Source organism: Curtobacterium sp. C1, from assembly GCF_021049325.1.
In the GTDB taxonomy this organism is placed as follows: domain Bacteria; phylum Actinomycetota; class Actinomycetes; order Actinomycetales; family Microbacteriaceae; genus Curtobacterium; species Curtobacterium citreum.
This window is the reverse complement of the sequence record NZ_CP088076.1, coordinates 2035114-2092784: the sequence shown is the minus strand read 5'-3', so window position 1 is coordinate 2092784 and position 57671 is coordinate 2035114. Positions and strand designations below refer to the sequence as shown.

Annotated in this window: 50 protein-coding genes and 1 other RNA gene (2 of these 51 only partly in view); 34 read left to right on the top strand and 17 right to left on the bottom strand. The window is 72.2% G+C overall.

Translation table 11 applies throughout. The annotated features are described in order from the left end of the window. On the top strand, positions 1-62 hold the final stretch of the coding sequence (gene rimM, locus LQK89_RS10055; RefSeq protein ID WP_331000541.1) for a ribosome maturation factor RimM. 481 nt of this gene lie to the left of the window's left edge; only the last 62 of its 543 coding nucleotides appear in the window; its start codon lies off the left edge, out of view; its stop codon occupies positions 60-62. 6 nt (positions 63-68) lie between these two features. Further along, positions 69-761: a tRNA (guanosine(37)-N1)-methyltransferase TrmD gene (gene trmD / locus LQK89_RS10050; protein ID WP_231049016.1), complete on the top strand. Its 693-nt coding sequence runs from the start codon at positions 69-71 to the stop codon at positions 759-761. Between the two features lie 59 nt (positions 762-820). Here trmD and map read toward each other — a convergent pair whose 3' ends face one another. Further along, positions 821-1612 carry a type I methionyl aminopeptidase gene (gene map, locus LQK89_RS10045; protein WP_175325945.1) on the bottom strand — a complete coding sequence of 264 codons (792 nt, stop codon included), beginning with the start codon at positions 1610-1612 and terminating at the stop codon, positions 821-823. A 166-nt stretch (positions 1613-1778) separates the two neighbouring features. On the opposite strand from map, the gene rplS reads away from it, so the two are divergent. The 9 genes from rplS to LQK89_RS10000 all read left to right on the top strand — a co-directional run bounded on the left by rplS (position 1779) and on the right by LQK89_RS10000 (position 9010). Continuing rightward, on the top strand, positions 1779-2135 hold the full coding sequence (rplS, locus tag LQK89_RS10040; RefSeq protein ID WP_058742031.1) for a 50S ribosomal protein L19: 357 nt from the start codon (positions 1779-1781) through the stop codon (positions 2133-2135). Positions 2136-2304: 169 nt separating this feature from the next. Then, the gene (lepB, locus tag LQK89_RS10035; protein ID WP_058742032.1) at positions 2305-3054 is read left to right on the top strand and encodes a signal peptidase I; all 750 of its coding nucleotides are present in this window, start codon (positions 2305-2307) and stop codon (positions 3052-3054) included. Next, positions 3051-3758 (top strand): ribonuclease HII, encoded by a 708-nt coding sequence (locus LQK89_RS10030; RefSeq protein WP_231049015.1) that lies wholly within the window; start codon positions 3051-3053, stop codon positions 3756-3758. The genes lepB and LQK89_RS10030 overlap by 4 nt, the downstream gene beginning before the upstream one ends. Before the next feature lie 44 nt (positions 3759-3802). After that, positions 3803-4126 (top strand): DUF2469 family protein, encoded by a 324-nt coding sequence (locus LQK89_RS10025; protein ID WP_058742034.1) that lies wholly within the window; start codon positions 3803-3805, stop codon positions 4124-4126. 114 nt (positions 4127-4240) lie between these two features. After that, the gene (locus LQK89_RS10020; RefSeq protein ID WP_058742035.1) at positions 4241-4597 is read left to right on the top strand and encodes a histone-like nucleoid-structuring protein Lsr2; all 357 of its coding nucleotides are present in this window, start codon (positions 4241-4243) and stop codon (positions 4595-4597) included. A gap of 163 nt (positions 4598-4760) precedes the next feature. Then, positions 4761-5129, top strand: a complete 369-nt coding sequence (locus LQK89_RS10015; protein WP_114850075.1) for a YraN family protein — start codon at positions 4761-4763, stop codon at positions 5127-5129. Further along, entirely contained in the window at positions 5126-6646 is a 1521-nt protein-coding gene (locus tag LQK89_RS10010) for a YifB family Mg chelatase-like AAA ATPase (RefSeq protein ID WP_231049014.1), read from the top strand. Before LQK89_RS10015 ends, LQK89_RS10010 begins: the two co-directional genes overlap by 4 nt. Then, complete coding sequence (gene dprA, locus LQK89_RS10005; RefSeq protein ID WP_231049013.1) at positions 6646-7950, top strand: DNA-processing protein DprA; 1305 nt, start codon at positions 6646-6648, stop codon at positions 7948-7950. Before LQK89_RS10010 ends, dprA begins: the two co-directional genes overlap by 1 nt. A gap of 25 nt (positions 7951-7975) precedes the next feature. After that, complete coding sequence (locus tag LQK89_RS10000) at positions 7976-9010, top strand: tyrosine recombinase XerC (protein ID WP_231049012.1); 1035 nt, start codon at positions 7976-7978, stop codon at positions 9008-9010. A 156-nt stretch (positions 9011-9166) separates the two neighbouring features. Here the strand turns inward: LQK89_RS10000 and LQK89_RS09995 are convergent, their stop codons facing one another. Further along, positions 9167-9739 carry a M23 family metallopeptidase gene (locus LQK89_RS09995; RefSeq protein WP_231049011.1) on the bottom strand — a complete coding sequence of 191 codons (573 nt, stop codon included), beginning with the start codon at positions 9737-9739 and terminating at the stop codon, positions 9167-9169. Positions 9740-9984: 245 nt separating this feature from the next. Between LQK89_RS09995 and LQK89_RS09990 the strand changes: the two genes are divergently transcribed. From LQK89_RS09990 to LQK89_RS09945, 10 genes are all read left to right on the top strand, one after another. Further along, complete coding sequence (locus tag LQK89_RS09990; RefSeq protein WP_175325950.1) at positions 9985-11424, top strand: sugar porter family MFS transporter; 1440 nt, start codon at positions 9985-9987, stop codon at positions 11422-11424. Between the two features lie 274 nt (positions 11425-11698). Beyond that, positions 11699-12586 (top strand): 30S ribosomal protein S2, encoded by an 888-nt coding sequence (gene rpsB / locus LQK89_RS09985; RefSeq protein WP_058742041.1) that lies wholly within the window; start codon positions 11699-11701, stop codon positions 12584-12586. A gap of 80 nt (positions 12587-12666) precedes the next feature. After that, positions 12667-13494: a translation elongation factor Ts gene (tsf, locus tag LQK89_RS09980; RefSeq protein WP_231049010.1), complete on the top strand. Its 828-nt coding sequence runs from the start codon at positions 12667-12669 to the stop codon at positions 13492-13494. A 156-nt stretch (positions 13495-13650) separates the two neighbouring features. Beyond that, positions 13651-14370 (top strand): UMP kinase, encoded by a 720-nt coding sequence (pyrH, locus tag LQK89_RS09975; protein WP_058742043.1) that lies wholly within the window; start codon positions 13651-13653, stop codon positions 14368-14370. Between the two features lie 47 nt (positions 14371-14417). Then, positions 14418-14972, top strand: coding sequence for a ribosome recycling factor (gene frr / locus LQK89_RS09970; RefSeq protein ID WP_114850068.1), 555 nt, complete (start codon positions 14418-14420; stop codon positions 14970-14972). Next, the gene (locus LQK89_RS09965; protein WP_174778100.1) at positions 14972-15967 is read left to right on the top strand and encodes a phosphatidate cytidylyltransferase; all 996 of its coding nucleotides are present in this window, start codon (positions 14972-14974) and stop codon (positions 15965-15967) included. Before frr ends, LQK89_RS09965 begins: the two co-directional genes overlap by 1 nt. 73 nt (positions 15968-16040) lie before the next feature. Then, positions 16041-16589, top strand: a complete 549-nt coding sequence (locus tag LQK89_RS09960) for a DivIVA domain-containing protein (RefSeq protein WP_058742046.1) — start codon at positions 16041-16043, stop codon at positions 16587-16589. 92 nt (positions 16590-16681) lie between these two features. Continuing rightward, complete coding sequence (locus LQK89_RS09955; RefSeq protein ID WP_231049009.1) at positions 16682-17623, top strand: lytic transglycosylase domain-containing protein; 942 nt, start codon at positions 16682-16684, stop codon at positions 17621-17623. A gap of 12 nt (positions 17624-17635) precedes the next feature. Next, positions 17636-17941: a hypothetical protein gene (locus LQK89_RS09950; RefSeq protein WP_231049008.1), complete on the top strand. Its 306-nt coding sequence runs from the start codon at positions 17636-17638 to the stop codon at positions 17939-17941. Beyond that, a complete protein-coding gene (locus tag LQK89_RS09945) occupies positions 17938-18681 on the top strand; it encodes an alpha/beta hydrolase (RefSeq protein WP_231049007.1) in 744 nt (247 codons plus the stop codon). The genes LQK89_RS09950 and LQK89_RS09945 overlap by 4 nt, the downstream gene beginning before the upstream one ends. A 72-nt stretch (positions 18682-18753) precedes the next feature. Here LQK89_RS09945 and LQK89_RS09940 read toward each other — a convergent pair whose 3' ends face one another. Beyond that, the gene (locus tag LQK89_RS09940; RefSeq protein ID WP_231049006.1) at positions 18754-20604 is read right to left on the bottom strand and encodes a hypothetical protein; all 1851 of its coding nucleotides are present in this window, start codon (positions 20602-20604) and stop codon (positions 18754-18756) included. A 253-nt stretch (positions 20605-20857) separates the two neighbouring features. Between LQK89_RS09940 and LQK89_RS09935 the strand changes: the two genes are divergently transcribed. Both LQK89_RS09935 and LQK89_RS09930 read left to right on the top strand, forming a co-directional pair. Next, the gene (locus LQK89_RS09935; RefSeq protein WP_141861973.1) at positions 20858-22597 is read left to right on the top strand and encodes a hypothetical protein; all 1740 of its coding nucleotides are present in this window, start codon (positions 20858-20860) and stop codon (positions 22595-22597) included. Then, positions 22594-23601 carry a tetratricopeptide repeat protein gene (locus LQK89_RS09930; protein WP_231049005.1) on the top strand — a complete coding sequence of 336 codons (1008 nt, stop codon included), beginning with the start codon at positions 22594-22596 and terminating at the stop codon, positions 23599-23601. The genes LQK89_RS09935 and LQK89_RS09930 overlap by 4 nt, the downstream gene beginning before the upstream one ends. Positions 23602-23806: 205 nt before the next feature. Here the strand turns inward: LQK89_RS09930 and glgB are convergent, their stop codons facing one another. From glgB to glgX, 3 genes are all read right to left on the bottom strand, one after another. Beyond that, the gene (glgB, locus tag LQK89_RS09925) at positions 23807-26182 is read right to left on the bottom strand and encodes a 1,4-alpha-glucan branching protein GlgB (RefSeq protein ID WP_231049004.1); all 2376 of its coding nucleotides are present in this window, start codon (positions 26180-26182) and stop codon (positions 23807-23809) included. A 218-nt stretch (positions 26183-26400) separates the two neighbouring features. Continuing rightward, a complete protein-coding gene (locus LQK89_RS09920; RefSeq protein ID WP_204622584.1) occupies positions 26401-28401 on the bottom strand; it encodes an alpha-1,4-glucan--maltose-1-phosphate maltosyltransferase in 2001 nt (666 codons plus the stop codon). Positions 28402-28669: 268 nt separating this feature from the next. Then, positions 28670-30769 (bottom strand): glycogen debranching protein GlgX, encoded by a 2100-nt coding sequence (gene glgX, locus LQK89_RS09915; RefSeq protein WP_231049003.1) that lies wholly within the window; start codon positions 30767-30769, stop codon positions 28670-28672. A gap of 89 nt (positions 30770-30858) precedes the next feature. Between glgX and LQK89_RS09910 the strand changes: the two genes are divergently transcribed. After that, positions 30859-32022, top strand: a complete 1164-nt coding sequence (locus tag LQK89_RS09910; RefSeq protein WP_231049002.1) for a cysteine desulfurase family protein — start codon at positions 30859-30861, stop codon at positions 32020-32022. Positions 32023-32062: 40 nt separating this feature from the next. Here the strand turns inward: LQK89_RS09910 and LQK89_RS09905 are convergent, their stop codons facing one another. Then, the gene (locus LQK89_RS09905) at positions 32063-32425 is read right to left on the bottom strand and encodes a hypothetical protein (RefSeq protein WP_144800916.1); all 363 of its coding nucleotides are present in this window, start codon (positions 32423-32425) and stop codon (positions 32063-32065) included. A gap of 99 nt (positions 32426-32524) precedes the next feature. On the opposite strand from LQK89_RS09905, the gene prfB reads away from it, so the two are divergent. From prfB to LQK89_RS09870, 7 genes are all read left to right on the top strand, one after another. Beyond that, a complete protein-coding gene (prfB, locus tag LQK89_RS09900; protein ID WP_175325959.1) occupies positions 32525-33634 on the top strand; it encodes a peptide chain release factor 2 in 1110 nt (369 codons plus the stop codon). 72 nt (positions 33635-33706) lie between these two features. Further along, positions 33707-34465 carry a cell division ATP-binding protein FtsE gene (gene ftsE, locus LQK89_RS09895; protein ID WP_058740697.1) on the top strand — a complete coding sequence of 253 codons (759 nt, stop codon included), beginning with the start codon at positions 33707-33709 and terminating at the stop codon, positions 34463-34465. Next, on the top strand, positions 34462-35376 hold the full coding sequence (ftsX, locus tag LQK89_RS09890; protein ID WP_058740696.1) for a permease-like cell division protein FtsX: 915 nt from the start codon (positions 34462-34464) through the stop codon (positions 35374-35376). The genes ftsE and ftsX overlap by 4 nt, the downstream gene beginning before the upstream one ends. A 124-nt stretch (positions 35377-35500) precedes the next feature. Further along, positions 35501-35977, top strand: coding sequence for an SsrA-binding protein SmpB (gene smpB / locus LQK89_RS09885; protein ID WP_058740695.1), 477 nt, complete (start codon positions 35501-35503; stop codon positions 35975-35977). A 98-nt stretch (positions 35978-36075) separates the two neighbouring features. Beyond that, positions 36076-36452: a transfer-messenger RNA gene (ssrA, locus tag LQK89_RS09880) on the top strand. Between the two features lie 244 nt (positions 36453-36696). After that, a complete protein-coding gene (locus tag LQK89_RS09875; protein ID WP_231049001.1) occupies positions 36697-37488 on the top strand; it encodes a hypothetical protein in 792 nt (263 codons plus the stop codon). Positions 37489-37629: 141 nt separating this feature from the next. Then, the gene (locus LQK89_RS09870; RefSeq protein WP_231049000.1) at positions 37630-39300 is read left to right on the top strand and encodes an APC family permease; all 1671 of its coding nucleotides are present in this window, start codon (positions 37630-37632) and stop codon (positions 39298-39300) included. Here the strand turns inward: LQK89_RS09870 and LQK89_RS09865 are convergent. From LQK89_RS09865 to aroA, 9 genes are all read right to left on the bottom strand, one after another. Next, complete coding sequence (locus LQK89_RS09865) at positions 39297-40601, bottom strand: LLM class flavin-dependent oxidoreductase (RefSeq protein ID WP_231048999.1); 1305 nt, start codon at positions 40599-40601, stop codon at positions 39297-39299. The genes LQK89_RS09870 and LQK89_RS09865 overlap by 4 nt on opposite strands. Before the next feature lies 1 nt (position 40602). Beyond that, positions 40603-41970 carry an O-acetylhomoserine aminocarboxypropyltransferase/cysteine synthase family protein gene (locus LQK89_RS09860; protein WP_231048998.1) on the bottom strand — a complete coding sequence of 456 codons (1368 nt, stop codon included), beginning with the start codon at positions 41968-41970 and terminating at the stop codon, positions 40603-40605. A gap of 149 nt (positions 41971-42119) precedes the next feature. Further along, entirely contained in the window at positions 42120-42830 is a 711-nt protein-coding gene (locus LQK89_RS09855) for a M50 family metallopeptidase (RefSeq protein ID WP_231048997.1), read from the bottom strand. A gap of 174 nt (positions 42831-43004) precedes the next feature. After that, positions 43005-44858: a glutamine--fructose-6-phosphate transaminase (isomerizing) gene (gene glmS, locus LQK89_RS09850; protein ID WP_231048996.1), complete on the bottom strand. Its 1854-nt coding sequence runs from the start codon at positions 44856-44858 to the stop codon at positions 43005-43007. A 427-nt stretch (positions 44859-45285) separates the two neighbouring features. Then, positions 45286-47976 carry a helix-turn-helix transcriptional regulator gene (locus LQK89_RS09845; RefSeq protein ID WP_231048995.1) on the bottom strand — a complete coding sequence of 897 codons (2691 nt, stop codon included), beginning with the start codon at positions 47974-47976 and terminating at the stop codon, positions 45286-45288. 449 nt (positions 47977-48425) lie between these two features. Continuing rightward, entirely contained in the window at positions 48426-49211 is a 786-nt protein-coding gene (locus tag LQK89_RS09840; RefSeq protein WP_058740687.1) for an inositol monophosphatase family protein, read from the bottom strand. 43 nt (positions 49212-49254) lie between these two features. Further along, complete coding sequence (locus LQK89_RS09835) at positions 49255-50403, bottom strand: hypothetical protein (protein ID WP_231048994.1); 1149 nt, start codon at positions 50401-50403, stop codon at positions 49255-49257. 31 nt (positions 50404-50434) lie between these two features. After that, positions 50435-51478 carry a ribosome small subunit-dependent GTPase A gene (rsgA, locus tag LQK89_RS09830; RefSeq protein ID WP_231048993.1) on the bottom strand — a complete coding sequence of 348 codons (1044 nt, stop codon included), beginning with the start codon at positions 51476-51478 and terminating at the stop codon, positions 50435-50437. A gap of 5 nt (positions 51479-51483) precedes the next feature. Beyond that, positions 51484-52860: a 3-phosphoshikimate 1-carboxyvinyltransferase gene (gene aroA, locus LQK89_RS09825; RefSeq protein ID WP_231048992.1), complete on the bottom strand. Its 1377-nt coding sequence runs from the start codon at positions 52858-52860 to the stop codon at positions 51484-51486. A 186-nt stretch (positions 52861-53046) separates the two neighbouring features. On the opposite strand from aroA, the gene LQK89_RS09820 reads away from it, so the two are divergent. Genes LQK89_RS09820 through LQK89_RS09810 form a run of 3 tightly spaced genes read left to right on the top strand, consistent with a single transcriptional unit; the run spans position 53047 to position 54570 of the window. Then, complete coding sequence (locus LQK89_RS09820; RefSeq protein WP_231050780.1) at positions 53047-53838, top strand: sigma-70 family RNA polymerase sigma factor; 792 nt, start codon at positions 53047-53049, stop codon at positions 53836-53838. Next, a complete protein-coding gene (locus tag LQK89_RS09815; RefSeq protein WP_174778114.1) occupies positions 53835-54077 on the top strand; it encodes a zf-HC2 domain-containing protein in 243 nt (80 codons plus the stop codon). Before LQK89_RS09820 ends, LQK89_RS09815 begins: the two co-directional genes overlap by 4 nt. Before the next feature lie 52 nt (positions 54078-54129). Beyond that, positions 54130-54570 (top strand): GNAT family N-acetyltransferase, encoded by a 441-nt coding sequence (locus LQK89_RS09810; protein ID WP_144800937.1) that lies wholly within the window; start codon positions 54130-54132, stop codon positions 54568-54570. An 81-nt stretch (positions 54571-54651) separates the two neighbouring features. Here the strand turns inward: LQK89_RS09810 and LQK89_RS09805 are convergent, their stop codons facing one another. Then, on the bottom strand, positions 54652-57671 hold the 3' portion of the coding sequence (locus LQK89_RS09805) for a multifunctional oxoglutarate decarboxylase/oxoglutarate dehydrogenase thiamine pyrophosphate-binding subunit/dihydrolipoyllysine-residue succinyltransferase subunit (protein WP_231048991.1). Its footprint extends 733 nt past the window's final position; the window shows 3020 of its 3753 coding nt (coding positions 734-3753); the start codon falls outside the window, past its right edge — the gene reads right to left on this strand; its stop codon occupies positions 54652-54654.

Below are 57671 nucleotides of genomic sequence, written 5' to 3'. Positions count from 1 at the left end.
CGCCGCCGACCGGCCTGTTCGAGGACCCCGAGGACACCTCGCGGCCCGAGACGATCTCCTAGGCCGCCGTGCGCATCGACATCGTCACGATCTTCCCCGAGTTCTTCTCGGTCCTCGACGTCTCCCTGCTCGGCAAGGCGCGCGTCGACGGTCTGCTCGACGTGCACGTGCACGACCTGCGGCAGTGGACGACCGACCGGCACCGCACCGTCGACGACACCCCGTACGGCGGCGGCGCCGGCATGGTGATGAAGCCGGAGCCGTGGGCCCAGGCGCTCGAGTCGGTCCTGCGCGAGGACGGCTCGTCCACCCTCGTCGTGCCGACCCCCGCCGGGATCCCGTTCCGGCAGTCGATCGCGCGGTCGCTCGCGTCGACGTCGCAGCACCTCGTGTTCGCCTGCGGGCGGTACGAGGGCATCGACGCGCGGGTGTTCGCGTGGGCGGCGTCCCGCTGCTCGGTGGTGGAACTCTCGCTCGGCGACTACGTGCTGAACGGCGGCGAGGTCGCGGCCATGGCCATGATCGAGGCCGTCGGACGCCTGGTCCCCGGCGTCGTCGGCAACCCGGAGTCCCTCGTCGAGGAGTCCCACGAGGACGGCCTGCTCGAGTACCCCTCGTACACGAAGCCCGCCGTCTGGCGGGACCTCGAGGTCCCGGACGTCCTGCTCAGCGGGCACCACGCCCGCGTCGCCGCGTGGCGGCACGAGCAGCAGGTGGAGCGGACGCGGCGCGTCCGTCCGGACCTGCTGCCGGACGCGTAGGCCGGTCGCGATCGACGGACAGGAGGCACAGTGCCGGCTGGCACCGCGCCTCCAGTCCGTCAGTGGGTGGCGTCGGACCGTTGCGCGCGACGCAGGGTGAGGACCTCGGGACCCGCGTCGGTGACGGCGACCGTGTGCTCGACGTGCGCCGCGCGCGAGCCGTCGACGCTCTTCAGCGTCCAGCCGTCCTCGTCCTGGACCAGCTCGTCGGTGCCCTGCATGAGCCACGGCTCGATGGCGACCACGAGTCCCGGTCGCAGCTTCAGTCCGCGCCCGGGTCGTCCGTCGTTCGGGACGTGCGGTTCACCGTGCATGGTGCGGCCGACGCCGTGTCCACCGAACTGCGTGTTGACGCTGTAGCCGGCGTCCTTCGCCACCCGGCCGATCGCGTACGAGACGTCGCCGAGCTTGTTGCCCGGCCGGAACTGCTCGATGCCGGCCGCGAGTGCACGCTCGACGGTCGTGATGAGCTGCTGGTCCTCGTCGCGCGGCGTGCCGACCTGCACCGTCACCGCGGAGTCCGCGACCCAGCCGTCGACGCTCGCGGCGAAGTCCAGGCTGACGAGGTCGCCGTCCGCGAGCACGCGGTCGTACGGCAGCCCGTGGAGCGCGGCGTCGTTGACGGACGTGCAGAGGTTCTTGCCGAAGGGGGAGTTGCCGAACGACGGGTGGTAGTCGACGTAGCAGCTCACCGCGCCCCGGTCCGCGATCATCCGGGCCGCGACGCGGTCGAGGTCGAGCAGGTTCACCCCGACGTCGACCGTCGTGAGCAGTTCGTCGAGGACGTCGGCGACGAACCGGCCGGCGGCGCGCAGGCCGTCCAGTTCGGCGGCGGTACGGAGTTCGATCATCCGTCCATCCTGCACCGGTTGGCGGGGTCCGCGGTTCTGTGGCAAGATTGATCGCTGTGCCCTGGCTGGACTCTGCCACGGGGGAGTCGCCGTTTCCGGGTACACACCATTCTTTCCACAACCGATCCGCGGCGACCCGTGCGCGTCCGCAGAGAGTGAACCCATCATGAGCCAGCTCCTCGACCACGTCGACGCAGCGTCGCTGCGCACCGACGTCCCGGACTTCCGCCCCGGCGACACCATCAAGGTGCACGTCAACATCATCGAAGGCACGCGCTCGCGCGTCCAGGTCTTCCAGGGCGTCGTCATCGCGCGTCAGGGCCACGGCCTCGGCGAGACCTTCAAGGTCCGCAAGGTGAGCTTCCAGGTCGGCGTCGAGCGCTGGTTCCCGGTGCACTCGCCGATCATCGACCACATCGAGGTCGTCACCCGCGGTGACGTCCGTCGCGCGAAGCTGTACTACCTGCGCGAGCTGCGCGGCAAGGCGGCCCGCCGCAAGATCAAGGAGAAGCGCGACGCCTGATCGCCTTCACAGTGAGCCCCGCGAGGCGGGTGCCGCTGCGGGCCCCTCGTCCATGTACGGTTGTGCATCGACGGGGGGCCCTTTCCCGTCGTCCGGGAAGTCGTCCACCGGCGACCCGGACTGCAGTACCTGCTCGCTCCGGCGCGCACGGGTGTGAACGAGAGCGGACATGACGGACACGACGCAGGGATCGGGCCGGCGCCCGCGGACCGAGAAGAAGAAGGCGAACGGAGTCCTCACCTTCCTCCGCGACCTCGTCATCATCTTCGTCGCCGCGCTGCTCGTCTCGTTCCTCGTCAAGACGTTCCTGATCCGGTCGTTCTACATCCCGTCGGCGTCGATGGAGAACACCCTGCAGATCAACGACCGGGTGATCGTCAACGAGCTCGTGCCGGACGTCGTCAGCCTGAAGCGCGGGGACGTCGTCGTCTTCAAGGACCCGGGCGGATGGCTCAGCGGCGCCGACGTGCCGAAGGTCGCTCCGGACACGCAGCCTGCGAAGGCCATCGACTGGCTCCTGACGCAGGTCGGACTCGGCACCGGGGACAGCGACGACCACCTCATCAAGCGGGTGATCGGTCTGCCCGGCGACAAGGTGTCCTGCTGCAACGAGCTCGGGCAGATGTCGGTCAACGGCGTGCCGATCAAGGAGCCGTACCTCAAACTGCCGGTGGGGGAGACCCGCGCGTCGGGCACGAACTTCTCGGTGACCGTCCCCGAGGGCACCATCTGGGTGATGGGCGACAACCGCTACGACTCGAAGGACTCCCGGTACAACGGCGACACCCCGTCGAAGGGCTTCGTGCCGCTGTCCGACGTGACCGGCCGCGCCTTCGTCATCTCGTGGCCGACGAGCCGCTGGACGTGGCTCGACGACTACCCGGACGTCTTCGCCGGCGTGGAGCAGCGGGACGAGTGACCGCCGTCCGTCCCTCCCTCCGCGTCGAGAAGCGGCTGCTGTCGGCCGGTCGCGTCACCGTGATCGGCATGGACGAGGTCGGTCGCGGCGCCATCGCCGGACCGGTCGCGGTCGGTGTCGCCGCCGTCACGCTCGACGTCGGGCGCGTGCCGCAGGGGCTCGCGGACTCGAAGCTGCTGTCGGCCGCCCGCCGGACCGAACTCGTCCCCGTCGTCCGGCGGTGGGCGCGGACCGCGGTGGGGATGTCCTCGGCGCAGGTCGTCGACGAGCAGGGCATCGTCCCGGCGCTCGGGCAGGCCGGGGCTGCCGCGCTCGGGTCGCTCGTCGCGGACGGTCTCGACCTCGAGGGCGCGGTCGTCGTGCTCGACGGGTCGTTCGACTGGCTGTCCCGCGCCGTGCCGCCGACGATGCACCCGGCGACGGGACCGCTCGACGTGGTCGTGCGGGTCAAGGCCGACCGGGACTGCGCCTCCGTCGCCGCGGCGTCGGTCGTGGCGAAGGTCGAACGGGACAGCCTGATGACGACCGCGCACGAGGACGCACCGCACTACGCGTGGGCCTCGAACAAGGGCTACGGCTCGACCGCGCACTACGACGCGATCCGCGCGGTCGGGGCGCACGAACTGCACCGCAAGAGCTGGCTGCACCAGGCCTCGGCGGTGGCGCTCGACGGCTTCGACGGACTCGAGCTCGTCGGACGCTGAGCCGGCGCGACGGTCGCCCCGTGTCGCCGTAGACTGTCGGAGCGATGGATGACGACGAATTCGACGACTACGACCGCGAGGTCGAACTGGCCCTGTACCGCGAGTACCGCGACGTCGTGTCGCAGTTCCGCTACGTGGTCGAGACCGAGCGGCGTTTCTACCTGGCGAACGAGGTCGAACTCGTGCGCCGTGACACCGAGCACGACTTCTACTTCGAGTTGTCGATGAGCGACGTGTGGGTCTGGGACGTCTACCGTTCCGACCGGTTCGTGAAGTCGGTGCGGGTGCTCACGTTCAAGGACGTGAACGTCGAGGAACTCACGTCGCGTGAACTCGAATTGCCGAAGGAACTCGCACTCGACGAGTGAACGTCGTTTTCTGTCGGAGAATGTTCTCCGGGAGAAATGCAGTGTCACGTCGGACATTCGGCGGCGCATTCCGCTAACCTGCAGTGGAAACATCCACTGACAACAGGAGCAGACATGGCACAGAAGGTCACCGTCCAGCTCGTCGACGACCTCGACGATTCCCCCATCGCCGCGGGTGAAGGCCGCACGGTCGAATTCGCGTTCGATGGTTCGAACTACGAGATCGACCTGTCCGACGACAACGTCGACAAGTTCCGCGAGGCCATCTCCGACTACGTCGCGGCCGCCCGCAAGGTGTCCGGCCGTCGCTCCGGTTCGGGCTCCGCCTCGGCACCGAAGTCGGCACCGAAGCGTGGCAACTCGGAAGAACTCGCGAAGATCCGCGAATGGGCCAAGGAGAACGGGTACGAGGTCTCGAGCCGCGGCCGTATCTCCACCCAGGTGCAGGAAGCCTACGCAGCAGCGCACTGAGTTCCAGTGCACTGATACTCCCCGGAACCCCGGACGACCTCGTGTCGTCCGGGGTTCCGTCGTTCCTCCACAACGCATTCCTGGCGCGGTGTTCTCCACCGATCCGGGAACGACCGCCGCGAGGTGATCAGTCGCGGTCATCGTGAATGGCGGAGGTGACGCCGTGGAACGGACGAACACAGGTCGCAGGGCGATCGGAGCGACGGGGGAAGCGCTGGCCGTCGACTGGCTGGTGGCGAAGGGGTACCGGATCGTCGACCGGAACTGGCGGTGTCGGTCCGGTGAGGTCGACGTCGTCGCGTGGGATCGGGGCACGCTCGTCTTCGTCGAGGTGAAGACCCGCACCGGGCCGACCGCCGGACACCCGTTCGAGGCGATCACGCCGGCGAAGGCCGCCCGGCTGCGGCAGCTCGTGCCGCAGTGGTTCCGCGAGCACCCGGAGACGAGTGCGCCGTTCATCCGCATCGACGCGGTGGCGGTGCACCTCGACGGCGACCGTCACGGCGTCGAGCACGTCGAGGGCGTGCTGTGAGCGGGGTCGGACGGACGACCGCGATCGCGCTGCTCGGGGTGCGGGCGCGGTGCATCGAGGTCGAGGCGCACCTCACGAGCCAGCTGCCGGGCTTCAGCATCATCGGGTTGCCGGACACCTCGCTCGGCGAGGCCCGGGAGCGCGTGCGGGCGGCCGCGGCCAACGCCGGGTCGCCGCTCCCGGCCCGGCGGATCACGGTGAACCTGACCCCGGCCGCGATCCCGAAGCGCGGGTCGGGGTTCGACCTGGCGATCGCGATGGCCGTGCTCGCCGCCGCCGAGGTGGCACCGGACGTGTCCGAGCGGACGGCCTACGTTGGGGAGCTCGGGCTCGACGGCCGCGTGCGACCGGTGCACGGGGTCATCCCGATGCTGCTCGCCGCGCGCGAGGCCGGCATCGAGCGGGTCGTGCTGCCCGTGGGCAACCTGGCCGAGGCGCGCGTGGTCTCCGGCGTGCAGGTTGTCGGCGTGGACTCGCTGCGCGCGGCGGCGATCGCCGGGGGAGCGTTGCTGCCGCCCGTGCAGGTGGACCCGGTGCTCGCGCCCGAGCTCCCGGCCGCACCCGCCCCGGCAGCGGAGCTCGCGGACGTGGTCGGCAACCCGATCGGCGTACGGGCGGTGATCGCCGCGGCGGCCGGGGGCCACCACGCGCTGCTCCTCGGGCCTCCGGGAGCGGGGAAGACGATGCTCGCCGAGCGCCTGCACGGGATCCTGCCGGACCTCGACGACGAGGCTGCGCTCGAGCTCGCGACGGTCCGGTCGGTCGCCGGTGCCGGAGCGGCCTCGTGGACCACCCGGCCGCCGTGGGAGGCGCCGCACCACTCGGCGTCCGCGGTGTCGTTGATCGGCGGGGGCAGCGGGACGGTCCGCCCGGGCGCGGTGTCGCGCGCGACCCGAGGGGTGCTGTTCCTCGACGAGGCGCCGGAGTTCCCGCGCGCGGTGCTCGACGCCCTCCGGCAGCCGCTCGAGTCCGGCACGGTGACGGTGCACCGGGCGGCGGGCGCGGCGGAGTTCCCGGCGCGGTGTCAGCTCCTGCTCGCGGCGAACCCGTGTCCGTGCGGGAACGCCGGACAGGGCACGCAGCCGTGCGAGTGCCCGCCGTCCACCGTCCGGCGCTACCTCGCCCGGATGTCCGGTCCATTGCTCGACCGGCTGGACATCCGGGTCCGGGTGCCACGTGTCACGACGGCGTCGATCCGGGCGGCGGACGGCGGGACACCGACGAGCGCCGAGGCCCGGACGCTCGTGGTCGGTGCGCGGGACCGAGCACGTGCGCGGCTCGACGGGACGGGATGGACGAGCAACGCGCAGGTGTCCGGGGCCTGGCTCCGCGGGGCCGGGCGGTCCGAGCCTGGTTCGACGGCGACGCTCGACCGGGCGCTCGACCTCGGCACGCTGACCATGCGGGGGTGGGACCGGACCATGCGACTCGCCTGGACGCTCGCCGACCTCGAGGGTGCCGAGCGGCCTGCGACCCACCACGTGCACGAGGCCCTCGCGCTCAGGGGTGCGCTCTGATGCGGCAGCAGGCATGGCGGGACCTGGTCGGCACCGCCCTCGGGCCCGGGGTCCACGGGGTGGACCTCGGAGAGGCGGCGGCCCGCGTGGTGTGGTCCGCGCTCGTGGAGCCCGGCGACGGCGTGGCGGGCGCGCTGCTCGCTGCGTGCGGAGCGGAGCGCGCCCTCCGCGCCGTCGAGGGGGCGATCGGGACCGGGGATGCCGGACTCCGGGGACTCCTGTGGACCGCCCTCGAGGACGACGTCGCGGGTGCTGACGATCCCGACGCCCTCGGGACGGCGCTCCGGGCGGCCGTCGGACGTTGGGGACCGCGACTCCGGGCGCGACGTCCTGCCGACACGGTCGGTGCGGCGCTCGCGGTCGGGGCGCGACTGCTCGTCCCAGGGGCTCCGGGGTGGCCGGATCGGGTGGACGACCTCGGACCGCACGCGCCGGTCGTGCTCTGGGCGATCGGCACACGGGCTGACGACCCGGCGACGCTCGCGGTCGTCGGGTCCCGCGCGAACACGGTCGCGGGCGCAGAGGCGGCGGCCGAGATCACCTCCGCCGCGGCGGACTCGGGGTGTGCCGTCGTCAGCGGAGGTGCCTACGGGATCGACGCCGTCGCGCACCGCGTCGCCCTGGCTGCGGGGGCGACCACCGTCGCGGTGCTCGCCGGAGGCATCGACCAGCTCTACCCCGTCGGCAACACCGACCTGCTCCGGACCGTCGCCCGGCAGGGCCGTCTGCTGGCGGAGTCACCGCCGGGGACCAGGCCGAGTCGCTGGCGGTTCCTGGCGCGGAACCGGTTGATCGCTGCGCTGGGCGACGCCACCGTCGTGGTCGAGGCGGGCGCTCGGTCGGGGGCGCTGAACACCGCGCACCACGCCGCGCAGCTCGGCCGGCCGGTCTTCGCGGTCCCCGGGGCGTTCTCGGCGTCGGCGTCGGTGGGGTGTCACCGGCTGGTCGCCGACGGGCGGGCCCAGATCGTCGTGCGTCCGGACGACCCGGTCCGCGCGGTCGTGGCGGAGACCTCTGTCGCTGACGTCCCGGCGCCGGGGTCGTGCTCGCCCGACGGCCGGGAGCACGACGACCCGCGCCGTGCCGGGACCGCCCGCCACCGCGCTCGGACCGACCCGCTCGTCGGGGCGCGGACGGATCCCGAGGTGCTCCGTGTCCTCGACGCGCTCGGCCGGCGTCCGCTCGTCGAGCCGGAGATCGTCGTCCGTTCGGGGATGTCGCAGGCCGAGGTCGCCGACGCGCTGGCGCTCGCAGAGCTGCAGGGGCTCGTGGTGCACATCGGCGGCGGGTGGGCGCGGGCGTGACGGGGACCGCGCCTACGCTGGGGCCGTGGCGGAGCAGACGGACGACCGACTCGTCGTGGTCGTGGAGGCGTTCCTCACGCACGTCCGCTCGGCCCGTGGGCTCAGCGAACAGACGGTCCGCGCGTACGCGAGTGACCTCGAGCAGCTCGTGGCCTTCGCGGACGACCGTGGCATCGCGACCCTCGACGGCGTCGGACTCGAGCTCCTCCGCGACTGGCTCTGGGAGGCAGACCAGCGGGGGCTCGCGCGGTCGACCATCGCGCGGCGCTCGTCCTCTGTCCGAGCGTTCACCCGGTGGGCGAGCGAGTCCGGGGTACTGCCGACCGACCCGGGGGCGCGGCTCCGGGCGCCGAAGAGCGCGGCCCACCTGCCGCGGGTCGTCGGGTCCGACCAGGTGCGCGTGCTGCTCGACGGGCTCGCGAGTCGGGCCTCTGGCGACGACCCGGTGGCGCTCCGCGACCTCGCGGTGGTCGAACTGCTGTACGCCACGGCCATCCGTGTGGGGGAGCTGGTGGGGATCGACCTGACCGCGGTCGACCGGTCCCGGCTGACCGTGCGGGTGCTCGGAAAGGGCGGCCGCGAGCGCGTGGTGCCCTTCGGGGTGCCCGCCCGGGATGCTCTCGAGACCTGGACCAGCCGCGGTCGTCCGGTGCTGGCTGCACGAGCGGCAGCGCGCACCGACGCCGCGGTGTCGTCCGCCGGGGCCGGGGCCGGGGCCGGGGCCGGGCGTTCGCCTGCCGAGGCCGGGCGTCCGCGCATCGCCGCCGCTGGAACCGGACCGGACGGTGCGCTGTTCCTCGGGGACCGGGGCGGCCGGCTCGGGACCCGTGGCGTCTACCGGATCGTGGCCCGTGTGCTCGAGGACCTGCCGGGGGAGGGTCCGAGCGGGCCGCACACCTTCCGGCACACGGCGGCGACGCACCTGCTGGACGGGGGAGCGGACCTCCGCGCCGTGCAGGAGCTGCTCGGGCACGCGAGCCTCGGCACGACGCAGATCTACACGCACGTCTCGTCGGCGCGCCTCCGGGAGGTCTACCGCACGGCCCACCCGCGCGCCTGACCCGGCACCGCCGCCGAGCAGACCCGGCCCGAGCAGACCCGGCCCGAGCAGACCAGCCCGCCGAGGCTCGGCCCGAGCACGCTCGGCCCGAGCACGCTCGGCCCGAGCACGCTCGGCCTGAGCACGCCCGGCCCGAGCACGCCCGGCCCGCTCGTGTCACCCCGGCCAGGCGTCGTCCGGCAGCAGCACCGGCCACTCGGCGGCCGGCAGGTACGGCAGAGGGTCGACGTACCGACCGTCGATCCTCGCGCCGAGGTGCAGGCACGGGGCCGACGCCGGACAGTGCCCGACCGAGACGGTGCCGACGGTGCTGCCCTGATCAACCGCGTCCCCGGTGGAGACCGACGGGTCGACCGAGTCCAGGGTGGAGACGAGCCCGCCGCCGTGGTCGATCGACACCACGCCGCGGCCGGCCACCGAACCGGCGAACGACACCGTGCCGGAGGCCACCGCCACCTCGGGCGTCCCGATCGACGCGGCGACGTCGATCCCGCGATGCCCCGGTGCGTAGTCGTCGGCCGGGGCCTCCCACCCGCGCTCGACGATCCGTGAGCCGGTCGGCCACACCCACGGCGCCTCGTCCTGCGCGTCCGCCGCCCGCACCGCCGCACCGACCGACCGCAGCGATCCGACCGGCACCGACCCGACCGGCACCGACCCGACCGGCGCCGTCCCGACCAGCGCTGCTCCGACCAGTACCGTCCCCGTGAGTGACCCGCTCCACCGCATGCACCGAGGGTCGCAGCGCCGGACGCGATCCGCGCACGGCGCTGGCGGTCTGTGGAACGGGAGCCGCGCCTCCCGTCCGGTGGAGGAGTGGGCCGACCCGCCCGCGCACCCCGGTTGTGCCCGCGCCCCGAACGGGGAGTAGGGTCTGGGGCGCTCCGGAACACGCAACGCCGCTCGGACGGCGAACCAGCCGACCGCCGGGGCACCGTGCGCCACCCAGCACGGCGGCAAGAACCTGGAGCACCGTGTCGAACACGTCCACCCAGCACGGCGAGGACCGTGCGTTCAAGGGGAAGGTCACCCTGTTCGCCGTCGCGGCGGCGGTCGGTGGCTTCCTCTTCGGATTCGACTCCTCCGTCATCAACGGAGCCGTCGACGCGATCAAGGGCGAGTTCGGCCTGTCCGAGGCCGCCAGCGGCTTCGCGGTCGCCTCGGCCCTGATCGGCTGCGCCTTCGGTGCGTACTTCGCCGGCCGCCTGGCCGACCGCTGGGGCCGCACCCGCGTCATGTTCTGGGCAGCGGTGCTGTTCTTCGTCAGCTCGATCGGCAGCGCCTTCGCGTTCGCGACCTGGGACCTCGTGATCTGGCGTCTCGTCGGCGGTCTCGGCATCGGCACCGCGTCGGTCATCGCCCCCGCGTACATCTCCGAGGTGTCCCCGAAGGCGATCCGCGGTCGGCTGGCGTCGTTCCAGCAGCTCGCGATCACCCTCGGTATCTTCGCCGCGCTGCTGTCCGACCAGATCTTCGCGGTGACCGCCGGCGGTGCGTCGGAGCAGGTGCTCGGGCTCGCCGCGTGGCGCTGGATGTTCCTGGTCGGCGTGATCCCCTCGGTGGTCTACGGCGTGCTCGCGATCACGCTCCCGGAGTCCCCGCGCTTCCTGCTCGCACAGGGCCGCAAGGAGGACGCCCGCGACGTGATGGGCAAGATCGTTCCGCGCGACACGGTGAACACGAGCCTGGAGGAGATCCAGGACGGCATCGAGAAGGAGTCCAAGGAGAAGAAGGGCTCCATCCGGGGCAACCGCTTCGGGCTGCAGCCGATCGTCTGGGTCGGCATCATCCTCGCCGTCCTGCAGCAGTTCGTCGGCATCAACGTGATCTTCTACTACTCGACGACGCTCTGGCAGGCCGTCGGGTTCAAGGAGAGCGACTCGTTCCTCATCTCGACGATCACCTCGGTGGTGAACGTCGCGGTGACCTTCATCGCGATCTTCACGGTCGACAAGCTCGGGCGGAAGCCGCTGCTGGTCGCCGGCTCCGCGGGCATGTTCGTGTCGCTGACCATGGTCGCGATCGCCTTCTCGCAGGCCACCATCGTGGACGGCGCGCCGCAGCTGCCCGGTTCGTGGGGCATCATCGCGCTGGTCTTCGCGAACCTGTTCGTGGTGTCCTTCGGCGCGACGTGGGGGCCGCTCATGTGGGTGCTCCTCGGCGAGATGTTCCCGAACCGCATCCGTGCGACCGCGCTCGGCGTCGGTTCCGCGGCGAACTGGGTCGCGAACTTCCTGGTCACCATCTCGTTCCCGGTCCTGTCCGGCTTCAACCTGACCGTGACCTACGGCATCTACGCGCTGTTCGCCCTGCTCTCCCTGTTCTTCGTGATCGCGAAGATCCCGGAGACCAAGGGCCGCTCCCTCGAGGAGATGGGCATCACGGCCGAGGGTGACACGGTGTCCGCCAAGTAACGACGCACCAGCGTCACCACGTCCTGGAGGCGCGGTGCGGGTCCGACCCGCACCGCGCCTCCAGTGCGTCCAGACCTGCTAGAGTGCTTCCAGCAGCGCGCCGAGCGCGCTGACTTCGCGCGTCCACTCGCGTCTCTCGGCCACCGGTCCCGCTCTCACGAGCGGGCGGCCGTGCGGACAGGGCGCCAGGGGTCACGACCACCGGTCGTGACCGACACAACCGCAACCGTGCGCACGGCCTGACAGCCGTGCGCCGAGAACAAGGAGGGACGGCATGGCCGTCGTCACCATCCGCCAGCTGCTCGACAGCGGCGTCCACTTCGGACACCAGACCCGTCGGTGGAACCCGAAGGTGAAGCGCTTCATCCTCGCCGAGCGCTCGGGCATCCACATCATCGACCTGCAGCAGTCGCTGGCCTACATCGACCGCGCGTACGACTTCGTCAAGGAGACGGTCGCGCACGGTGGCACGATCCTCTTCGTGGGCACCAAGAAGCAGGCCCAGGGCTCCATCGCCGAGCAGGCGACCCGCGTCGGCCAGCCGTACGTCAACCAGCGTTGGCTCGGCGGTCTCCTCACGAACTTCCAGACGGTCTCCAAGCGCCTCGCGCGCATGAAGGAGCTCGAGGAGATCGACTTCGACGACACGACGAAGGGCTTCACCAAGAAGGAGCTCCTCATCAAGAAGCGCGAGCTGGACAAGCTCCACAAGACCCTCGGTGGTATCCGCAACCTCACGCGGACCCCGAGCGCGCTCTGGATCGTCGACACCAAGAAGGAGCACCTCGCCGTCGACGAGGCGCAGAAGCTCGGGATCCCGGTCATCGGCATCCTCGACACCAACTGCGACCCCGACGAGATCACGTACCCGATCCCGGGCAACGACGACGCGATCCGCTCCGTCGGTCTCCTCACCCGCATCGTCGCCGACGCCGCGGCCGAGGGCCTGAAGACCCGCCACAACGGTGGCGACCAGGAAGAGGCCGAGCCGCTCGCCGAGTGGGAGCAGGAGCTCCTCGGTGGCGAGCAGGCCGCGCCGGCCGCGCCCGCCGCGGAGACCCCGGTCGAGGAGAACGACGCCGACGCGCAGGTTGCCGCGAAGGAGATCGGCGAGCCGATCGCCGAGGCCGACAAGAACGCCGAAGCCACCCCCGCCGAGTGACATCCGGGGGCGTCGGGCCGGTCGGCTCGGCGCCCCTTCCTTCTCTCTCCACAACTCCAGTCCAGAAAGGACTCCAGCCAATGGCCAACTACAGCCTTGCTGACGTGAAGAAGCTCCGTGAGGACCTCGGGGCCGGCATGATGGACGCCAAGAACGCCCTCGTCGAGGCCGACGGCGACTACGACAAGGCCGTCGAGCTGCTCCGCATCAAGGGCGCGAAGGCCGTCGCCAAGCGCGACGACCGTGCGACCTCCGAGGGCGTCGTCGTGGCGTCGACCGAGGGTGGCGCCGCCACCGTCGTCGAGCTCGCCAGCGAGACCGACTTCGTCGCGAAGAACGAGAAGTTCACCACCCTCGCCGACAAGGTCGTCTCCGCGGTCGCTGCTGCAGGCGCATCCGACGTCGAGGCCGGCAACGCCGCGCCGCTCGAGGGCAAGACGGTCGCCGAGGCGATCGACGAGGCCGCCGCTGCGCTGGGCGAGAAGCTCGCGCTCCGCACGGTCGTCCGGGTCGAGGGCGACGCCTTCGAGGTCTACCTGCACAAGACCAGCCAGGACCTGCCCCCGCAGATCGCCGTCGTCATCGCCTACTCGGGCTCCGACGCGGCCGAGGCCCGCTCGATCGCCCAGCACGTCGCGTTCGCGAACCCGACGTACCTGACCCGCGACGAGATCCCGGCCGAGGCGATCGAGAAGGAGCGCGCGACCGTCGAGGCGATCACGCGCGAGGAGGGCAAGCCGGAGGCCGCCCTGCCGAAGATCGTCGAGGGTCGCCTCAACGCCTACCGCAAGCAGGTCGCGCTCCTCGAGCAGGACTACGCGAAGGACAACAAGCTGTCCGTCGCGAAGGCCGCCGAGAACGCCGGCATCACGATCCAGGGCTTCGCCCGCGTCAAGGTCGGCGCGTAGCGAACCCGTGACGGGGCTCGGAACCACATCGGTTCCGGGCCCCGTTTCTGCGCGCGCTGCGACACGCGCGGAACCGGTACGGAGGCACGACCTCCTCCGCCGGACCGGCTCCGGCCGGGTAGATTCCCACGAGACATTCGACGAAGGGTGCGCCACATGACGAACGAGAAGACCGGACGCCGCCGGGTCCTGCTGAAGCTGTCGGGGGAGGCGTTCGGGGCCGGGTCCCTCGGGGTGAACCCGGACGTCATCAGCACCATCGCCAAGGAGATCGCCGCGGCCGCGCAGGACGTCGAGGTCGCGATCGTGGTCGGCGGCGGGAACTTCTTCCGCGGCGCCGAGCTCTCGCAGCGCGGCATGGACCGCGGTCGCGCCGACTACATGGGCATGCTCGGCACGGTGATGAACGCCCTCGCGCTGCAGGACTTCCTCGAGCAGGCCGGGGCGGCCACGCGCGTGCAGTCCGCGATCAGCATGACCCAGGTCGCGGAACCCTACATCCCGCGCCGCGCGGAGCGTCACCTCGAGAAGGGCCGCATCGTGATCTTCGGTGCCGGTGCCGGTCTGCCGTACTTCTCCACCGACACGGTCGCCGCGCAGCGTGCGCTCGAGATCGACGCACACGAGGTCCTCGTCGCGAAGAACGGCGTCGACGGCGTCTACACGGCGGACCCGAAGAAGGACGCCACGGCCGAGAAGCTCCACCACGTGACGTACCAGGACGCGCTGCTCCAGGGCCTCAAGGTCGTGGACGCCACCGCGTTCTCGCTCTGCATGGACAACGGCATGCCGATGCACGTGTTCGGCATGGAAGGCGAGGGCAACGTGGCCGCCGCGATCCGCGGGGAGCGGATCGGCACGGTGGTCAGCAACTGACCCCGGCCGCTGACTAGACTCGACAGCAGTACCGAAGGAGAACCACCGTGATCAGTGATGTCCTGACCGAAGCCACCGAGAAGATGGCGAAGGCCGTCGACGTCGCCAAGGACGACTTCGCGACCGTCCGCACCGGACGCATCAACCCCGCGCTCTTCCAGAAGATCCCGGTCGACTACTACGGCACGCCGACGCCGCTCGCGCAGCTGGCGTCCATGCAGACGCCCGAGGCCCGCACGCTCGTCGTCACGCCGTACGACAAGTCCGCGCTCAAGGAGATCGAACGCGCCATCGCGACGTTCCCGAACCTCGGCGCCAGCCCGTCGAACGACGGCGAGATCGTCCGCGTGACGATCCCGGAACTCACCCAGGACCGCCGCAAGGAGTTCGTGAAGCTCGTGCGCGGCAAGGGCGAGGACCACAAGGTCGTCGTCCGGAACATCCGTCGTCGCGCCAAGGACGACCTGGACGCGCTGAAGGGCGAGATCTCCGACGACGAGATCGCCCGCGCCGACAAGGACCTCGAGACCCTGACGAAGAAGCACGTCGACCAGATCGACGACGCGCTGAAGAAGAAGGAAGCCGAACTCCTCGAGGTCTGATGCGTCTCCCCGACCCGGGCGGCGACCGCCCCACGCAACCGCGCCCGTCCGCGAAGAAGGGGCTCCGACAGGACTTCGACGCCCGTGCCCGCGCGGCGCGCGCCGACTTCGAAGCGCAGCTCAAGCAGCGCAAGGCGGAGTTCGGCGCGCGCAACGAGGCGCTGACGGCGCGCACCGGACGGAACCTGCCGGCGGCGATCGGCATCGCGCTGGCCTTCGCGGTCGTCATGCTCGCCGCGCTCCTCATCTGGAAGCCGGCGTTCATGGTCGTCGCCGCGTTCCTGCTCGGTGTCGCCGTGTACGAGCTCGCGAGCGCCATGCGGTTCGCGGGGCGCGACGTGCCGCGGATCCCGAGCGTCGCGGCCGCGGTCGGCATGGTGCCGTTGGCGTTCCTCGGCGGACAGGTGGCGGCGCTCTTCGCGGTGCTCGGCGGGATCGTCCTCATCGTGGTCTGGCGGCTCGTCGAGGTCGCCTTCGCGCGCGAGAAGCCGCCGGCCGGGCACGTCGCCCGTGACCTGACGAACGGGCTGTTCGTCCAGGCGTACATCACGCTCCTCGGGGCGTGCATCGTCCTGCTGTCGGCGCAGCCCCGTGGTGAGCTCTGGGTGATCGCGTTCATCCTCGTGGTCGTCGCGGTCGACACCGGGGCCTACGCCACGGGGCTCAACCTGGGCAAGCACCCGATGGCGCCGCGGATCAGCCCGAAGAAGACCTGGGAGGGCTTCGCGGGATCGGTCGCGGCGAGCATCCTCGTCGGGATCGTCGTCGTGTGGCTCCTGCTCGGGCTGCCGTGGTGGACCGGCATCGTCCTCGGCGTGCTCATCTCCGGGTCCGCGACCCTCGGCGACCTGACCGAGTCGATGATCAAGCGCGACCTCGGCATCAAGGACATCTCGTCGTTCCTGCCGGGGCACGGGGGACTGCTCGACCGGATCGACAGCATCCTGCCCTCGGCCGCCGTCGCGTACGTCCTGTTCCTGATCGTCGTGCACTGACCGTCGTGCACTGACAGGCGTGCTCGGGGCGCGTCCAGCCAGTGCCAGGGTCGGGTGCTGGCAGAATGTCGCCGTGGCCACCACCTTCCCCACCGCAGACCGCCGCGCCCTCGGGTACGACGTCGACGAGGTCGACCGGTTCCTCGAGGACGCCCGCCGCGCCTACACGGCCGCCGACACGGCGCCGGGGATCGAGGCGGCGAAGATCCGCGCCACCGCGTTCTCGATGCGCAAGGGCGGGTACTCCACGGCGCACGTCGACGCCGCCCTCGAGCGACTCGAGGACGCGTTCGCCGCCCGGGAGCGCGAGCGGGAGATCGCCGACGTCGGCAAGAAGGCCTGGTACGCCGAGGCCCGCTCGAAGGCCTCGGACGTCGTCGCCCGCCTGGAGCGTCCGGACGGGCAGCGCTTCGCCCGCACGAGCCCGCTCGGGACCGGGTACCACCCGAAGGACGTCGACGCCTTCGCCCAGCGCCTCGCCGGCTACTTCCGCGACGGCAAGCCGCTGAGCCTCACCGAGGTCCGGTCGATCGTCTTCCGACCGAAGCACGGCGGCTACCGCGAGGCGCAGGTCGACGCACTGCTCGACGCCGTCGTCGAGGTCATGCTCGCCGTCCGCTGACGGCTCCCGCACCGTCGGGCCCGGCGATCCCGCGACGCGCTGGGTGCCGGTGCTTCCGGTTGCGTGACCATTCCGTTATCCTGGTCGGACTCATGGGCAGGCACACGGCAGACTTCAGCTCCGACCGCGGCAGCAGCGTGCACCTCGACCACACGGTCGTCGGTGAGCGTCGCGCGGCACGTGAACGACTCCGCACGGCGGAACACGCGGTCCTCCACGCGGCCCCACCGGTCGCGACGGCGTCCATCCCCGCCGCACCCGTCAGCGCCCCGGCGCGCTCCACGTTCGACGCCGCGGTCCCGCGGACGCCGGCCGACCCGCGAGTCGTCAAGCAGCGCCGTGCCGTGCAGCAGCGCCGAGCGGTCGCCGCCGCACCGAAGCCCGCCCGCAGCGTGAACACGTTCATGCGCAAGCGCGCGACGATCCCCGCGCTCTCGTTCTTCGCCGTGTTCGGCTTCGTGGGCGGCTCGCTCTTCAACCCGATGCAGCCGGACGTGGCGCAGGCGGCTGTCTCGGCACCCGTGCTCGTCAAGGCCCCGGTGGAACCGCAGCAGTACACCGCGCACGGCACCTACGGCGACTTCGAAGTCTCCCGCGACGGCTACGGCGTCACGGTCCCCGCGCCGAAGGTGACCGCCCCGCCGGCGACCGAGACCGACGACACCGCGGACACGACGGCCACCAAGAAGGTCACCGCGACGAACACCATCGCAGCCCAGGCCGCCACGCCGAACCCCGGCAGCGCGCAGGCCATCGCCCAGGAGATGGTCGCGGCCCGCGGCTGGGGCTCCGACCAGTTCAACTGCCTCGTGCTGCTCTGGAACAAGGAGTCCGGCTGGCGGGTGAACGCCTACAACCCGAGCGGTGCGTACGGCATCCCGCAGGCGCTCCCCGGCAGCAAGATGGGCACGGTCGGCGCCGACTGGCAGACGAACCCGGCGACGCAGATCACCTGGGGTCTCAACTACATCTCGGGCGTGTACGGCACCCCGTGCGGCGCCTGGGGCCACAGCCAGTCCTACAACTGGTACTGATCGGCGCCGGGGGTGCCGCGCAGCAACCGACCGCGGCGTCCCCGCGGTCACGGACCCGAGCCCGAGGACGAACCCACGGGCTTCGACCGGCTCATGTCGTCCTGGAAGCGGACCGAGGTCCGGCGTGGCCGTACGTTCACCGTGCAGCCCGTCTCGGCGGCGTCCGCGCAGAAGGAGTACGTCTGCCCGGGCTGCGGCGGCACCGTCCTGCCCGGCACCGCGCACGTGGTCGTCTGGCGCGCCGACGGTGTCCTCGGTGACGAGGCCGACCTGGCGTCGCGCCGCCATTGGCACAACCACTGCTGGAGCATCGCATGAGCACCGAGATCCGCTCGAACACCGAACTGCCGGCACAGCGGACCGACGTCGAGCTGTACACGGACGACCACCTGACGCTCGTCGGTGAGCTCGCCGAACCGCTGGGACGCCCCGCTCGCGGCACGATCGTCACCCTGCACCCGCTGCCCACGGCGCAGGGGTTCATGGACTCGCACGTCCTGAAGAAGGCCGCGGCCCGCTTGCCGGAACTCGCCGACATCGCGGTCCTGCGGTTCAACTTCCGGTCGGTCTCCTCGCCACGCGGGACGTCCGAGGGCGCCTTCGGCGACGGTGTCTCCGAGGGCTTCGACCTGCGCGCCGCCGTCCGCGAGGTCACCGCGCGCGGGCTCCCCACGCCGTGGCTCGTCGGGTGGTCCTTCGGCACCGAGGTCGTCCTCAAGCACGCGCTCGAGCACGTCGCGGCCGGCACCGTCGCCGGGGTGGTCCTGCTGTCGCCGCCCCTGCACCGCACCTCGGACGAGGAACTCGCACGCTGGGCGTCCGTCGACGTGCCCGTGGTCGCGCTCGTCCCGGAGCACGACGACTTCCTGCGCCCGGACGAGGCCGCGCGTCGCTTCGCTCCTGCGCCGAACGTCCGGGTCGTGCCGATCGAGGGCGCGAAGCACCTGTGGGTGGGGGAGCGGTACGTGCGGATCGTGCTCGACACGATCGCCGACCTCGTCGTGCCCGGCAGCGCACCGCTGCCGACGCACACCGGCCTGCCGGTCCGTTCCGCCTGACGGCCCACCCGGCCGTCCCGACGACGAGGCCCGGTTTGGAGGCGCGGGTCGCGCCTCCAGACCGGGTCACCGTCAGCGGGTGGTGACGTCCGTCGCGGTGTCCGTGTCCGCGTCCGTGTCGCGACCGGCGTCCGGTGCGCCGGAACCGAGCAGTCCGGTGGCGTGCGTCAGCACGCCACGCAGGTTCTCGAGGTAGCCGGCGACGGCATCGCGCTCGGTCCGGATCGCCGCCAGGCGGTCCTCGGCCTCGGCCTCGATCGCGGCGGTGCGCTCCTCGGCGTCGGCGACCATGCGGTGCACGCGCTGCTGGGCGTCGGCGACGATCGTCCGGGCGTGCTCCTGCGCGTCGGCCGTGCTGGAGCGCTCGAGGTCGTCGGCCTCCTGCTGCAGGCGCTCGGCGCGTTCGCGGGCCTCGGTTGCTCGGCGGGTCGCCTCGGCGAGCTGCAGGTTCGCCTCGTCCAGGTACTTCTGCGTCTCGGTGACCGTCTCGTGGTGCTTCTGCAGGTACTCCTGCTCGGCGTCGTCGCGGCGGGCGGCGAGCTCCGACTCGAGCGCCGTGCGGGCCTCTTCACGCTCGCGGGCGATCTCGGAGCGGACCTCGTCGCGCTCCTTGGCGAGGACCGCGCGCATCGTCTCGACCTCCTGCTGGAGGGCGGCGCGCTCGGCTTCGAGGTCGGTGAGCTCGGCGCGGCGACGGTCGGCGACCTCGGCGTCCAGTTCGGCGTGCTCGCGCTCCCGGCGGGCGGCGAGCTCGTCGGCGTGCTCACGGGCGGCGCGCTCCGCGGCGGCGTCGGCCTCGGCGCGCTCCCGCGCGATGCGAGCGCTGTGCTGCTGCAGCTCGTCGGCGATGCGGTCGGAGGTCTCCTGCACGAGGCGGGCGTTCTCGACGCGGGTCTGCTCCTCGTCGACGCGCAGCTGGGCGCGGAGGGCCTCGGCCTCCTGCTCCAGCGCCGCTCGGGCACCGGCGAGCTCGCGCTCCCAACCGGCACGGGCGGCGGCGAGCTCCTCGTCGTGCACGCGTCGACGTTCCCCGAGCTCGGCGTCCAGGTCGGCGCGGCGGGTCGCGGTCTCCGACTCGAGGGCGGCGCGGCCCTCCTCGAGCGCCAGGGCGTGTTCGCGCTGCTGCTCGTCGCGCTCGCGGTGCCAGGCCGTGCGACCCTCGGTGACCTCGCGGTCGAGGGCCGTGCGCCGGTCGGTCTCCTCGCGCTCGAGGTCGGCCGTGCGACGGGTGTGCTCCGCCTCGAACACGCTGCGGCGGTGCTCGGTCTCGCGGTCCAGTTCCTCGGCCGCGGCGCGGGCCTGCGCGGCGTCGCGCTGCGCGGTCTCGCGGAGCTCGGCGACCTCGTGCTCGACGCGGGCACGCAGGGCGTTCGTCTCGCGGATGGCGACCGAGCGGACCTCGGCGGCCTCGGTGACGGCGGCGCCCCGGATCGCGGCGGCCTCGTTGCGGGCGTCCTGCGTGAGCAGGCCGGCCTCGGCGCGGGCACGCTCGATGGTGTCGGCGGACTCGGCGCGGGCGCGGGACAGTTCGTCGGTGGCGCGGCTCCTGGCGTCCTCGAGCGTCTCGGAGGCCTCTTGCCGGGCCTCGCGGAGCAGGCGGTCGGCCTCGTTCCGGCTCGCGGCACGCAGGCGCTGCGCGTCGATGTCGGCCTGGCTGATGAGGCGCGTCGACTGCTCCTCGGCGACCCGGAGCGTCGACTCGAGGCGCGTGCCGAGTCCGCTGTAGGTCGGGGTCCCGGCCTCGTCGAGCTCGCCCTGCAGGTCGGAGACGCGGGTCTGCAGGAGACGGATCTCCTTCGCGGCCTCGGCGCGGTCGTTGTTCGACTTGATGAGCTCCCGGCGCAGGTCGCCCAGGGCCCGGTCCACGTCGTCGCGGCGGTACCCGCGCAGCTCGGTCCCGAACTCGGCCTCGTCGTTCGCCACGTGTTGCTCCTGGGGGTCGGCGGAGGGCCAGCCCTTGGCCCGCGGACGATTGTAGTGGCGGCGCCACCGGCGGGGCTGAGCCGGGCTCGCCGCCGGCTCCCGACCGGCGCGGTGTGCGGTGCGCGCTCGAGGTGGGCGGCCCGTGAGCGTCCGGCTCAGCGAGCAGGGATGCGATGTCCAGGGTCGCTCGCTATCCTGGAGCGCTGATTCGCGCGCCGACATCCCCCACCCCGGCGCGGTAGGGAGAAGATCCGTGCGATTCGTCCTGGCGATCGTCAGTTTCGTCATCGGTCTGCTGCTCGTCGGGCTCGCTGTCGGCCAGCGAACCGTCTTCGCGCCACCGTCCTCGCTCGTCGCGCAGTCGACGAGCAAGGCATCCGCCCCGGTGACGGTCATCCCGGGGTCGACGCTCAACGCCAACCCCGGGTACCAGCGCATCAACGTCTCCGGCTCCGGCGACGTCTTCGCCGCCTACGGCAAGACGAGCGACGTGCAGGCCTGGATCGGTGACGCGAAGCACACCACGCTCCGGTTCGACGCCGAGCAGGACCGCCTGGTCGGCAAGACGACCGGCAGTGCCTCGAGCGTCCCGGACCCGTCGGGCAGCGACCTCTGGTACCAGGAGTGGCCCGGTGCGGGGCAGTTCACCGTGCGGCTGCCGTCGGACGTGTCGCTCGTGGTCCTCGGCAACGGGAAGGACGCCGCACCGACCGACGTGTCCGTGACCTGGCCGCGGGACACCGCGACCCCGTCGGTCGGCCCACTGCTCGTCGCGGGCGGCCTGTTCCTCGTCGGCGGCGTCGCGCTGCTCGTCTGGGCGTTCCTGCACCAGCGTCGGGGGCGCGGTCCGCGTCGTCGCAGCGGTGGGACGAGGCCGCCCCGGGTGCGCGCGTCCCGCCGGGCCGCCGCAGCGGGTGCCCAGGTGCCGAGCCGCGGTCGTCGTGGGCGCCGTCCGCTCATCGCCGTACCGATCGTGCTCGTCGGCGCGCTCGGGCTCGCCGGCTGTTCGTCCGACTACTGGCCGCAGGGCGGTTCCGCGGACGTGACCGCCACGCCGACCGCATCGGCGACCGCGGGTGCCGAGCAGGACGAGCCGACGGCAGCGTCGAAGCAGCAGATCCAGAAGATCGTGCAGCGCGTCGCCGAGGTGGCACAGAAGGCCGACGAAGCCAAGGACGCGTCGCTCCTCGAGTCGCGCTTCACGGGTGCCGCGCTCGACTTCCGGAAGGCCAACTACGCCATCCGCGCGAAGGACGACAAGGCAGCGGCCCCGCCGGCGATCTCCGCGCAGCAGGTGTGCGTCGCGCTCCCGCAGCAGACGGACACCTGGCCGCGCACGGTGTTCGCGATCGTGGCCGAGGACTGCACCGCGAAGACCGCCCCGCAGGCGCTCACGATGGTCCAGGCGAGCGCACGCGACGAGTACAAGGTCGCGTACGACGTGTCGCTCGAGGCCGCGGCGCAGGTGCCGAGCCTCGCGCCGACGTCCCTCGGTGCCGCGCAGCTCGCCGGCAACACGAAGCTGCTCCGCATCGCGCCGGACGACATCGCCGCCGCCTACGGTGACGTGCTGTCGAAGGACAGCGAGAGCTCGTCGGCGTCGCTGTTCGAGTCCGACGGCGACGGCCTGCGGTCGACCATCGGCAAGGCGTACAAGGACAAGAAGTCCGAATCGCTGCCGGACACCGCGAAGATCGAGTACTCGTCCCAGGTCCCCGACGACAGCGCGATCGCCATCGCGACCGACGGTGCCGGTGCGCTCGTGTCCGCCGACCTGGACGAGATCGAGAAGGTCACGCCGACCGCAGCCGGTGCCGAGGTGAACACCGAGGGTGCCGTCAAGGCGCTGTCGGGCGTCGACTCCAGCACGAAGGGAATCAGCGCCACGTACAGCGTGCAGCTGCTCTTCTCCGTGCCGCCCGTCGGAAGTGATGACAAGGTGGTCCTGCTCGGGTTCACGCAGGGCCTGACCGCAGCGAGTGAGGTGCAATGACCAACGTCCCCCCGACCCCGTCCGGTCTCCGCGGAGCCGTCGACCTGTCGTCGCTCGTCGACCGGGCCCAGCGTCCGGCAGCCCCAACCGCCCCGGCCGCCCCCGCTCCGGGGGCACCGCAGGGCGCGACCGCAGGTGCAGTGCCGTCGACGACCGAGCCGGCCGTCCCGTCGCTCGTGCTCGACGTCACCGACCAGACGTTCCAGGACGTGCTCGAGCTGTCCTCGGTCGTCCCGGTGATCGTCGACATCTGGGCCGAGTGGTGCGGGCCGTGCAAGCAGCTCTCACCGATCCTCGAGCAGCTCACCGCCGAGTACGACGGTCGTGTCGTGCTCGCCAAGGTCGACGCGGACACCAACCCGCAGCTCGTCCAGGCGTTCCAGGCGCAGTCCATCCCGACCGTCGCGGCGGTCATCGGCGGGCGCCCGCTCGGGCTCTTCGTCGGGGCGCTTCCCGAGGCGCAGGTCCGCGACGTCTTCGAGCAGGTCGTCGCCGCCGCCGAGCAGAACGGCGTGACCGGGCGTGTGCGCGTCGACGGCCAGTCCGGAGACGTCGCCGCGGAGCCGCAGGGTGAACCCGAGCCGGAGCCGCTGCCGCCGCACCACCAGGCCGCCTACGACGCGATCGAGCGCGGTGACTACGCCGCCGCCGTGCAGGAGTACAAGACCGCGATCGCGCAGGACCCGAACGACCAGATGGCCGTCGCCGGTCTCGCGCAGGTGTCGCTGCTCGACCGGCTCTCCGGCCGCACAGCGGACGAGGTCCGGAGCGCTGCTGCCGCTGCGCCCCAGGACGTCGAGGCGCAGCTCGCCGTGGCCGACCTGGACGTCAGCGGCGGGCACGTCGAGGACGCCTTCGGGCGCCTGCTCGACCTCGTCCCCACCGTGTTCGGTGCCGAGCGCGAGGCGCTTCGCGTCCGACTCGTGGAGTACTTCGAGCTCGTCGGTGTGGACGACCCGCGGGTCGTCGTGGCGCGTCGTCGGCTCGCGAACGCGCTGTACTAGCGCGCGGTCCTCGCGCGACGTCGCCGAGACGCCGCCGATCCGCCGAGACGCCGCCGGATCCGGCGGCGTCTCGGCGTTCCGGGACCGTCTCGCCGCTGCGGGACCATCTGGTGGGGCCGATGCCGTCGCACGGGTGCGCACCACGTGACGGACGGGAGGCGCGGTGCCAGCCGGCACCGCGCCTCCCGTCCGTCAGGGGGTCGCGTCAGCGAGCCAGGCGCAACCAGACCGCACCGAGCGGCGGCACCACGAAGTGTGCCGAGGCGGGGCGGCCCGCCCACGGGGTCTCGTCCGCGGTGACCGAGCCGAGGTTGCCGACCCCGGACCCGCCGTACTCGACGGCGTCGGTGTTGAGCACCTCGTCCCACTGGCCGGCCGACGGCAGGCCGAAGCGCCGCGCCACGGGCACGCCCGAGAAGTTCACGAACACGGCCAGTCGGTCGTCGCCGTCCTTGCGCAGGAACCCGAGTGTGGAGTGCGGGGCGTCGCCGCCCTCGATCCACTCGAAGCCCTCGGGCGAGGAGTCGTGCGTCCACAGCGCCGGCGTGTCCTTGTACACGCGGTTGAGCGAGGCGACGAGGTCCTGGACGCCGAGGTGCCCCGGGTCGTCGAGGAGCCACCAGTCGAGGCCGCGGGCCTCGGACCACTCGGACGGCTGCGCGAACTCCTGGCCCATGAAGAGCAGCTGCTTGCCGGGGTGCGCCCACATGTAGGCCAGGTAGGCGCGGACGTTCGCGAGCTTCTGCCACTCGTCGCCGGGCATCTTGCCGAAGAGCGAGCCCTTGCCGTGCACGACCTCGTCGTGGCTGATCGGCAGCGTGAACTGCTCGCTGAACGCGTACACGAGCGAGAACGTGATCTCGTCGTGGTGGTAGCTGCGGTGGACCGGCTCGCGCTCGATGTACTCGAGGGAGTCGTGCATCCACCCCATGTTCCACTTCTGGCCGAAACCCAGACCGCCGGCGCTCGTCGGCTGGGTCACGCCCGGCCACGAGGTGCTCTCCTCGGCGATCATGACGATGCCGGGGTAGCGCTTGTACGCAGTGGCGTTCGTCTCCTGCAGGAAGGAGATCGCCTCGAGGTTCTCGCGGCCCCCGTGCACGTTCGGCAGCCACTCGGTACGGGAGTAGTCGAGGTACAGCATCGACGCGACGGCGTCCACGCGCAGACCGTCGATGTGGAACTCCTCGAGCCAGTACAGCGCGTTCGCGACCAGGAAGTTCCGCACCTGCGGCTGCCCGAAGTCGAACACGTAGGTGCCCCAGTCGAGCTGCTCGCCGCGTCGGGGATCGGGGTGCTCGAACAGGGCGTACCCGTCGAACTTCGCCAGCGCCCACTCGTCCTTGGGAAAGTGGCCTGGGACCCAGTCCATGATCACGCCGATGCCCGCGGAGTGCAGTCGGTCGATCAGGTAGCGGAGGTCGTCCGGCGTTCCGAACCGGGCGGTCGGGGCGTAGTACCCGGTGACCTGGTAGCCCCACGAACCGCCGAAGGGGTGCTCGGCGAGGGGGAGGAACTCGACGTGCGTGAACCCGAGGTGCTGCACGTGCCCGATCAGCTGGTCGGCGACCTCGCGGTAGGACAGCCCCGGACGCCAGGAGCCGAGGTGCACCTCGTACACGCTCATCGGGGCGTCGTGCGTGGTGCTCTGCGCGCGGCGTTCCATCCAGGCGGTGTCGCCCTCGGACCACGTGTAGTCAGATGCGGTGATCACGGAGGCGGTCGCCGGCGGCACCTCGGTCCGACGGGCGAAGGGGTCCGCCCGCTCGACCCAGCCGGAGTCGGTCAGGATCTGGAACTTGTACCGCTGCCCGACCAGGGCGCCCGGCCAGAAGAGCTCCCACACACCGAGGTCGCCGAGGCGGCGCATCGCGGTGGTGCGACCCTCCCAGCCCTCGAAGTCGCCGATCACCCGGACGGCCGTGGCACGGGGCGCCCAGACCGTGAAGGCCACGCCGTCGACGCCGTCGACCGTGGTGACGTGGGCGCCGAGGTGGTGCCAGAGCTGCTCGTCGCGGCCCTCGCCGAACAGGTGGAGGTCGAGCTCACCGATGGTCGGCGCGAAGCGGTAGGCGTCGTCCGTGGTCCAGGTCGCGTCGTCGGCGTCCGTGGACTCGTCGAAGTCGTAGTCGGCCTCGACCCGGTAGCGGCCGAGGGTGCCGGGCGTCGCGCCGGCCCACATGCCGTCGCCCTCGTGGGTGAGTTCGACGTCGTCGCCGTCGGGGCGGACGATCCGGACCGACGATGCGAGGTGTCGGACGACCCGGACGCTCGTCCCACCGTCGACCGGGTGCGGCCCGAGCACGTCGTGCGGGCGGGACCAGCGGCCCTCGGCGACCTGCTGCCGGAGCCAGTCCTCGACCGGGGCGGGCCGCGGTCCGTCGGGCGACGGCGCACCGGAGTCGGTGCTCGGGGTCGGCGCGGTGCTCGTCGTCGCGGTGGTGCTCGCCGCTGTCGGCTCCTGGGACCCGGACGGAGCGGTGGCCTGTCCGCCGAGCGTCGCGGACTCGGGAACGCCGCGGTCCGGAGCTTCGGGGGAGACCTCGGGTGCCCCGGGGAGGTCCTCACCCGGAGCGGACACGCGCGGTTCGTAGCGCGGCTGTTCCGCACCGCTCGGTGCGACAGCGGTCGGCGTCGCCGCCGAGGGACGACGCACGGGCGGCGGGGGCGGCGGCACCGGCGGGACGCTCGGGCCCTGTCCGCGGTCCGCGGCGGGCGTCGGCACCGGGCTGTCAGGAGCGCTGGCGGAGGTCGGTTGGTCGGCACCCATCGGCGGGGTCCCCTTCGGGTCGCGGTCGGTCATCGGTGGGGTCCCTCCACGACGAGCAGGTGCACGGGCTCTTGGAACGCGTCCAGGCGGACGTAGTTCGACGAGCCCCACACCCAACGCTGGCCGGTCACGACGTCGCGGACGTCGAACGGCTGCTCGGTCGGTAGTCCCAGGGCAGCGAGGTCGAGGTGCACCGTCGTCTCGCGGGCAGAGTGCGGGTCGACGTTCGCCACGACGATCACCGTGTCGGCGCGGCCGGAACGGATGAACTCGCCGGGCAGGTGCTTCGAGTACACGACGATCGCCGGGTCCTCTGCCGCGTGCACGTGCAGGTTGCGCAACTGCCGGAGCGCGGGGTGTGCCTGCCGGAACCGGTTGAGCATCGTCACGTAGGGCGCCAGGCTCGCCCCCTCGGCCTCGGCCAGGGCGAAGTCACGGGGCTTGTACTCGTACTTCTCGTTGTCGATGTTCTCCTCGGAGCCCGGGCGGGCGACGTCCTCGAAGAGCTCGTACCCGGCGTACATGCCCCAGGTCGGCGCCCCCGTCGCGGCGAGCGCTGCGCGCACCTTGTAGCCGGCACGGCCGCCGAACTGCAGGTACTCGGTGAGGATGTCCGGCGTGTTCACGAAGAGGTTCGGGCGCAGGTAGGCGCTCGTCTCGTGGCTGAGCTCGGTGAAGTAGTCCTCGATCTCGTCCTTCGTGTTCCGCCACGTGAAGTACGTGTAGGACTGCTGGAACCCGGCCTCGGCCAGGGCACGCATCATCGCCGGGCGGGTGAACGCCTCGGCCAGGAACACGGTCTCGGGGTGCTCGTCGCGGACCTCGCGGATGACCCGCTCCCAGAACCACAGCGGCTTGGTGTGCGGGTTGTCGACGCGGAAGATCCGGACACCGAAGGCGATCCAGTGCCGGAGGACCCGGAGGACCTCGGTGACGATGCCCTCGGGGTCGGAGTCGAACTGGATCGGGTAGATGTCCTGGTAGCGCTTCGGCGGGTTCTCGGCGGTGGCGATGGACCCGTCGGCGCGGACCGTGAACCACTCCGGGTGCGCCTGCACCCAGGGGTGGTCGGGGGAGCACTGCAGGGCGAAGTCGAGCGCGACCTCCATCCCGGTGTTCTTCGCCGTCTCGACGAAGTCGCGGAAGTCGTCCTCGGTCCCCAGGTCCGGGTGGATCGCGTCGTGACCGCCCTCCGGCCCGCCGATCGCCCACGGGCTGCCGGGGTCGTTCGGACCAGGGGTCAGCGTGTTGTTCGGGCCCTTGCGTGCGGTGGTGCCGATCGGGTGGATCGGCGGCAGGTAGACGACGTCGAAGCCCATGCGGGCCACCGCGGGCAGACGTCGGGCCGCGGTGCGGAAGTCGCCGCTCTTCCACGACCCGTCGGGGTTCTTCTTCGCGCCCTCGCTCCGGGGGAAGAACTCGTACCAGGCGCCGACACCGGCGCGGGTGCGCTCGACGTCGAGCAGCTGGGTGGGGGAGTGCGTGCGGAGCGAGGTGAGCGGTGCGTCCTCGACCTCGCCGGTGATCCGCGGGTCGTCGACGGCGGCGAGTCGTTCGGCCGGGTCGAGCTCGGTGTCCCGGACCCGCTCGGCGGCACGCGCGGCGGCGGTCGAGTCGGTCTCCGCCGCGAGCCGGTCGAGCAGCACCGCCCCGTCGAGGAGCGTGGCCTCGGTGTCCACCCCGGCGGCGATCTTCAGGCGTGCCCCGTGGATCCAGGTCGCCCAGTCGTCGGAGAACGACTCGACGTGCCACGTCCAGACGCCCGTGTGGTCGACCTGCACGGTCGCCTCGTACCGGTCGGTGCCGGCGCCCACCAAGGTCATCGGGACGGTGCGGGTGCCGCCGTCGGGGCGCTCCAGCACGAGGTCGGCGCCGATGACCCCGTGTCCCTCGCGGAAGACGGTCGCACCGAACGTGATCACCTCGCCGTCGAAGGCCTTCGACGGGAACCCGTTCGGGGTCGTCGGCGTGAGTCGGGTGATCGGGATGCGCCCGATCTTCGGTCGGCGGGGTCGGTCTGCAGTGGCCACGGAGCCGACGCTACCCGGCTGCGGGGCCAGCGTTCCCCGGAAGACGCGGCCTGTGCACGACCGGGCGCGCCGTGCGGCCTGTGGAGGAGGACGGCGCCGTGCACGTTCCTGCCCATCGCAGCCGACGTGGGAAGCCGATCCGCGCATCGGGAGTCGGAAGGAACGACCTCCGACGAGCGGATCGTCCTCCGACGCTCGGGACCGCCTCCGACGCGCGGATCGGTACCGGAAGGCGCCCGGCCCGACGCGCGGATCGGCCCCAGGCGCCCTACGCCACCTCGAACACGTGGATGCCCGGGCCGTAGGCGGTGAACACCTGCCCGGCAGGGCGGACCCGCTCGTGGTCCCGGTGCTTCTCGCTCGACCAGGCCAGGCGGTACCCGACGACGTCGTCGCGGACCGGCAGCGTCAGGTCCCGCGTCCGCCCGCTGCCGTGCACGACGACGAGCACCCGGTCGGCCGGCTCGTGCACCGGGGTCGACTCGGCGAACCACTGCACCGCACGGTGGATCGGCTGGTCCCACCCCTCGGGGGTCATCGCACCGCCGTCCGGCCCGTACCAGGACATCCGCGTCGCTCCCGCGGTCTCCTGCCCCTCGACGCCGTAGCGGGTGGGACGGAGCGCCGGGTGCGCGGCCCGGAGCCGGGCGAGTGCGGCGACCGCCTCGGTCATCGACTCGGCGTCCTCGTCGTCGGACCAGTCGACGGGCGTCAGGTCCTCGGACACGACGTACGCGTTGTTGTTGCCGTGCTGCGTGCGGCTCCGCTCGTCGCCGGCGGTGAGCATCGGGACGCCGGCGGACAGCATGAGCGTGCCGACGAGGTTCCGCATCGACCGACCCCGGGCGGCGCGCACCCCGCGGTCGGCGGTGTCGCCCTCGATGCCGTGGTTGAACGAGCGGTTGTCGTCCGACCCGTCGCGGTTCTCCTCGCCGTTCGCCTCGTTGTGCTTGCGGTCGTGCGAGACCAGGTCGAGCAGGGTGAAGCCGTCGTGGGCGGTGACGAAGTTCACGCTCGCCGTCGGACCGCGGTCCGGACCGAACAGCGCACGCGACCCCGTCAGCGCCCCGGCGAGCGCTCCGATCCCCGCGGAGGGCGCACCGTTCCGCCGTTCCTCGGCGATGTCCGTCAGCCAGAACTGCCGCACGGTGTTCCGGAAGCCGTCGTTCCACTCGCTCGTCCGGGTGCCGAACGCCCCGGTGCGCCAGCCGTCCGGTCCGACGTCCCACGGCTCGGCGACGACGAGCACGTCCTGCAGGTCGGGGTGCCGGCGGATCCGGTCGAGCAGCGGGTGCGCCACGTCGAACTCGTGGCGGTCGTCGCGGGCGAGCGCGGCCATCAGGTCGAACCGGAAGCCGTCGACCTGGACCTCGCGCGCCCAGTAGCGGAGGCTGTCGACGACGAGGTCGGCGGCGGCGTCCGTCGAGGTGTTCAGCGTGTTCCCGCACCCGGTCGTGTCGTAGTAGGCGTCGCCGTCCGGGGTCCACCGGTAGTGGGACGCGCCGTCGAGTCCGCGGAGCGACGAGGTGGGACCGCCCAGGCCCTCTTCTGCGGTGTGGTTGTAGACGACGTCGAGCACGACCTGGAGCCCGGCCTCGTGCAGGAGCCGGACCATGCCCTTGAACTCCCGCAGGACCCCGGAGGCGCCGGCGGCCCGTGCCTCGGCGGAGGCGTGCGCGGCGTGCGGGGCGAAGAAGCCGAGGGAGTTGTACCCCCACGCGTTCTCCCGCCCGGCGTCGCGGAGCCACGCCTCGGAGTCGAACGCGTGCACGGGCAGCAGCTCGATCGTCGTGACGCCGATGCGGTGCAGGTGCGCGATCGTGCTCGGGTGGGCCACGCCCGCGTAGGTCCCGCGCAGGTGCTCGGGCACGTGCGGGTTCGCCGCGGTCAGCGTGCGGACGTTCGCCTCGTACACGACGGCCCGGTCGAGCGGCACGACCGGCTTCACCACACCGCCCCAGTCGAACGCGTCGTCGACGACCTCGCTCGTCCAGCGCGGAGAGCCAGAGCCAGAGCCAGAGCCAGAGCCAGCGCCGGAGCCGGAGCCGCCGCCGGAGCCGGCGTCGGCACGCACGATCCCGCGGGCGTACGGGTCGAGCAGCGGTCGCGACGCGTCGAACCCGTGCCGCGGCCCGTCCGGTCCGTCCACGAGCAGGTGGTAGCGGTCGCCCGGTCGGACGTCGGGGGTGGCGGCCGCCCAGCGGTCCGTCCCCGTGACCGGCTCGAGCGGGTACCACGTCGGCTGCGCGTCACCGGGGCGCTGCACGACCAGGGTCACGGCGGTCGCGTCCGTGGAACGGACCGAGAACCGCGGCTCGCCGTCGCCGAGGCGGAAGCCGGGGGTCTCGTCGATCGCGGTCTCCTGCATGCCACCCAGGGTACGAGAGGCCGCGCGTATCCTGGACACGCTCGACCGGGGGCCACCGCGCGCCCCGCCGCCCACGTCCAGGAAGTCCCGTGCCCGTCTACCTCGACCACGCCGCGACGACGCCGATGCTGCCCGCAGCGCTCGCCGCGTACACCGACGCGCTCGGCACCGTCGGGAACCCGTCGTCGATCCACAGCGCCGGACAGCGCGCGAAGATGCTGCTCGAGGACGGCCGCGCCGCCGTCGCGGCGTCGCTCGACGCCGAGCCGGTCGAGGTCGTCTTCACCTCCGGCGGCACCGAGAGCATCAACCTCGCCGTGAAGGGCCTGTACTGGGCCCGCCAGCAGGACCGCCCACGGCCGCGGATCGTCGTCCCGGCGGGGGAGCACCACGCGACGGTCGACACCGTGGAGTGGCTCGAGCGCCACGAGGGAGCGGTCGTCGACGTGGTCCCGTTGGACGCGCAGGGTCGCGTCCACCTCGCCGGCCTGGAGGCACGACTCGCGGACGCCACGGACGTCGCCCTGGTCACGTTCCTGTGGGCGAACAACGAGGTCGGCACCCTGCAGCCGGTGCGTCGCATCGTGGAGACCGCGCACGCCGCGGGCGTGCCGGTGCACAGCGACGCCGTCGCCGCGTACGGCCAGGTGCCGGTCTCGTTCCGGGACTCCGGGCTCGACGCGCTGAGCGTGTCGGCACACAAGATCGGCGGACCGGTCGGCATCGGTGCGCTCGTCCTCGGACGCCGTGCCACGGTCGAGCCCCTGATCCACGGCGGCGGCCAGCAACGGCAGGTCCGGAGCGGCACCCAGGACGCGTCGGCCGCGGTCGCGTTCGGCGTCGCCGCGTCCACCGCACACACGGACCTCGGGGCCCTGCGGGACCGGCTCGTGGCCGGTGTGCAGCGGGCCGTCCCGTCCGCGCGGTTGATGGGTGACCCGGTCGACCGGCTGCCGGGCAACGCGCACTTCACGTTCCCGGGCTGCGAGGGCGACTCGCTGCTGTTCCTGCTCGACGCCGCCGGGGTCGCGGTGTCCACCGGTTCGGCGTGCCAGGCCGGCGTGCCGGAGGCCTCGCACGTGCTGCTCGCGATGGGGCTCTCCGAGCAGGACGCCCGCGGCGCGCTGCGCATCACGCTCGGACACACCTCGACGCAGGCCGACGTCGACGCGTTCCTCGCCGCGCTGCCGGACGCGGTCGCCCGGGCCGGTGCCGCGGGGATGGCCGCACGCACGCCCGCGCTCGGCCGCTGACCCCGATGCAGCTGAGACCCGCCGACGCTGCTTCCGGCGGTCAGGCCGGTTCGTCGACGAGCGCGACGAACCTGGTTCCCACCCCGTGCACGGCGTACCGGGCGTGTCCCGGTGCCGGTGCCGGCGCGTCCGCGGGGTCGTGCCGGTCGCACACGAGCAGCGTCCACTCCGGCCACCACTTCTTCGGTCGGGCCGTCTCGGTGTCCCCGCAGATCGAGCAGGTGAGGTCCGTCCAGACCTTCCTCGCCCCCGTCCGGTTCGCCCGCGACTGCACGAGCCAGGCGGGCGGGTCCGACTCGATCGCCGACAGCTCCGCCTCGGAGAGGTGGGCGGGGAGCCCGTGCCGGGTCGCCATCTCCAGGGGGATGTCGAGCCGGACGGCGGCGTCGCGTCGTGAGACCATCCGACCAGGGTAGGCGGCGTCGGACGCGACCGGCGTGGCGGCGGTGGGGCGTGCCTCCCGGTCGGCGGCCCCGGACGCACGCCGGTAGGATCGGTGACCATGGTCGAACTGGACTTCTCCGAGCAGCTCTCCGCCCTCCGCGAGACGTTCGGCAACATCCGCTCGGTGGTCGACGTCGACCGCCTGCAGCGTGAGATCGCCGAACTCAGCGAGCAGGCGGGTGCCCAGGACCTCTGGGACGACGTCGAGCACGCGCAGCAGGTGACCAGCGCGCTCTCGCACCGGCAGGCCGAGCTGCGGAAGATCACCGACACCGAGCAGCGCATCGACGACCTCGAGGTCCTCGTCGAGATGGCGAACGAGGCCGACGACCAGGAGTCCGCGGACGAGGCCGCCGCCGAGCTCAAGGCCATCCAGGAGACGATGAGCGACCTCGAGGTGCAGACGCTCCTCGACGGCGAGTACGACGACCGCCCCGCGGTGATCACGATCCGTGCGGGTGCCGGCGGGGTCGACGCGGCGGACTTCGCCGAGATGCTCCTCCGCATGTACCTGCGCTACGCCGAGCAGCACGGGTACAAGACCACCGTGATGGACACCTCCTACGCGGAGGAGGCGGGCATCAAGTCCGCCACGTTCGAGGTCGACGCGCCGCACGCGTTCGGCACCCTGTCGGTCGAGGCCGGCACGCACCGCCTGGTCCGGATGTCGCCGTTCGGCGCCGCCGGCAAGCGCCAGACCTCCTTCGCGGCGGTCGAGGTCATCCCGCTCATGCCGGAGACCGCGGTCATCGACATCCCCGAGAACGACATCCGCGTCGACGTCTTCAGGTCCTCGGGACCCGGTGGGCAGTCGGTCAACACGACCGACTCCGCCGTCCGCCTGACCCACATCCCGACCGGCACCGTCGTCTCGATGCAGAACGAGAAGTCGCAGATCCAGAACCGTGCCGCGGCCATGCGCGTCCTGCAGTCGCGCCTGCTCCTGCTGAAGCAGGAAGAGGAGAACGCGAAGAAGAAGGAGCTGGCGGGCAACATCACCGCGAGCTGGGGCGACCAGATCCGCTCGTACGTCCTCGCGCCGTACCAGATGGTCAAGGACCTGCGGACCGAGCACGAGGTGAACAACCCCTCAGCCGTGTTCGACGGCGACCTGGACGGCTTCATCAACGCGGGCATCCGCTGGCGCAAGCAGGGCGACGACGACTGAGGGCCGCCGCGGCGGACCTGAGCCGCGCGCCTCGGTGGATTTCCGGACCGGGCGACCTACCCTGATCCGGTCATGATCAAATTCGACCACGTCACCAAGGTCTACTCGGGCAACCCGAGTCCGGCGCTCGACGACGTCTCCCTCGAGATCCTCAAGGGTGAGTTCGTCTTCCTCGTCGGTGCCTCCGGCTCCGGCAAGTCGAGCTTCCTGCGTCTCGTCCTCAAGGAGGAGAAGCCCTCCCGGGGGCAGATCCACGTGCTCGGGCAACGCCTGGGCGCCCTGTCGTCGCGCAAGGTCCCCTACTTCCGTCGCAACCTCGGCGTGGTGTTCCAGGACTTCCGCCTGCTGCCGAACAAGAACGTCTTCGACAACGTCGCGTTCTCGCTGCAGGTGATCGGCAAGAGCAAGGGCTTCATCAGCGAGGCCGTCACCGACGTGCTCAAGCTCGTCGGGCTCGCCGGCAAGGCGACGCGCATGCCGCACGAGCTCTCCGGTGGTGAGCAGCAGCGTGTCGCGATCGCCCGCGCGGTCGTGAACAAGCCCGCGGTCCTGCTCGCCGACGAGCCGACGGGCAACCTCGACCCGACGACCTCGGCCGGCATCATGGCGCTCCTCGAACGCATCAACCAGGGAGGCACCACCGTGCTCATGGCGACGCACGACGCCAGCATCGTGAACCAGATGCAGCGCCGGGTGATCGAGCTCTCCAACGGCACGATCCTCCGTGACGAGCAGTCCGGCGGGTACCAGACGCAGGCGATCCCCGTGCAGCGCGGCGCCGGCGTCTCGAACACCACCGGCATCCAGACGATCCCGGGGCTCATCCGATGAGGCTCGGGCTGGTCATGTCCGAGGTCGGGTCCGGTCTGCGCCGGAACGTCTCGATGGTGGTGTCCGTCGTCCTCGTGACCTTCATCTCGCTGACCTTCGTCGGCACGGCGATCCTGCTCCAGATGCAGATCAACCAGATGAAGGGCTACTGGTACGACCGGGCCCAGGTCGCGGTGTACCTCTGCACGGACACCGACACCACGGGCAACTGCACCGGGGCGAAGGTCACGGACGAGCAGCGGCAGCAGGTCGAGGCGCAGCTCGACTCGTCGACCCTCAAGCCGTACATCGAGAAGACGTACTTCGAGGACCAGGCGCAGGCGTACGACCGGTTCAAGCAGCAGTTCAAGGACTCGCCGGCGACTGAGTTCGTCAAGCCGGAGTACCTCAACGAGACCATCTGGGTGAACCTGAAGAACCCGTCGCAGGCCGACGTGCTCCAGGAGAGCCTGTCGAAGGTCGCCGGTGTGCAGAGCGTCGTCGACCAGCGCGGCTACCTGCAGCCGATCTTCAACCTGCTGAACGCCTCGTCGTACACGGCGATCGGCATCGCGTCGCTCATGCTCGTCGCCGCCGTCCTGCTCATCGCCACCACGATCCGGCTCTCCGCGTTCAGTCGACGGCGCGAGCTCGGCATCATGCGGCTGGTGGGAGCGTCGAACCGGTTCATCCAGACCCCGTTCGTGCTCGAGGGGGTCATCGCCGCGGCGATCGGCGCGGTCCTGTCGGGTGGCGCGATCCTGGCGGTGGTCTGGTTCTTCGTCCGGAACTACCTGTCCCAGCGGTTCCCGCAGACGTCCTTCATCGGCATGTCCGACGCCGCGGTCGTCGTACCGGCCGTGATCGTCGTGGGTGTGCTGCTCGCGGGCATCTCGGCGTCCATCGCGATCCGGCGGTACCTCCGGGTCTGATCGCCCACACGCCACGCGGGACGGGGTCGACGCGCCGGGAAGGTGCGCGGCCCCGTCGCTGTTCACTAGGCTGGAAGGCTGCGCCAGGACGGGCAGCAGGACCAGCACCTCGGAAGGGAACACCATGGCGAAGGAACGCGGCGAGAAGATCGTGGCGACGAACCGTCGCGCGCGCCACGACTACCTGATCGAGGACACGTACGAGGCCGGCATGGTCCTGTCCGGGACCGAGGTGAAGTCGCTCCGCGAGGGGCGGGCCTCGCTCGTCGACGGCTACGCCTTCATCGACGCCGGGGAAGCCTGGCTCGACGCCGTGCACATCCCCGAGTACACCGAGGGCACGTGGAACAACCACACGCCGCGGCGGAAGCGCAAGCTGCTCCTGCACAAGCAGCAGATCGTGAAGATCTCGCACAAGACAGCGCAGGGCGGCTACACGCTGGTCCCGCTGCAGATCTACTTCCACGACGGTCGCGCGAAGGTCGAGATCGCGGTCGCCAAGGGCAAGCGCGAGTTCGACAAGCGTCAGGCGCTTCGGGAGAAGACCGACAAGCGCGAGGCCGAGCGGGCGATGCGCTCGCGGAACCGCCTCGGCGAGTGACAGACCTCCCCTTCGTCGGCTAGACTGGGGGACCGCTCCGATCCGGAGCACTTGACAACTCCACAGCGCGACAGCGGCTCGCACGTTCCGGCCTGTACGGGGATGATCGGTTTCGACATTGCCTGTGTGCCGACGGGAAGCGGGCCGAGGACCCACGGTCATCTCGTGAACGATCCGTGGAAAACAACAAGTGCCAATTCCAAGCGCACTGACTTCGCTCTCGCTGCGTAAGCAGCCCAGCACATGAAGTCCGTCGGCCAGGTGACCGTCCCCTAACCTGATCCCGGCGTCATCCAGAGGACTTGCTGCACGGTTGCGCCTCAGGGCCGTGCGGGACTTGCACTGAGACTGGGCTCGTCGTTCTAGAAGCCGGTAGCAAAGGACGGAGCCGAGCAGAACGCCTCATCCGGATACGCCCGTAGAAGACGTCGAAGCGCAGCGATGGACGGGGGTTCGATTCCCCCCATCTCCACCGATCGCCGGACGTCGAGCCGCTGTCGCAGTGCTCCTCAAGGCTCAGTGCTCCTCAAGGCTCAGTGCCCGTGAAGGGTCAGTGCCCGCAAAGGGTCAGTGCCCGCAAAGGCGCTGGTGTTGTCTGAACGCCCCGTCGTCGTCCCCTGGACGATGCCGGGGCGTTCGCTGTTCCCGGGAGCGCTGGCGACTACTGTCCGGATCAGGTTCGGGAGGGACCCGGACCGGTGCACGAGAGGGTGTGTCGCGTGGTGCAGGAGATCGCGATCCGTGTCCGGCTGCGAGAGCAGGAACGCGTGGGGTTGGCGGAGTACGAGCGGATCGTCGGGTCGGTGGCCTCGGTCGCGGCCGTCGTCGCGTGGCTGCCGACGCCGGAGTCTCGGCTGGTGCTCCGGGGTCGCGGCGCCGAGCCCGTGCGCCTCGAGACCCTGTCGTACGGGTCGGTGTTCGAGATGCTCGTCGTCCTGGACCAGCGGTCGCCCGCGGTCGAGCGTGCAGCGGGTGCGGTCGCTGCGCTGGTCGACGCGGTCCGGGACGAAGCCGTCGCCGACGACGCGGCCGGGGTGGCCGGGGAGCTCGACCGGCTCGACCGTGCGGCGCCGCGGGGTCGGTCGGGCGTCGAGCGGAGCCTGCGCGCGTTCCTCGAGGGGGCACGGTCCGACGTGCTCGCGCGGCGGACGACGACGCGGGTGCGTGCGGCCCAGGCGCTGCTCCGGCTCGCTGAGGACGGTGCGGAGATCATCGTCGAGCGGGTGGACGACGCGCTGGCGCCCGAGGTGACCGAGGCGCCGGTCGAGGCGGTCGCGGAGACCGGCAGTGTCGTGGTGCTCGCCGAGCCGGGGGCGCCGGACGACACCGAGCTCGGCGGCGAGAAGGATCAGGACGTCGAGAAGCAGCAGAAGAAGAAGAAGTCCGACAAGAAGAAACCGGGCAAGAAGCAGGACGAGGAGCAGGGCAAGAAGAAGGACGGGAAGACGAAGAAGGACAAGGGAAAGGGCAAGGAGAAGCACAGCAAGAAGAAGCGCAGCAAGAAGTCCTGACCCGTCCGGCCGGAAGGCTGTGGGATTGTACAGTGCTCTTGTTTCCATCGTGTTAAACAATCCGCCACCGGGGCCCGCGCAGTGCCAGCATCGTGACGCGCGACTCCGTCCGATGGGGTCGCCCCGTCGAACGGAGCTGCAGTGGACACCACCACGACCCAGGCGCTGCCGGACTCCGGCCTCAAGCGCAACGTCGGTTTCATCGGGCTCATCTGGGCCTCGACCGGATCGATCATCGGCTCCGGCTGGCTGTTCGGGTCGCAGGAGGCCCTGAAGACCGCCGGCCCGGCCGCGATCATCTCGTGGGTGATCGGCGGGGTCGCCGTCCTCGTCCTCGCGCTCGTGCACGCCGAGCTCGGCGGCATGTTCCCGATCGCCGGCGGCACGGCCCGCTTCCCGCACATCGCCTTCGGCGGGGTCGCCGGCGCGTCGTTCGGCTGGTTCTCCTGGCTGCAGTCCGTCACGGTCGCCCCGATCGAGGTCGAGGCGATGATCAAGTACGCGCAGCACTGGCAGTTCGCCCACCCGTGGCTGCACACCGTCGTCGTGGGCGGCGAGACGCAGCAGCTGCTGACCGGTGCGGGGATCGCCGTCGCGATCGTCCTGATGGCCGTCGTCACGGTGATCAACCTGCTGAGCGTCCGGATCCTGGCGAACACGAACTCCGCCGCGACCTGGTGGAAGGTCGCGATCCCGCTGCTCGTCATCATCGTGCTGGCCTTCAGCGGCTTCCACGGCGAGAACTTCACGGCGGCGGACGGCTTCCTGCCGCAGGGCGCGAAGGGCATCCTCGCCGCGGTGTCGACCTCGGGCATCATCTTCGCGTTCCTCGGCTTCGAGCAGGCGGACCAGCTCGCAGGCGAGGCGAAGAACCCGAAGCGCGACATCCCCCGCGCCGTCATCGGCTCCGTGGTCATCGGGCTGGTGATCTACCTGCTGCTCCAGGTCGTGTTCCTCGGCGCGCTGCAGTCCGGGGCGGTGCAGGGCTCGTGGGCGACCGCCGACTTCACGAAGTACACCGGCCCGTTCGCCGACATCGCGATGGCCGCGGGGCTGACCTGGCTCGCGGTGGTCATCTTCGTCGACGCGATCATCTCCCCGGCGGGCACCGGCCTGATCTACGTGACCGCGACGACGCGCATCTCGTACGGCCTGAGCCGCAACGGCTACTTCCCGAAGGCGTTCGAGTGGACGACGAAGGCCGGCGTGCCGTGGGTCGGCCTCGTGACCGCTTTCGTCGTCGGCTGCGCGTGCTTCGCCCCGTTCCCGTCGTGGCAGGGGCTCGTCAGCCTCATCACGAGCGCGTCGGTGCTCATGTACGCCGGGGCGCCGCTGGCCCTCGGGGCGTTCCGGAAGCGCATCCCGGAGGTCGAGCGCCCCTACCGGATGCCGATCGCGTCGGTCCTGTCGCCGGTGGCCTTCATCATCGCCAACCTGATCATCCTGTGGACCGGGTGGGACACCGACTGGAAGCTCGGCGTCGCGATCCTCATCGGCGCGGTCGTCATCGTCCTGAACAACGTGTTCCGCGGTGCGACCAGCGTCCGCCCCCGGTGGGACTGGAAGGCGGCGCAGTGGCTGCTGCCGTACCTGGTCGGGATGGGACTCATCGTCTACTTCAGTGACTTCAACACCACCGCGCCGGTCGTGCTGTTCCCGCTCTGGGTGGACATCGTCGTCGTGGCCGTGTTCTCGCTCGTGGTGTACTTCTGGGCGATCGCCTCGGCGTCCCCGCGGGAGGAGATCCTCCGCACCGCCGCGGACGTCCGCGACGTCGAGGAGTCCAACGTCCTCGAGCCCGTCCGCCACTAGAAGTCGAACAGGTTCCCCCGCAGACCCCCGTCCCCGTACTCCCGCCGCAGCAGCCCGCGGCGCCGGAGCACGGGGACGAGGTCGCCCGTCATCCGGTACACCTGAGCCGGGTGCAGGTCGCCGGACAGGATGAACCCGTCGTTGTCGGCGTCGGCGCCGAGCTCCTCGGCGAAGTCCGCGAACTCCTCGGCCGTGCCGACGAACCCGTCCCGGGTGCGCAGCCGCCCGAGCCGTGCCTTCCGGGTCAGGAGCTCCCGCAGCGGCGCGTCCGGGGTGTCGCCGAGCAGGCCGCGGATCGTCCCGGCGGAGACGTGCTCGCCGAACGTCCCGGCGGGCACGGGCGCGTCGAGGTCGAGCACGGTCAGGTCCGTCTCCGAGTCGCTCGACCACGCCACGGCCGCGGCCAGCAGTGCCTCGTCGGTCGGGTGGGCGGACGCGTCGACGAGCCGGTCGGCCTCCTCCGCCGAGGCGACGAGGACCGGCTTCACCACGAACAGCACGCGCACGTCGTCGGCGCTCCGACCGGCGTCCGCCGCGGCGGCGAGCACGCGGGCGCGGTACTCCCGGACGGCGGCGGCCGACAGCGGTGCGAGGGCGAGCTGCACGTCCGAGTGCGTCCCGGCGAAGCCGAGCCCGCGTCCGGAGCCGCCGGGGGAGACCACGACCGGGTCCGTGTCGAGCGGCAGTGCGTTGAGCGGTCCGTCGGCGGTGAAGTACGCGCCCTCGTGGTGGAAGGCGTCGAGCGCGTCCCCGTCCGCGAAGTGCCAGTCGGCACGGGAACCGACGTACCCGTCGCCCCACGAGTGCCAGAGCCGCCGCAGCAGCGTGATCCACTCCTCGGCTCGGTCGTACGCGGCGTCGTGGGGGAGCGTCGCCGCGCCGACGTGGCGGGCACTCCCGGTGTCCGTGACGACGTTCAGGCCGAACCGGTCCGACGACAGGTGCGCGAGCGTGGCGGCCTGCCGGGCGGCCAGGTACGGCGGGGTGATCCCGGCGTTCACCGTCGGAGCGATGCCGATGTGCGACGTGGCGGCGAACAGGTACGGCGCCAGCAGCAGCGGGTCGTGCTTCGGGCCGCCGTAGGCCTGCCGGATCCGCAGGTCCAGGGTGGACGGGTTGCCGAGGGAGATCGCGTCCTCGGCGATCACCAGGTCCATCCCGGCCTGCTCGAGCGCGCGGACGGACTGCTGGTACAGGTCCGGCTTGGTCCAGTCGTGGCCCCAGTCCCAGTCCGCCCGCCCCCACGCCTGTGGGCCGAAGCCCCGCGAGAAGAAGTACCCGAAGTGCTGCAGGTCCGCCATCTCAGGCCACCTGCGTCGCCGCACGGCCCGTGGCGGACGCGCCACGGGCCTCCCGGCCGGCCGTGGAGCCGACCACCCTGCGGACCGCGGCGAACCCGCGCTCCAGGTCGCGGAGCAGGTCCGCGACGTCCTCGATCCCGACGGACAGGCGGACCAGGCCGTCGTCGATGCCCTGCGCGGCCCGCTCGGCGGGCGTCCGACCGGCGTGCGTCGTCGTGGCGGGGTGCAGGACGAGCGAGCGGACGTCGCCCAGGTGGGTCATCCGGCTGAACAGCTCGACGGCGTCGATGAAGGCCCGCGCCGCCGGCTCGCCGCCGGCGAGCGTGAAGGCGAAGACGGACCCGGCTCCGCGGGGCAGGTAGCGCTGGGCGAGGTCGTGGTACGGACTGGAGGCGAGGCCCGCGTGGTCGACGCTCGTCACCTCCGGCTGCTGGTCCAGCCAGGTGGCGACCGCCAGCGAGTTCGCGCAGTGGCGCTCGACGCGCAGGCTGAGGGTCTCGATGCCCTGGCGGAGCAGGAAGGCGTTGAACGGCGACGGCGTCGGACCGATGCGGGACGCGATGACGTCCCGCGCGTACACGACCCAGGCGCGGGGGCCGTGGACGTCGACGTAGCTGCGGCCGCCGAGGGCGTGCTCGGGTGTCGTCAGGTGCGTCCACCGCTCCGGGGCGGCGGACCAGTCGAACGTGCCGGCGTCCACGACGACCCCGCCGAGGCCGGACCCGTGGCCGGACAGGAACTTCGACGCGGAGTGCACGACGACGTCGGCGCCGTGCTCGACCGGACGGACGAGGTACGGCGTCGCGAGGGTGTTGTCGACCACGAGCGGGACCCCGGCGCGGTGGGCGGTGGCGGCGACCCCGGCGATGTCGAGCACGTCGTTCTTCGGGTTCGGGATGGTCTCGGCGAAGAAGGCCTTCGTGTTCGGACGGACGGCCGCGGCCCACGCGTCGAGGTCTCGGGCGTCGGCGACGAAGTCCACCTCGATGCCGAGCCGGCCGAGGTTCTGCAGGAGCAGCCCGCGGGTGCCCTCGTAGATGCTCTGCGCGCTGACGACGTGGTCGCCGGCCTGCAGCAGGCCGAGGAACGCGACCGTCGCCGCCGCCTGGCCGCTCGCGACGAGGATCGCCTCGGCGCCGCGCTCGAGCAGAGCGATGCGCCGTTCGACGTCGGCGTTCGTCGGGTTGCCGAGGCGGGTGTACGTGTAGCCGTCGTCGGTGCCGGCGAAGCGGTCGCGGGCCTGGTCGAAGTCCTCGAACAGGAAGCCGGAGGTCATGTGCACGGAGGGGACCCGGGCGCCGTGGTCGGCGTCGAGCCGGAACCCGCCGTGGACCTGTTCGGTGGTGAAGCCGTGGCCGTCGTGTGACATGGGGTCCCTCCGGGTGTGGGTCGTGCGGGTACTCTCGCACCCCGACGGCCGCCGTGGGGGCTGTGCGGCGCCCGGTTACGCCCGGGGACCGGGGCGTGCCGCAGCGGCGGTCCCGCGCCCGCGTTGCCGGCGTGCTGCCGTGCCGCGCGTCAGAACAGGGCGCGGACGCCGGTGGCCAGGGTGTCCCACACGACGAGCAGCGGGTCGCGGGCCAGCCACACCGCGACGGCGTTCACGGCCACGAACAGCACGAACCACACCGCGGCGGGCAGGCGCATCTCGGCCGCTGCGATGTGGAAGTCCGTCTGCACGCGGGCTCCGGTCAGCAGCCACCGCGCGACGGCGACCACCGAGCGGACCCCGTCCACGACGAACGCCGCCCCGACGCCGGCGACGACGAGCACCGTGGCCTCGGAGGGACGCAGCGCCACCCAGAGCGCGAGCGCGTCGAAGCCGACGACCACGAGCAGCCCGAACCAGTTCCGGACGAACGCCAGGGCGACGAGCCCCACCACGCCGAGCACCACGACCGGCAGCCACCGGGAGCCGTGCAGCACCCCGGCGAGCAGCAGCACACCCGCCCACACCGGCGCACTGTAGCCAGCGAACAGGTTCGCGATCCGGACCGCCCACCGCACCGAGGCGGGGACGCGGCCGAGTCGGACCCAGGCCTCGCCGGAGCCGTCCGGGTGCAGGTCGATCCGCTCGATGCGTCCGCCGAACGGCACGACCACGACGCAGTGCCCCACCTCGTGCACGATCGTCGCGGCGATCCGGGCGACGCGGCCGAGGAACGGCACGAACGGCAGCAGGGCGCCGACCAGGACGGCGACGAAGACGAGCGGCGGGGCAGCGGTCACGGCGACCAGGATGACAGGGCGCACCTCGGACCCAGCCGGACGCGACCGACGCCCAGCCGGGCCCAGCCGACGCCCGGCCGGACGCTCAGCCGGGCAGGACGGCGACGAGCACCACGACCACCGTGACGAGGACGACGAGTGCGGCCGTGACGGCGACGGACACCGTCACCCGGTTCACCCGGGTGTGACGGGCCATGCGCCCCCCACCGCCCGCGCGGTGCCCCGCGGCTTGTCGACGTCGCACCCCGCCTGCAGCGCGAGCTCCCGGGCGAGCATCTGCAGCGGGACGACCGCCTCGACCGGCCCCCACGGAGCGGTCCCGCGGCCCCAGGCGAGGTCCGCGGTCGCGTTCCGGGACGCCGTGAGCGCCGGGACGTCGGAGTCCGCGCCGCCGATGGTGACGACGAGCGCCCCGCGGGCCCGGACCTCGGCGACGTCCGCCCGGAGCCGGTGGTCGCCGTGGTCGACGACGACGACCGGGATGCCCTCGTCGACGAGTGCGAGCGGTCCGTGCTTGAGTTCGCCGGCGGGGTGCGCCTGGGCCCACCGGTAGCTCAGCTCGGTGGTCTTCAGGGCGCCCTCCGCCGCGTACGGCAGCCCGGGACCCCGGCCGAGGAACAGGAAGCCCGGGGCGTCCCGCACCGTCGCGGCGAGCAGCGGCACCCGGTCGGCGGCGACCGCCGCCGCGGCCGCCATCCGTCCGGGCAGCTCGGCGAGTTCGTCGACCAGGGCGGCCGCCCGGGCGGGATCGAGCCGCCCGGAGGCGACGAGCGCCGAGACGACCGCGGTCACGCCGACGACCACCTGCGCCGTGAAGGTCTTCGTGGCGGTGACCCCGACCTCGGGCCCCGCGTCGCAGTCGAGCACCGCGTCGGCGCGGCGGGCGAGCGAGGAGTGCACGTCGTTCGTCAGCGCGAGGACCGGGTTGCGGTCCTCGAACCGGTCGATCGCCCGGAGCACGTCGGCGGTCTCACCGGACCGGCTGATCGCCACGACGAGCGTGCCCGGTGCGAGGACCACCTGGTCGGACTCGCTCGCCGCGACGACGTCGGTCGGGACACCCCCGAGTCGCCGGAGCACCCCCGCCACGACCTGACCGGCGTGCAGCGACGTCCCGCACGCCACGACCGCCAACCGGTCGAACGCGGGCAGTCCGAGGCCGGCCCAGGTGCTCCCGTCGACGGTCCGGCGGCCGACCCGGTCCAGGATCGTGGCGACGACCGTCGGCTGCTCGCCGATCTCCTTCGCCATGTGGTCCGCGTGGTCCCCGCGGTCCGGCGTGTCCGCGGCGAAGGGCGCCGGCGTCGGGAAGGGCACGGGGACCGCCAGCCCACCGGACGACCAGGACCACGCCTCGCCGAGCTCGACGACGTCCCCGTCGCGCAGCGGCACGAACGTCTCGCACCACGGCGCGATCGCCCCGACGTCGCTCGCCACGAAGTCCCCGCGGTCCGACCGGGCGACGACGAGCGGCGACCGGTGGGCCGCCGCGACCATCCGGCCGTCCCGGGCGTCCAGGACGACGACCGCCCAGGACCCCTCGAGCTGCGCCGCGGTCAGCTGCACCGCGAGCATGAGGTCCGGATCGACGGTCAACGCCCGCTCGACCAGGTGCGCCACGACCTCGGAGTCGCCCTCGGAGCGGAACACGTGCCCCTGCGCCTCGAGCGACGTACGCAGGCGCCCGGCGTTCGCGATCGTCCCGTTGTGCACGATGCTGATCCGCCCGGAGCAGTCCGCGTGCGGGTGGGCGTTCCGCTCGCTCACCGCGCCGCGGGTCGCCCACCGGGTGTGCGCGATCCCCGCACCGGTCGCCGCGCGGGCCACGGGGACCGTCGCCGCGTGCTCGGCCACGCGCGCCCGCAGGTCGCCGCCGCGGGACACGGAGCGGACCGTCTCGATCGTCCCGGCCGCCGTCCGCACCGCCACGCCCACCGAGTCGTACCCCCGGTACTCGAGCCGCTCGAGACCGTCGAGCAGGTACGGGGTGGCGTCGTCGGTGACACGGGCCGCGATGATGCCGCACATCTGGTGTCCGATCGGTGGGACTGCTGGGGGAGTTCGGCACCGACCGCCGTCGGGTCTGCCGCGCGTCCGGGTCCGCCGGCCGGACCGCCGCCCGCCCCCGGATCTGGTGGGGACGGACGACGGCGTTCGTGGCCGACGGTTCGGGTACCGGACGAGGGTCCGCGGACGGGTCCCCTCCAGGGGGCACGACGGTCGGTGCAGGAGCAGCCTCCACCGCGGCGGAGGCCCCGGCAACGGCCGCCCGCCCCTCTTGCGGTTCCCCGCCGCCGCGGTGCGCCGCGGCGACGGTCGTGCGGTCTCCCGCAACCGGACCCGGCGGTCACCAGGGTGGGACGACGACGAACGGGAGGCCCGGTACCAGCTGGTACCGGGCCTCCCGTCCGTCAGGGGGTCGCGTCCACGTCACCGCGGTGGCGGACGCGACCCGTCAGGTGAGCAGCGCCACCAGGTGCGAGCGCGAGCGCGCGCCGACCTTGCGGTAGATCTGCGTGAGCCGCAGCTCCACCGTCCGCTGCGACATGAACAGCGACGAGGCGATCTCGCGGTTGCGGTAGCCCTCCGTGACCTTCTGCACGACCGCGCGCTCCTCGGCCGTGAGCGTCGTGAGCACCGCCGACGCGTCCGGCACGCTCCGCGGGGATCCCGGCACCTGCGCGCTCGGGACGGAGCGCACCGACGACGGGGGCGCGAAGGACGGCATCGCCGCACTCGCGACCGGCGTCACGAGCGGCCGCCGGAGCCCGGCTGCCTCGTACGACGCCGCCGCAGCGGCACCGAGCCGCGGACGCTCCGCCGCGGTGCCGACGCAGGCGAGCGCCGCGAACGTGCGGGCCCGCTCGTACTGCGAGTCGTGCGGCTGGAACAGCTCCAGCGCACGGCGCCGCGCGGCGTCGCGGGTCGTGTCGTCCGCGACGAGCGCCAGGCTCCTGGCGAGCACCAGGGCACCCCACCGCGACGGCCGGGCGTGGTGGTCCGCCGCGAGCCGTGCCGTCACGGTGCGTGCGTCGTCCGTCCGACCGGCCCGGACGTAGCCCTCGACGAGGTCGCCGAGGTGCCGGAGCATCGTCGGGTTCCGCATCGAGCGGCCCACGGCGTCCGCGGCCTCGAGGGCGACCACGGCCTCCTCGACCCGGCCGTCCAGCAGGAGCACCCGCCCACGGAGCGCGTGCAGCTTCGCCGTCGTGGCCCACAGCTGGTTCGTCGACCGCTGCGCGAGGCACCGGTCCACCACCTCGAGGGCCTCGTGGGAGCGCCCCTCGGCGAAGTGCCGGTACGCGATCGCGAGCGCCCGGGAGGCCTCCGGCGGACGCCCGTCCGCACCGGCCGCGGCGTCCCAGACGTCGATCGCCCGGAGCGCCTGCCGGTAGTTGCCGGAACGCAGCTCGTTCTCGGCGGACAGGTAGCGGGCGGCCTCGGTCCAGACCGCCTGGGTCTCCTGGCTGCGGGCCATCGCCAGGGCGAACACCCGGCGGGCGCTGCGGTGGCGCTCGCCGAGGCTCAGGGCGTGCGCGACGAGGAGCAGCGCGGGGTCGGACAGTGCGAGCAGCTGCGACGTCGCGAGGCCGTCGTAGAGCTCGGTGTCCGGCGCGAGCGTGCCGTCGATCGCGTCGACGAGGTGCGACACCGCCGTGGCGATCTCCGCGGTGTGCGCGTCGACCGCCGGGCGGAGCGCCTCGACCCGGGCGAGCAGGTCGCGGGCCTGCTCGAGGTCCCAGGACTCGGCGCGGAAGCTCGCGACGGTCGCGAGGAGTCCTGCCGCCGCGGGCGCTTCGGGTGCGTCCGGGGCGACGGGCACGAGCAGCTCGTCCGCGTGCACGACCTCGCCGCGCAGGTACTGCACGGAGTACAGCAGCCGCAGGCGGCGGACCTCGTCGGCGGTCCGGCGGAACGGCCGGATCGCGGCCAGGTACCGTGCGGCGAGCCCGAGCATGCGGTTCGCGAGCATCGCCTCGGCGACGCCCAGGAGCGCCGCGCGCTCGTCCTCGCAGCCGGAGCCGACGTGCAGGGCGCGCTCGGCGAGGGCCACTGCGGCGTTCGGCACGCCGTCCGCCACGTAGCCCGCGGCCGCGGTCAGCAGACCGACCACGTCCGGGACGTCGTCGACGAAGCTGCGGTGCCAGGCCGCCGCACGGGGGTCGGACTCCGCGACCACGCCGGCGAGCTCGGTGTGCCCGGCGCGCCGCTGTCGAGCGGACATCCGCCACCAGAGCACCGATCGCACGAGCGGGTCGCGGACGGTGACGCTCTGGCCGCGCACCGCGACGAGCCCGGCGTCGGCCAGGTCGTCGACGCTGTCCCGGTCCCACGCCGCCGTGCGGGCGACGGGGGCGAGCGCGAGGCGGGCGAGGACGTCCAGATCGCGTCCTCCCTCGCTCTCGTGCTCGAGGGAACGGTCGGCGATCGCCTCGCCGGTCGCCGTCGGACGCAGGGGGAGCAGGAGCGGCTCGGTGCCGGTCCGCTGCCCCGGGGTGAGCGCGTCGACCTGCTCGCGGAGGGCGCCGGGGTTGCCCCCGGTCTCCTGGGCGAGCACGGCGAGGACGCCCTCGTTCGCGTCCGCGGGCGCCATCGAGCGCGCCGCGACCAGTGCTTCGTCGGCGGTCAGCGGTTCGAGCCGCAGCGTCGGCAGGGACGCGAGCGGCCCGTCCGACGGGACCGAGCGGACCGTGGCGACCAGGCGCAGGGCCGTGCCGGCCAGCCGACCGGCGAGGAACGCGATGAGCTCCTGGCTCTCGGCGTCCATCCGGTCGAGGTCGTCGATGAGGACGACCGTCGGCGGCAGGGTCAGCGTCTGCACGGCCTCGAGGAAGTCGTGCGCCGCAGCGAGTCCGCCCGAGCCGGAGCCCGGGGCGTCGGACTCCAGGAGCAGGGCGATGTGGGCCGACGCACGGGGGTCGTCGAGCGCGGTGAACAGGGAGGTCACGCCGGCGAGCGGCCAGCGGGACTCGGTCCCGTTGACACCGACGCGCACGACGGGGAGGGCGACGCGGTTCGCGACCGCGTCGAGGACGCTGCTGCGTCCGGAACCAGGGTCGCCGACGACGACCATCGCGCACTCACGAGGGAGTGCTGCGAGGGTCGCGATCCGGTCGACCTCGAGACGGCGACCGGTGAGTGCCATGACTCACCGGCCCCCGGGTGTCGCGGCGGCGAGGGTGCGCGCGCCGGGATGGACGGGAACGAGATGCGGACGACGAGTGAGGGTGCACTCGGTTCCGCGCGGGAACGATGAAGACATCGTCTGTACCACCCCTCGGGTTAGGGTTTCTGGACGAGACACGACGGGTCCGACACCGCTTTCGGACCTAGGGAATCCCAGGCAGTCTCCGACCTGACGCTGCCGTCACAGTAACCCAGGTCCGGCACCACTTCGAGGGCCGCGGCGACGAGTTGTCCGATCGGGTTGTCCCCAGTCCGGGGGGTCGTGTGGCGGGGCGTCCAGCGCGGCGCACCGAGTCGTGTGCCGGGCTGGGGTACATGACGTGCCCGTGTGTCGGGACCGTTCCCCAGGGGGCTGGTCCGGTGCCGCGTTCGCACCCCGGAGGAGGGGTACGTCCGGGGCCGACGCGGTCAGGGGCGGCGGACGACCTCGACGACGGCGTCGTGCACGAGCCCGTTCGTCGCGAGCGCGCTGCCGTGCCAGGGGCCGGGGTCGCCGTCGAGCGAGGTGAAGCGCCCGCCGGCCTCCTCGACGATCGGCACGAGGGCGGCCATGTCCCACGGCTTGAGGTCGGGCTCGCCGGCGACGTCGAGCACGCCCTCTGCCACGAGCATGTACGACCACATGTCGCCGTACGCGCGGGTGCGCCAGACGCTCCGGGAGAGCGCGACGAGGGCGTCGAGCCGGTCGTCGTCGTCCCACTGCTGGATGCTGTTGTAGCTGATGCTCGCGTCGGCGAGCTCCGCGACGCCCGAGACCCGGAGCGGGCCGTCGGTGGAGTGCGCGCCGAGCCCCTCGGCGGCCCACCAGCGCTTCCCGAGCGCGGGCGCGCTGACCACGCCGAGCACCGGACGGCCGTCGACGGCCAGGGAGATGAGGGTCGCCCACACCGGGACGCCCCGCAGGTAGTTCGCGGTGCCGTCGATCGGATCGACGACCCACTGCCGGTGTCCCTCGCTCGTGGCCTCGGCGCCGGTGTCCGCGGTGGTCTCCTCGCCGAGGAACGCGTCGTCCGGCCGCTCGGCGGCGAGCCGGTCCCGCAGGGCGCGCTCGACCGCCTGGTCGGCGTCGGTCACGTGCGTGCTGTCGGCCTTCTTCGACACGTGCAGGTCCGCGGCGCGGAAGCGCTCGAGGCTGATCGCGTCGGCGGTGTCGGCGAGGGAGCGGGCGAAGTCCAGGTCGGCGCTGAGGTCCACGGCGTCAGCGTACCGGCGGCCGGGTCGTGCAGGGCGGACGGCGCTAGGCAGCGACGACCGACTCCTCCTCGTAGCGCGAGACCGCGCGCTCCCGGGCGAGGCGGCTCCGACGTGCGGCGAGGCCGTGCACGACGACGCCGAGCAGCACCGCGACGGCGAGCCAGAGCGTCAGCACGAGTGCGGGACGGCCGAGTGAGGACCCCGGGAAGTACACCAGGTCCTGTGCGGCCTGGAGCCACGCTGCGCCGCTCCAGAAGGTGTTCAGGGCCGCGAAGAACCCGGGTTGGAACGTCGGCTGGAAGATCCCGCCGGAGCTCGTGAAGTTGAGCATCACGAAGAGCATCGTGAGGATCGGTGTCGTCCACCGGCCGAGCAGCGGGTGCAGGCCGACACCGAGCGCGATGACGATCGCGTCGTACAGCCAGGCGAACAGGAACACCTGCCAGCGGTGGTCCGGCACGACGCCGTAGACCGGGCCGGCGACGATCGTGCCGATGCCGGCGACCACGGCAGCGGTCGCGGCACCGACGACGACGGTCCAGAACGCCCGGAGGCGCGTGGCGACCGCGGCCACGGCGATGGCCGAGGCGTACCCGCCGACGCTCAGGCCGACGAGCAGGAAGAACAGGCCCTGGCCGGTGGGGTCCTCCGGTCCGGTCGGGACGACGTCCTGCACCGTGAAGGGCAGGTGCTGCTCGTAGGCGATCGGCAGGAAGGCCTTCTGCGCGGCGGACGCGGTCGTCTCGCTCGCGGCGGACGAGACGTACAGCGTCGCCGCGTCCGTCGTCGGCGCGTACACGGCGGCGAGCTCGCGGTCCCTGACCTGCTGTTCGGCGGCAGCGGGCGAGGCCACGACGTGGGCGACGAGCTTGCCGTCGGAGCCGTCCGTGACGGTCTGGGCGAAGACCTGCGCCGCGGCGCCCTGACCGACGACACCGACCGGGAGCTCGTGCGGCGTCGGTGCGTGGAAGGCGCCGAGGTACGCGAGGGTCATACCGACCGCGAGGAAGAGGGGCACGAGGATGTGCGACCCGAAGCCGCGCAGCGTCCGCCCGAGGTGCTCGGGGCGCAGGACCGACGGACCGGACGGGCGGCGCGGCGGACGCGGCGCGGCGTGGTCGGCGTGGTGGTGCGACGGACGGAGCTCGGGGTTCGGGGTGACCACCAAGTTGTACTTTGCAACTTCTGACACGAGGGACGACTGTACACCCGTGCCGCCCGGGTCAGTCCGCGCCGGGGTCGTCCGCGCCCATGCCCGTCAGGAGTGCCCGGAAGGAGTCGAGCCGTTCGACACCGGTCGGCCCGAGCTCGCCGTCCTGCACCCGGTCGACGATCTCCCAGTCGTGCGCCTGGTCGAGCGGGATACCGTCGGCGGGCTCGCGGACCGGGACGGCGTGCGACGCGAAGGCCCGGAAGACGTTCGCGGGCTCGACGTGCCCCAGGCCGAAGGACCGGACGCCGGGGGTGTCGATGATCCAGCCGCCGTCGCGCACGCGCAGGGCGATCGACGACGACGAGGTGTGCCGCCCACGGCCGGTGACCGCGTTCACGACGCCCGTCGCGCGGGTGGACCCGGTGATCGCATTCACGAGCGTCGACTTGCCGACGCCCGAGTGCCCGACTGTGACCGTCACGCGCCCGTCCAGGACCTCGTGCAGGGCCTCGAACGGCACGTCGTCCGAGCGGCTCGTGACGATGCGCAGGTCCAGGCAGGCGAAGTGCGCGAGGAACGGTGCCGGGTCGGCGAGGTCGGTCTTGGTGACGCAGAGCACCGGGTCGAGGCCGGCGTCGAACGCGGCGACGAGGTACCGGTCGATCAGCCGGGGCCGGGGCTCCGGGTCGGCCGCCGCCACGACGACGAGCATCTGGTCGGCGTTCGCGACGATGACGCGCTCGACCTCGTCGGTGTCGTCGGCGCTTCGGCGGAGCAGCGTCGTGCGCTCGTCGACCTTCACGATGCGCGCGAGGGAGCCCGGCTCACCGGACACGTCGCCGACGAGCGAGACGCGGTCGCCGGTCACGACGGACTTCTTGCCGAGCTCGCGGGCCTTCGTCGCGGTGATCACGGCGTCGTCGACGAGCACGCCGAACCGGCCGCGGTCGACGTTCGTCACCCAGCCGCGGGTCGCGTCGTCGTACGTCGGCCGGGTCTTGGTGCGCGGACGGTTGCCCTTCGGGTTCGGCCGGATCCGGACCTTCGACTCGTACTGCCCGTACGGCTCGTCGTCGTCCCTGTCGTCACCGTCGACGTCGTCCCACCAGCTCATGCCCGTCACGCCCCGTCGCGGTCGGCGGAGTCGGAGGCGCCGGTCGCCACGAGGGCCGCCCAGAGCTCCGGGAACTGGGGCAGCGTCTTCGCGGTGCAGCCGATGTCGTCGACGGCGACGCCGTCGACGACGAGTCCCACGATCGCCCCGGCGGTGGCCATCCGGTGGTCGTCGTACGCGGCCCACGGGCCGCCGTGGAGCCGCGCCGGCGCGATCCGCAGGCCGTCGTCGAGTTCCTGCACCGTGCCTCCCGACCGGTTCACGTCCGCCGCGAGCGCGGCGAGCCGGTCCGTCTCGTGCCCGCGCAGGTGACCGATCCCGGTGACATCGCTCGGCGCGTCCGCCAGTGCGGCCAGTGCGACGAGCGCGGGGGCGAGCTCGCCACCGCGGGTCAGGTCCAGGTCCACCCCCGGCAAGGAGGCGCCACCCAGGATCCCGACGCCGCCGTCGACGAGCAGGTCGTCGCCGTCGCGCGTCACGGTCGCGCCCCAGCGCGGCAGCAGCGTCTCGAGGTCGGCACCGACCTGCGTCGTCGCGGCGGGCCACGTGCGGATCCGCACCGTGCCGCCGGCCACGAGGGCGGCGACGGCGAACGGCGCGGCGTTCGACAGGTCGGGCTCGATCGTGACGTCGCGCGCGGCGATCGGGCCGGGGTGCACGACCCACTCACCGACGGACGGCTGGTCGACGCGGACGCCGCGGGCGCGGAGCGCGGCGACGGTCATGTCGATGTGCGGCAGGCTCGGGAGTCGGTCGCCGACGTGCGTGAGGTGCAGGCCCGCCTCGAAGCGCGGCGCCGAGAGGAGCAGGCCGGAGACGAACTGCGACGACGCGCTCGCGTCGATGGTGAGCGCGCCGCCCCTGATCGAGCCGGTCCCGGTGAACGTGAACGGCATCGCGCCGTCGCCGTCGTCGGTGACGTCCACGCCGAGGTCGACGAGCGCGCGGATGATCGCGCCCATCGGCCGCTTCCGGGCGTAGGGGTCGCCGTCGATCGTGACCGGCCCGGCGGCGAGGGCGGCGAGCGGGGGCAGGAAGCGCATCACGGTGCCGGCGAGCCCGCAGTCCACCCGGACGCCGCCGTGCATCGGGGCGGGGGTGATCCGGAGGTCGGGGCCGTACGGGTTCGGCTCGGTGCCGGGCGCCGGCTCGAGTTCCTCGATGCCGACGCCGAGCTGCCGGAGCCCCGCGACCATGAGTGCGGAGTCGCGGGAGTGCAGGGGGAGCCGGATGGTCGACGGGCCGTCCGCGAGGGCGGCGAGCACGAGCTCCCGGTTCGTGAGGGACTTCGAGCCGGGGAGCGCGACGTCCCCGTGCAGGGGCCCGCGCGCACGCGGGGCGATCCACGGATCGGGCTGCTGGGAATGCGTCGTGTCGGCCATCGGTTCACCAGGGTACTGAACGCACCGGGAGGACCATTGGCGACAGCAACACTGGCGCGACCGTCGACACGGTTGCGGGACACGGTCACGACGCTCGACGACGCGGTCGTACCCGGCTCGCGCGGGGCGGCGGGCACGCTCGTGGCCGCCGGGCAGGTCGGGACCGTCCGCCTAGACTGGGACGCGATGACCACCGACGAGCCGCAGGCAGCACCGCACGACCTGGTCGAGGAGACCGAGGAGCAGCTCGACGCGGTCTCCGAAGCGGCCGAGGCCGAGGCCGAGGCCGCGGCCGAGGAACTGGCCGAGCCCGCCGACGAGAAGACCGTGTCGGAGTCCGAGCTGCGGTCGCTGTTCGAGACCCAGGCGCTGCCCTTCATGGACCAGCTCTACGGCGCCGCGATGCGGATGACCCGCAACCCCGCCGACGCCTCGGACCTGGTGCAGGAGACCTTCGTCAAGGCGTACGCCGCGTTCCGGCAGTTCCGCCAGGGTACGAACCTGAAGGCCTGGCTGTACCGGATCCTGACGAACACGTTCATCAACACGTACCGCAAGAACCAGCGGAACCCGTACCAGGGCACCATCGACGAGCTCGAGGACTGGCAGCTCGGCGGCGCGGAGAGCGTCACCCAGTCGGTGTCCGCCCGCTCCGCCGAGGCCGACGCGATCGACCACCTGCCGTCCTCCGCCGTGAAGGACGCGCTCCAGTCGATCCCCGAGGACTTCCGGATGGCCGTGTACTTCGCGGACGTCGAGGGCTTCTCCTACCAGGAGATCGCCGACATCATGAAGACCCCCGTGGGGACGGTCATGAGCCGTCTCCACCGTGGCCGCCGGCTCCTCCGCGGGCTCCTGGCGGACCACGCACGCGAGACCGGCATCGTCCCGGACGCAGCGTCGACGACGACGATGCGCGGACGCGGCCGGAAGACACCGGCGACCACTGGTCGCTCCGACGGGAAGGACGCACGATGAGCGGCTGCGACTGCTCGAAGGCGAAGGCCGAGCTCGAGGAGTTCCTGCACGACGAGCTCTGCCGCGAGGACGCCGCGGACATCCGCGAGCACATGGAGTCCTGCGAGGACTGCACGAGCGAGCACCGCGTCGGCGTCGTCCTCATGGAGACCGTGAAGCGCGCGTGCAAGGAGACGGCTCCGGAGCAGCTCCGCACCGAGATCCTCGCGCGCATCCGGGTGGAGCAGGCGAGCCACTGACCGTCGCTGCGGCGTGTCGTCACACGTCGCCCGTGCTCGGTAGGGTCGCCCCATGACCCTCACCGCCGAGTCGATCACCACCTGGTCCGACACGGACGTCGCCGACGTCACCGCCCTCGTCCGCCTGCTCGGGCACGTCGTCGACGAGCCCGAGATGCGCGCACGGCTCGAGCGGCTCACGCCCGCAGCGGGGCACCGCACGTGGCTCGTCCGCGGCGACGACGGGCGCGCCGTCGCGGTGGCGGGTGCGCAGGTCACGTGGTCCTACGCGAGCGACGAGCCGACGGCGCAGCTCCTGCTGCTGGTGGTCGACCCCACGGCCAGGAGGCACGGGACGGGTTCCGCGCTCATCGACACCTTCGAGACGTGGGCGCGTGAGCAGGGCGCGAGGCGCCTGAGCGCCGTCTCCGCGGCGGCGACGGACAGCGCGCACCGCTTCTACCAGAAGCGCGGGTACCACGAGGCCGGGGTGCGGTACACGAAGCTCCGGTAGCACCGAGCCCGACACGAGCGCGGCCCGCCCCGGAGGACCGGGGCGGGCCGTGTCGGCTTCGCGGTGTGGTGTGGTGCGGCGCTACGCCTCGCCGAGGGCCCGGCGGATCACGTCCGAGGCCTCTTGTGCCGAGCGCTTCGACGAACCGGTCGCCGGGGCGGCGCTGGCCGGACGAGCCGCGACCGAGAGCGGACGGCCGTCGAGGTGCGGCGAGAGCCCCATGCAGACGAACGGCCAGGCACCCTGGTTCTCGGGTTCCTCCTGGGCCCACACGACCTCGGCGTCCGGGTAGCCCGCGAGGACCGCGAGCAGGTCGTCGAGGGGGAGCGGTGCGAGCTGCTCGAGCCGGACCAGGGCGACGTCGGAGCGGCCCTGCTTCTCGAGCTCGGCGCGGAGGTCGTGGTGGACCTTGCCGGAGTGGAGCACGACGCGGCGCACGGTGCCCTTGTCGGCCACGCGGTCGTCGTCCAGGACCGCGTGGAACGCGCCGCTCGTGAACGCCTCGACCGGACTCGTCGCCTGGCGGAGTCGGAGCATCGCCTTCGGCGTGAACACGACGAGCGGCTTCTGCGGGCGCGCCCACGCCTGACGGCGGAGCAGGTGGAACCACGACGCCGGCGTCGACGGACGCGCGACGATCATGTTGTCCTCGGCGCAGAGCTGCAGGTACCGCTCGATACGTGCCGAGGAGTGGTCCGGCCCCTGGCCCTCGTAGCCGTGCGGCAGCAGCAGGACCAGGCCGGAGCGCTGCCCCCACTTCTGCTCGGCCGACGAGATGAACTCGTCGATCACGGTCTGGGCGCCGTTGGCGAAGTCGCCGAACTGGGCCTCCCAGAGTACGAGCGCCTCGGGACGCTCGACCGAGTAGCCGTACTCGAACGCCATCGCCGCGTACTCGCTGAGCAGCGAGTCGTAGATCATGAAGCGCGCCTGGTCCTCGCTGACGTTCGCGAGCGGCAGCCACTCCTGGCCGTTCGACCGGTCGTGGAAGACTGCCTGGCGCTGGACGAACGTGCCGCGGCGGGCGTCCTGGCCGACGAGTCGGACGGGCTTGCCCTCGACGAGGACGGAGCCGATCGCCATGAGCTCGGCCATCGCCCAGTCGATGCCGCCGGAGCGGGTCATCTCGGTGCGCTTGATGAGGAGCTGCTGGAGCTTCGGGTGCACCTGGAACCCGGCGGGCGGGTTGCTGTGCGCGTCGCCGATCGCCCGGACGAGGTCCTCCGAGATCGCGGTCTCGTGCACGTCCACCTCGGAGTCGTCGCGCTGTGCGGTCGGCCGCTCGAGGCCGTCCACCGCACCGGCGTCGTCGCCCGTGACCACTGGCATCGTGCCGGTCTGCGCCTCGTGCGTCTCAGCGAAGGCGCGCTCCAGGCGGTCCTGGAAGTCGCGGTGCGCCTCGTCGTACTCCTGCTGGGTGATGTCGCCGCGACCGACGAGCGCCTCGGTGTACAGGGTGCGGACGGAGCGCTTCGCCTCGATGAGGTTGTACATCATCGGCTGCGTCATCGAGGGGTCGTCGCCCTCGTTGTGGCCGCGGCGGCGGTAGCAGACCAGGTCGATCACGACGTCGCGGTGGAACTCCTCGCGGTAGGCGAAGGCGAGCTCTGCGACGCGGGCCACGGCCTCGGGGTCGTCACCGTTCACGTGGAAGATCGGCGCCTGGATCGTCTTCGCGACGTCGGTCGAGTAGACCGACGTGCGGGCGGACTCCGGCGGGGTGGTGAACCCGACCTGGTTGTTGATCACCAGGTGGACGGTGCCGCCGGTGCGGTAGCCGCGGAGCTGCGACATCTGCAGCGTCTCGACCACGACTCCCTGGCCGGCCATGGCCGCGTCGCCGTGCACGAGCACCGGCAGCACGCCGAAGGTGCCCGGGGGCGTGCGGTCCTGCTTCGCGCGGACGATGCCCTCGAGCACACCGTCGACGGCCTCAAGGTGGGACGGGTTCGCCGCGATCGTCACCGGGATCGACGAGCCGTCCGACGCGCGGAACACACCTTCGGTGCCGACGTGGTACTTCACGTCGCCGGAGCCCTGCCCGGAGACGGCGCCGGGCAGGGACGACCCCTCGAACTCCCGGAAGATCTGGCCGTAGGTCTTGCCGGCGATGTTCGTCAGCACGTTGAGTCGGCCGCGGTGGGCCATGCCGATCGCGACCTCGGACAGGCCGGAGGTCGCCGCGTGCTGGATCAGCGTGTCGAGGAAGGCGATGGTGGACTCGCCGCCCTCGAGCGAGAAGCGCTTCTGGCCGACGTACTTCGTCTGCAGGAAGGTCTCGAACGCCTCGGCCTCGTTGAGCTTGCCGAGGACGCGGAGCTGCTCGTCCTTCGACGGCTTCGAGTAGGGGACCTCGATGTGGGCCTGCACCCAGCGGCGCTGCTCCGGGTCCTGGATGTGCATGTACTCGATGCCGACCGTGCGGCAGTAGGCGTCGCGGAGGATCCCGAGCACGTCGCGGAGCGGCGCGTTCGTGGTGCCGGCGAGACCGCCCGTGACGAACTCGCGGTCGAGGTCCCAGAACGTCAGCCCGTGGTTCTCGATCTCGAGGTCCGGGTGCGTGCGCTGCCGGTACTCGAGCGGGTCGATGTCCGCCATCAGGTGCCCGCGGACGCGGTAGCTGTTGATGAGCTCCTGCACGCGCGAGGTCTTGTTGACCCGGTGCGCCAGGTCGACGTTGATGTCGTTCGCCCACTGGATCGGCTTGTAGGGGATCCGGAGCGCGGCGAAGATGCCCTCGTAGAACCCGTGCTCGCCGATGAGCCGCTCGTGCACCTTCTTCAGGTACTCGCCCGACCCGGCGCCCTGGATGACACGGTGGTCGTAGGTGCTCGTCAGCGTGATGGTCTTGCCGACGCCGAGCTCGACGAGCGTCTTCGTCGCGGAGCCCTGGAACTGCGCCGGGTACTCGAGCGCGCCGGCGCCGATGATCGACCCCTGGCCCTTCGTGAGACGGGGGACCGAGTGGACCGTGCCGATGCCGCCCGGGTTCGTCAGCGAGATCGTCGTGCCCTGGAAGTCGGCCGGGGTGAGCTTGTTGTCACGCGCGCGCTTGACGAGGTCCTCGTAGGCGGAGAGGAACTGGCCGAACGTCAGCGTCT

Bases quoted from the DNA above. Each gene is read 5' to 3' on its own strand.
- rpsB (WP_058742041.1), top strand. From the start codon at position 11,699: ATGGCCGTCGTCACCATCCGCCAGCTGCTCGACAGCGGCGTCCACTTC.
- LQK89_RS10020 (WP_058742035.1), top strand. From the start codon at position 4,241: ATGGCACAGAAGGTCACCGTCCAGCTCGTCGACGACCTCGACGATTCC.
- prfB (WP_175325959.1), top strand. From the start codon at position 32,525: ATGGTCGAACTGGACTTCTCCGAGCAGCTCTCCGCCCTCCGCGAGACG.
- pyrH (WP_058742043.1), top strand. From the start codon at position 13,651: ATGACGAACGAGAAGACCGGACGCCGCCGGGTCCTGCTGAAGCTGTCG.
- LQK89_RS09995 (WP_231049011.1), bottom strand. From the start codon at position 9,739: ATGCGGTGGAGCGGGTCACTCACGGGGACGGTACTGGTCGGAGCAGCG.
- ftsX (WP_058740696.1), top strand. From the start codon at position 34,462: ATGAGGCTCGGGCTGGTCATGTCCGAGGTCGGGTCCGGTCTGCGCCGG.
- glgX (WP_231049003.1), bottom strand. From the start codon at position 30,769: ATGCAGGAGACCGCGATCGACGAGACCCCCGGCTTCCGCCTCGGCGAC.
- LQK89_RS09905 (WP_144800916.1), bottom strand. From the start codon at position 32,425: ATGGTCTCACGACGCGACGCCGCCGTCCGGCTCGACATCCCCCTGGAG.
- LQK89_RS09965 (WP_174778100.1), top strand. From the start codon at position 14,972: ATGCGTCTCCCCGACCCGGGCGGCGACCGCCCCACGCAACCGCGCCCG.
- map (WP_175325945.1), bottom strand. From the start codon at position 1,612: ATGATCGAACTCCGTACCGCCGCCGAACTGGACGGCCTGCGCGCCGCC.
- tsf (WP_231049010.1), top strand. From the start codon at position 12,667: ATGGCCAACTACAGCCTTGCTGACGTGAAGAAGCTCCGTGAGGACCTC.
- LQK89_RS10025 (WP_058742034.1), top strand. From the start codon at position 3,803: ATGGATGACGACGAATTCGACGACTACGACCGCGAGGTCGAACTGGCC.
- dprA (WP_231049013.1), top strand. From the start codon at position 6,646: ATGCGGCAGCAGGCATGGCGGGACCTGGTCGGCACCGCCCTCGGGCCC.
- lepB (WP_058742032.1), top strand. From the start codon at position 2,305: ATGACGGACACGACGCAGGGATCGGGCCGGCGCCCGCGGACCGAGAAG.
- LQK89_RS09810 (WP_144800937.1), top strand. From the start codon at position 54,130: ATGACCCTCACCGCCGAGTCGATCACCACCTGGTCCGACACGGACGTC.
- LQK89_RS09955 (WP_231049009.1), top strand. From the start codon at position 16,682: ATGGGCAGGCACACGGCAGACTTCAGCTCCGACCGCGGCAGCAGCGTG.
- aroA (WP_231048992.1), bottom strand. From the start codon at position 52,860: ATGGCCGACACGACGCATTCCCAGCAGCCCGATCCGTGGATCGCCCCG.
- LQK89_RS09930 (WP_231049005.1), top strand. From the start codon at position 22,594: ATGACCAACGTCCCCCCGACCCCGTCCGGTCTCCGCGGAGCCGTCGAC.
- rplS (WP_058742031.1), top strand. From the start codon at position 1,779: ATGAGCCAGCTCCTCGACCACGTCGACGCAGCGTCGCTGCGCACCGAC.
- LQK89_RS09945 (WP_231049007.1), top strand. From the start codon at position 17,938: ATGAGCACCGAGATCCGCTCGAACACCGAACTGCCGGCACAGCGGACC.
- LQK89_RS09860 (WP_231048998.1), bottom strand. From the start codon at position 41,970: ATGTCACACGACGGCCACGGCTTCACCACCGAACAGGTCCACGGCGGG.
- ftsE (WP_058740697.1), top strand. From the start codon at position 33,707: ATGATCAAATTCGACCACGTCACCAAGGTCTACTCGGGCAACCCGAGT.
- LQK89_RS09845 (WP_231048995.1), bottom strand. From the start codon at position 47,976: ATGGCACTCACCGGTCGCCGTCTCGAGGTCGACCGGATCGCGACCCTC.
- LQK89_RS09820 (WP_231050780.1), top strand. From the start codon at position 53,047: ATGACCACCGACGAGCCGCAGGCAGCACCGCACGACCTGGTCGAGGAG.
- LQK89_RS09815 (WP_174778114.1), top strand. From the start codon at position 53,835: ATGAGCGGCTGCGACTGCTCGAAGGCGAAGGCCGAGCTCGAGGAGTTC.
- LQK89_RS09865 (WP_231048999.1), bottom strand. From the start codon at position 40,601: ATGGCGGACCTGCAGCACTTCGGGTACTTCTTCTCGCGGGGCTTCGGC.
- smpB (WP_058740695.1), top strand. From the start codon at position 35,501: ATGGCGAAGGAACGCGGCGAGAAGATCGTGGCGACGAACCGTCGCGCG.
- rsgA (WP_231048993.1), bottom strand. From the start codon at position 51,478: ATGAGCTGGTGGGACGACGTCGACGGTGACGACAGGGACGACGACGAG.
- glmS (WP_231048996.1), bottom strand. From the start codon at position 44,858: ATGTGCGGCATCATCGCGGCCCGTGTCACCGACGACGCCACCCCGTAC.